The sequence below is a fragment of the Sphingopyxis indica genome (genome assembly GCF_032879645.1).
In the GTDB taxonomy this organism is placed as follows: Bacteria; Pseudomonadota; Alphaproteobacteria; order Sphingomonadales; family Sphingomonadaceae; genus Sphingopyxis; species Sphingopyxis indica.
In genome coordinates this window covers 169,235-223,979 of the sequence record NZ_CP076395.1, presented here as the reverse complement: position 1 = coordinate 223,979, position 54,745 = coordinate 169,235, and the positions used below count along the sequence as shown (strand labels likewise).

The window sequence follows — 54,745 nt, the reverse complement described above, 5'->3', positions numbered from 1 at the left end:
TATGCGAACATCAGCGCATCATCGATCGATCCCATGATGGCCCCGGGCACACGGTCTATGACTGGCGGCATTATCTGGCGGTCGTCCAGCGCAAGCCTGGAGCCTTGCGCAACGGAGCACCGTTCCTTGAGCTTCCCGAGGACTTCCAGCGGCTGCAACGGCATCTGCTCCGCAATCCGGGAGGTGACAGGGAAATGGTCGAGATCCTGGCTTTGGTCCTGCATCATGACGAAGCGGCTGTCCTGACCGCTGTCGCCATGGCGCTGGATGCGGGCGTTCCGACCAAGACCCATATCCTCAATTTGCTGCACCGGCTGCTTGATGGAAAGCCCCTCGCAACGCCGCCGGTCACGGCGCCACAGGCCCTGAGGCTGGTCAGCGAACCGATGGCCAATGTCGCACGCTATGACGCCCTGCGCCGGGAGAAGCGCCATGCGTCATGACCCCGCCACCGGCGCCATCGTCGTCATGCTGCGCAGCCTGAAAATGCACGGCATGGCGCAAGCGGTCACCGATCTGATGGCTCAGGGCGCGCCGGCGTTCGAAGCGGCTGTTCCGATCCTGTCCCAACTTCTGAAGGCCGAAACGGCCGAACGAGAGGTGCGCTCCGTTGCCTATCAGCTCAAGGCAGCCCGGCTTCCCGCCTATCGGGATCTGGCGGGCTTCGACTTTGCCAGCAGCGAAATCAACGAGGCGCTGGTCCGCCAGCTCCATCGCTGCGAGTTTATCGACGGCGCCGACAATATCGTGCTGGTCGGTGGTCCCGGCACCGGAAAGACCCACGTCGCCACGGCGCTCGGTGTCCAGGCCATCGAGCATCATCGAAAGCGGGTCCGCTTCTTCTCCACGGTCGAACTGGTCAATGCCCTCGAACAGGAAAAGGCCCTGGGAAGAGCCGGGCAGATCGCCAATCGTCTGATCCACTCCGACCTCGTGATCCTCGACGAGCTCGGCTATCTGCCGTTCAGCGCATCAGGCGGCGCGCTGCTCTTCCATCTGCTGAGTAAACTCTACGAGCGCACCAGCGTCGTCATCACCACCAACCTCAGCTTCAGTGAGTGGGCCAGCGTGTTCGGCGATGCCAAGATGACCACCGCGCTCCTCGATCGGCTCACCCACCACTGCCACATATTGGAAACCGGCAACGACAGCTTCCGCTTCAAAAACAGCTCGGCCCAGCAGGCCAAACCCCAAAAGGAGAAACACCATCTTGACCCAGCAATGACATCCGAAACATAAGCTACAGGCGGGTCACTTCTCGGTGAAAATCCCGGGTCACTTCTCAGCGGTAATCAACACACAATAGTTGCGGTGCGACTTGGCGTGGACCGGGAGGCGACCAAGAACGCAATCTTGCGTCAAAATATCGGGCCTTCAGCCGCCAGCTGCAGGCTGAATATCCGGTCACTTCTCGAATGCTGGAGCACGTTGCGCAATCGTATGATAGTCAAGCCGAATGGCACGACACCGACGAAGCAGTGCGCAAACGGCTCCGGCGGCGATAAAATTGCCCGCCCATCTGGCCAACACAAATCGATGTTGCGAGCCTGCGAGCGAACGACCGACAATAGGGCGTATCGCTGCTATCGGACACGGCCGCAACGAAAGGCAGCTATTCGCAAGCTTCGCGCTACAACCTGCCGTTCCGGAGTGTCTGAATTAGCTGTCTGGACCTGTGGTGTATTTCCAATTTTTACCGGCAGATGCTCAACGCAACTTAGCTTCTACCATTGAGCCGGCGTCCTTGCGTAGGATCATCTCTTGCTGCCGCAACCGTGCTACGCTGCGCTTTCCTTCCCTTCCCATGCTTTGGACTGAGGATAGGAATCTTTCGGCGCGACCTCGATGGATTCAAGCGCACCATGGGTGAAGCGAGCAGTATATTCGTGCCAATCGCTGGCAGATTCTCCCGATCCGTAGAAGCAGAACTCGCCATGGAAATCGAGATCACGCCATCGCCTGTTTATGGCCCTGTGCGATCCGATGAAGGGAAGTTTGAGGTCGGGTCGCTCTGCGAGCGGCACGTCTTCCCAATCGCAATCCTCTATCATCAGCCGCCCATCCACGCGGATCAAAAGCGTGCCCAGCACACAATCGAAGTCTTTGGTCTGCATTTCTCCCGTAAAGCCATCCGACAACGGAATTTCGCAGCGGATGGTGTCGAACATTCCCATGGCAGTTTCCTCGGACATTGCCGACATTCGCACAATTGTTGTGCGCTCCGGATCAATAAGCTGAATCGCGGGCGTCTGCACTCACGTCGTCCAGCTGATCGTCGGCAATATCACCTTCTTCGTGTGCATGCAGCCGAACTTCCCGGATGCGTTCTTCAATTGCGCGCGCAAAGGTGTCGAGCATGAACCCCGGGCCTGCCGGCATGGTCGCGACTTCTTCACGTGCGGCCGGTAATTCGCGAAGAAGGCGCTTCGTTACGTCGCCAACACGGCGAACCGTTGCCTTAGCGGCCAGACCACATGCTTCGGCCGTGCGTTGCCAATGGCGCCCATACACGTGCCGCCCACGGCGCTGACCACCAATGGCCTGGGCATGGTTTTGCGTTATGCCGTCCCAGGCCAGCCCGGACATCAGATCGTAAAGCGGCGCCAGGCTCGGGCCTTCTGGCTGCAGAAGAATCGAATAGTTCTTCGCATGGGAATCTACGTTGCCGGTCGCGATATTGAAGATCACCGCGTCTAGCAGCCGGTTGATGTCGCGGGCGGTCATGTGTTCGCGAACCAGCGCAAACATATCGGTAAGGCCGGGTCCGCGGCGGCCTGTCCGGTTGAACTCATATTTGGCAGCCGGCGCCCGGCCCAGCGCCTGACAAAAATCCTCCTGATGGATACGCCGCGTCCCGCTTTCATTGTCCAGGCGGTCATATCGCGTAACGAGCAGGTAACTGCGTTCGCCAGCCTTGCCGGTCGTCACATGGGCAGTGGGCAAGCCGATGCGGTTGGCCAAAACCATGCACAGCGCTTCATTCTGCACGCTATCCACCAGCCGCGGATTGTCCGGCTTTAAGATGTGCGTCGAAGGGGCGCCATTGACAGGAATGGCAAGGCGATTGTCATGCAAGGCGACCGGGAGTTTGTCCTGCGCGCCGGCGAGGCTCATCGACACGCCGTCTTCCCCGACCAGAAATGGGCGTGCGGGGAGATCGCTGATGATACGCTCAAGCGCGGCAGCATCTGGAACCGTGCGGTAGCCCGGTGGCCCGTCGTGATTGGACGGTCCGATGCTCAGCGCGCCGGCAAGATCTCCTCCCGTTTCCATGATAAGGCCGAGCACGTCTTCGGGAGACGCGCCCAGTGCCCGCGTCATGGCGCGCAGCGGCTCGCCTTCGGGCAGCAGGTTCATCAGCCATGGCAGGACAAGATCCTGTTCATAGCGCGCTTCGCCAAGCGGCATGGTGAGCGAGATTGGAAAGCGATCGGCGTCGCCGAGCCAGTCTGGCTGGTAGATAAGCCGGACCTCTCCCGCATCGGCCGCGATTGTCGCGATCTGCCGATCCTCGTAATGGACGGGCAGCTGCACGCTCAGCTCAGCTCCAGATGAAGGCCGACCGCCTTGGCAGCCGCCAGCGCCTTGCCGAGCTGCGCTGTCGCTTTGCCTCCTTCCAGATCGACGATGAAGCGTTCGCCACTATTAATGGCAAGCGCCAACTCGCGCTGGGTGAGCCCCAGCGCCTTGCGCGCCTGCGCCACGGCGGCGCCGAATTCCTGTGCGGTCTGAATCATATCATCTTCCCGAACGGTAAGATTGCACACATAGAAGCACCACGCAAGGTCTTTTCTTCCCGAACGGTAAGATTCTGGTTACTGAGACGAATATCGCAGATCAATCTTCCCGAACGGGAAGATTGCTCTCGGAAATGCACACGCCTCTTGCCTTGCGTAGCTGCAACGCCTTCCAAAAGGCAATTCAACCGCGTCGGAGACCGATGCTTCGGAGCTGCTGGCGCGTCGAAACGGAATCTCGCTACGCTGTCGGTAAGGTAGCAGGTGCTCAACCGAACTTGAAATTCGCATCTCCTGAACATCTCATTCGGTACAGAGCTGGGAGGCGGGATCGGCAGCGATAACGCCCGTCACGCAAGCGCGGCGGCGCGACAAACGGCGAGCAGTTGCGCCTCGATCGCCGCTTTGTTCTCCGGCTTTGCCGGGTCGAGCCCCGTCATCCGCCGCACCATGCCTGGCGCCGTGCCGAAGATTCGAACCTGGCCGAGAATGGCCACCGCCTTTACCCGTATTGCGCTATCGTCCCATCGGCCATGCCCGAGCCCACCGATCAGGGCAGCGAGCCTTTCGCCCACGCGCTCCAGCAAGCGATCGTAGAGAATCTCGAACGCCTCCGTGGGCTCCAGTTGCTCACGCGACACAAAGCGCGCCCAATCCGCGCTGCGCTCATCCAGCATCAGATCGAGGAGCGCCGCCACGAGCCGGTCGATCTCCGCGAGGTGTGCCTCGTCATCGCTCGCGCCCGGCATCGCCGCGCCATCCAGGCTTGGGGCCAGCACCCGCTCCAGATGGTCGGCAATATGCCCGGCCGCGGCAAGATAGATGCCGTCCTTGCCGCCAAAATGATAAGTGATCGCCGACATCGTCGTTCCGGCGGCCGCCGCGATCGCACGCGTACTCGCGCCGCTGCGGCCCATGCGGCCGAACTGGTCGATCGCTGCATCCAGCAGGCGATTGCCGCAAAGCGACAGGGACTCAGGCTTTGCCATAGCCGCAGACTAACCGCCGTCTGCCTCGATCTCAATTGCGCTTATCCGGCGCTGGCGCGGTGTTTCGCCCATTCCGGACGGCTCGTCGCCGCGCGCGCCGCCATGCCCCCATAAAGCGGCGTTGCGTCGGGGACTCCAGCGCCGTGCCGGCGCAACAGCGCCGCCATGGTTTCGCGATCGGCAGCCCGCGCGAACGCAAACCCCTGGCCAAGCTCGCAGCCCATCGCCCAAAGCTGGCTGGCCTCGACCTCGGTCTCGATTCCTTCCGCGACAATAGCAATGCCCAGCCTACTGGCTGTCTCGATCAGTCCCTCGATGATGATCATGCCCGGATCGTCCGGCCAAAGCCGCCCAATCAGCGTCCGGTCGATCTTGATGATGTCGACCGGAACATCGAGCACATGTGTCAGCGACGCATGGCCTTTGCCGAAATCGTCAAGCGCCACCCGCACGCCGGCTGCGCGCAATCGCGCGAGCTCCCTGGCCACCACACGGTCACGCCGACCGGCATAGGCGTCCTCGCTGACTTCAAGAATGAGACGCTCTAGCCCAATGCCCGAGCTGTCGAACGCAGCTTCGAGTTTTTGCAGGATGCTGCCGGTGTAAAAGTCCGCCATCGAGACATTGAGGCCGATATGCCCGATCGGCACGCCGTTATCACGCCACCAGGCGACGTCATTCGCAACGGTCTGCGCCATGTAGCCGGTCAATTCGGTGGCGACATGGGCATCGGTCGTGGCCTCGTGAAACGCCTCGGCTGCGATGATCGCCCCATCCTTGTCACGCATGCGGCACAGCGCTTCGAGGCCGGCAATCTGGCCGGTATCGAGCCGGACCACCGGTTGATAATGCGCCTCGATCCGACCCTCCGCCAGGGCCTGTGTCACGTCGCGGATCGCGTCGCGGCGGTGTGTGATGCGCGATCCGATCCCCGGCCAGTACCGAACGAAGCCGCCTCGGCCCGTCTCCTTGGCATGATATAGCGCAAAGTCCGCCGCCTCGTTCACGGCGAGCGCGGTCGCCTCATCCGGCCCCAGGACGGCCCCGCCAATCGTCGCGCTCGGCACGACCGCGTGACCAGCGCAGCCTACCGGTTCAGCGAGCGCGGCGAATATTCGTTCCGCTGCAGCATCGAGATCGGCCAACATGCTCGGCGCGCGGATGATGACCGCAAATTCGTCACCGCCCAGCCGGAAGGTGGGGTCGGGCACCATTGCCCGCGCGACGCGCTTCGCGGCTGCCCGGATCAGGGCATCGCCGGCAAGATGGCCGAAGGTGTCGTTGACGATCTTGAGATTGTCGAGGTCAATGACGAACATGCCCCACGACCCCGGCTCATCGCAGGGGATGTTGGCGAGCGCGGCACTCCAGGCCGCCCGGTTCGGAAGTCCGGTCAGCGCGTCTATCGTCGCCCGGCGCTCACGATCGATCGCTTGAGCATGGCGGCGCAGCGCCGTGGCACACAGCTCGGCACAGGACTCCGCCAGTTCGCGCTCATCCGCCTGCGGTCCTCTCGGATCGCGGCAATACGCGGCCAGGACAGCGACCACGTCTTGATCCATATCGATCACCGGAAACGACCAGCATGCTTTAAGATCGAGGCCTTCAAGGAGCGCAACGGCGTCCGCGAAGCGCGCATCTCGGCGGATGTCCTCGATCACGACACCTTCGCGCCGGTACGCCGCCGTACCGCACGAGCCGACTTCCGGCCCGATCAACAGCCCATCAAGCGCCGCGCAATAGTCCGCCGGCAAGCCGGGTGCCGCGAGCGGATGCATGAGGCCTGCCCGATCGACGCTCACAATCGAGCAAATCAGGTGCGGCGCGGCCGCCTCGAAACTCTTGCAAATCTGTTGCGCAGTCTCATCAAGCCCTTCGCCATTCGCGATCATCCGAAGAATCTGATTTTGAATGCGGAGCAACGTTCAACCGCCTGGAACCTGAGTATAGCAAGGGATGCGACCAAAATAGTCGCAAGCGGTAAACAAAGACCTTCCCTCCAAGCTGAAAATCACTTTAACCATGTACCTGGAGGGGAAGGGCTTCCCCTGCGGCCGAGCCCGGAGTCTCGGCCGACCCCTTCAAGCGGGGAGATCCCCGCAACGCCCCCTAGAGTGAGAGTGCGGACCGATCTTCCGTGACGGGTTGAAAGCCGAGGGAGAGGCCCTCCGGTGCCCGTCATGGAGTTTTGTCCCATGACTATGCAGGTTCTCGATGCCAACCGCGCCGCCGATGGCGGCTACAAGGTCGATGTCAGCCGCGGCCAGCGGATCGGCCGCGTCTCGTCCGAGTGGTTCTCGCGCCCCGACGACGAACGCTTTCTTTCCCTTTCCGACCTCGCGCGAACCGTGCGCGAGCGGTCCGAGCGCAGCAAGACGCGTGTCGTGGACAGCGCCCTGGTCCAGGTCGAGGCGAACCGCTCCGACTCGGAACGCCTGGCGCTCATCGTGCCGGGCGCTGATGCGCCCATCGCACCGACGCACTGGAGCTTCGGCCAGCTCGCCAGCCTGGTCGGCGCCCCGGCCGCCTATCTCCGCCAGCTTCCAGCCGCGCTCGCCGGTATCAACCTCCAATATGGCCTGACATCGCATCGAGCCGAGCAGGTCAAGACTTTCGAGATCGAAGACGGCCGCGTCGAGCTGCGCGCCGTAACCGGCCCCGACTATGGCCGCATCCACGACTATGAGCTGATCGAAGCCATCCAGCGCATCGCCGGCAATGGCACGGGCGATACGCGCTGGAAGGTCCCTGGTGTGCTCGACTGGTCGACCGGGATCTACAACCCCCATGTCGATGTCGCGAAGGACACGACCACGCTCTATGCCTCCGATCGCGACGTGTTTGTCTTTCTCGTCGACGATCTCAACCCCATCGAGGCCGGGCGTCTGCCAGACGGTTCGCCCGACCTGTTCTTCCGCGGCTTTTATGCCTGGAACAGCGAGGTCGGAGCAAAAACGCTCGGCATCGCGTCCTTCTATCTTCGCGCCGTCTGCCAGAACAGGATGCTGTGGGGGGTCGAGGATTTCGAGGAAATCACCATCCGTCACTCCAAATATGCAGCCTCCCGCTTCGCCCATGAGGCCGCGCCCGCACTGCTGAACTTCGCGGATTCCTCACCCATGCCTTTCGTCAACGGCATCAGGGCCGCGCGCGAGCGGATCGTGGCGACGAACGACGAGGATCGCAGCGATTTCCTGCGTCGGCGGGGCTTTTCCAAGGCCGAAACCGGCAAGATCATCGAGACCGTGCTGGCCGAGGAAGGCCGGCCGCCGGAAAGCGTCTTCGACTTCGTGCAAGGCATCACCGCCGTCGCACGGGACAAACCCTATCAGGACGCCCGCCTCGATATGGAGGCCAAGGCCAAGAGGCTGATGGACCGGGCAGCCTGACTTTCCGCAAAACCGGGGAGACGGCTTTCCGGCTCTCCGGTTTTACACGCTTCCGTCTTCACGCTTCGACGTTCCGCGGCGCGGTCCTCCCAAGTGCGAGGGCCGCGCCTCGCTCCGTGATGGGTTGAAGGCCGAGAGACCGGCTCCCGGCCGCCCATCGCGGAGATCATCCCGATGACGACCAAAGAGCCGGCGGACATCCGCCTACGCGTCCTCAGCCTCGGCGCTGGGGTTCAATCGACCACGCTCGCCTTGATGGCCGCACATGGCGAGATCGGTCCAATGCCCGACTGCGCCATCTTCGCCGATACCAGATGGGAGCCCCAGGCGGTCTACGAACATCTCGCCTGGCTGAAATCGCCCAACGTCCTGCCGTTCCCCGTCCACATCGTGTCGGCCGGCAACCTGCGAGCCGATCTACTTGCCGGCGCCAGAGGGAAGCGCTGGGCTTCGATCCCGGCCTTCACCCGCAATGTCACGCCCGCCGGCACCGAGCTCCCCGTTTACGACGAAGACGAAAATGGCGATCTCGTTGTCGTCGGCGCCCGCATCCTCAAGACCGAGCGGGTAGGCGTCGGCATGATCCGCCGCCAATGCACCGGCGACTACAAGATCGTGCCGATCCGCCGAAAGGTCCGCGAGCTGCTCGGCATCGCCGGTCGGCGGTCGCCTGCGACACCGGTCGCCGAACAATGGATCGGCATCTCGCTCGACGAGGTGCTCCGCATGAAGCCCTCGTTCGAAGCGTGGCAGGTCAACCGCTGGCCGCTGATCGAACGCCGCATGACCCGGCACGACTGCCTGCGCTGGCTCAAGCGCAACGGCTATCCTCGGCCACCCCGGAGTAGCTGCATCGGCTGTCCATTTCATTCCGACGATCATTGGCGGCACATGCGCGACCATGATCCCGACTCCTGGGCCGATGCCGTGTGGGTCGATCGCAACATTCGCACGGGTTTCCGCAAAATCCGCGGTGAGCTCTATCTGCATCGCTCCGCCGTTCCCCTCGACAAGGCCGATCTTACGACCGACGCCGATCGCGGCCAGCTCGATCTCTGGCCGAACGAATGCGAGGGGCTGTGCGGTGTCTGATGCCGCGCGTCCCTGCCATCCCGCCGATCCGGTTCTGCGCACCGACGCGCTTACGGCCTCGCGTCTTTCCGTACCGCCGAGGCAGATCGCCGCCGCAGAGAGTAAGAGGGCTGCGCCCTTTTTCCGTGACGGGTTTCAAGCCGAGAGAGAGGCTCTCGGCGCCCGTCGCGGAGTATATCCCGATGGCCACTGCCGTTCAGAAAATCACCCTCAGCGCCTCGCGCGACATTCCCTTCAACAAGCTCGTGCTCAGCCAGTCGAACGTCCGCCGTGTAAAGGCCGGCGTCTCGATCGAGGAGCTCGCCGAGGACATCGCCCGCCGCGGCCTCCTCCAGAGCCTCAACGTGCGGCCGGTTCTCGACGCCGAAGGCGCCGAGACCGGCATGTTCGAGATTCCGGCCGGCGGTCGCCGCTTCCGGGCGCTCGAACTCCTCGCCAAGAAGAAGCGGCTCGCGCGAAGTGCGCCCGTCCCCTGCATCGTGCGCGAGACCGGCACCGGTATCTCGGCCGAGGAGGATTCGCTCGTCGAAAATGTACAGCGCGCGCCGCTGCATCCGCTGGATCAGTTCCGCGCCTTCCAGACCCTGCGCGAACAAGGCTTGAGCGAGGAAGAGATCGCCGCGCGCTTCTTCGTGTCGGTCAACGTCGTCAAGCAGCGGCTCAAGCTGGTCTCCGTGTCGGAGAAACTCCTCGAGCTTTACGCCGACGAGGCCATGACGCTCGAACAGCTCATGGCCTTCACCGTCTCGGCCGATCCCGCTCGCCAGGAGCAAGTCTGGGAAGCGATCGAGCAAAGCTGGTCGAAGGAGCCCTATCAGATCCGCCGCATGCTGACCGAAAACACGGTCCGCGCCTCGGACCGGCGCGTGCGTTTCGTCACGCTTGGGGCCTACGAAGAGGCTGGCGGCGCGGTCATGCGCGACCTGTTCCAGGATGACGACGGCGGATGGGTCGAAGACGTCCCGCTGCTCGAACGGCTCGTTGCCGACAAGCTGAAGGCCGAAGCGGAAAGCATCGCCGGCGAAGGCTGGAAATGGATTCAGGTCGCCGCCGACTTTCCCTATGGCCACACCCATGGGTTGCGCGAACTCGCCGGCACGCCGATCGAACTGACCGACGAGGAGCGCGCCACGCGAGCCGCGCTGGGCGAAGAATATGACCGCCTCGAATCCGAATATGCCGAGGCGGACGAACTGCCCGATGAGGTGGATGAGCGGCTTGGTGAAATCGAGGCCGCACTCGAAAGCTTCGAGGCGCGCCCGGTCGCCTACGATCCCGCCGAGGTCGTGCGGGCCGGCGCTTTCGTCAGCATCGCGCATGATGGCCGGCTCAGCGTCGATCGCGGCTATGTTCGCCCCGAGGACGAGGCTCCGGTCGGCAGCGAGGAGACTGACGCACCGGGCGCCGGCCATCCCGGCTCCGAGGACGACGCTACCGTTCAACGCACCGTGATCACGCTGGGCGGCGAGTCCCAGGACGATGACGAAGAGGAGGATTTCATCAAGCCGCTGCCCGAGCGGTTGGTGACCGAGTTGACGGCACATCGCACGCTCGCGCTGCGCGATGCGCTTGCGGGCAACCCGCATATCGCGATGACCGCGCTCCTGCACAAGCTCGTGCGCGACACCTTCCAGCATATCGCTGCGCCGGGATGCCTGGAGGCTTCGGTGCGCCACGTCTTCTTCCCCGTGCAGGCGGACGATCTGAAGGACAGCGCGTCCGCCAAGGCCGTCGAAGAACGCCAGGACGCGTGGAAGAGCGACCTGCCGACCGACGACGACGCTTTGTGGGATCGAATCAACGGCCTCGACGAGACGGGCCGCATGGCGCTTCTGGCCCATTGCGTGTCGTTCGGCGTCAACGCGCTCTACGAAAAGGCCAACCCCTATGGCGCCGGCCCGACGCAGCATGGCGTGCAGCAACGCATCCATGAGGCGAATCGGCTCGCCCGTGCGCTCGGTCTCGACATGGCAGCGATCGGGTGGCGGCCGACGGTCGGCAACTATCTCGGCCGGGTGACCAAGCCGCGAATCCTCGAAGCCGTGCGCGAGGGCGCCGGCGAACAGGCCGCGCAGCTCATCGACCACCTCAAAAAGGGTGACATGGCGAAAGAGGCCGAACGGCTTCTCGCCGATAGCGGCTGGCTTCCCGAGCCGCTCCGACTGGCGCCCCTGGATGGGGACGCGGCGGACCGGCCTGACGACGAGACCGAAGCGCTGCCTGCATTCCTCTCCGATGACGACGAGGCAGGCGAGCTCAGCGAGCCGGACGAACCGGCGGCGATCGCCGCTGAATAACGCAAGGACGCGCGGGACGGCTCGCCCCGTCCCGCGCGTCTCCCCGCTTTCCATCCACTCACGCCCGGTCCTCGCGCCGGGCGCTTTTCATTTCAGGAGCAATTCCGATGGACACCGATACCCCCAAGCCGATGCCGACGATCGATTATGCCGCCTTTGAGGCAAAACAGAAGGCGTTTGACGAAACCGCCCGCCGCCTGCTCGTGGGCAACAAGACAGTGCTGTTCGAACTGCTTGCCGAGGCCGGTATCAGCCAGGTTGTCGTCAAATTCGATGGTTATGGCGATAGTGGCCAGGTGGAAGAGATCGACGCTTTCAAAGGCGACCAGCCAGCCGACCTGCCCGACGCCAAAATCGAGATTCAGTCCGCACTCTGGGGCAGCCCCGACGTCAAGCGGGAACTTTGCAGCACCGACGAGGCGATCGAGACCATGGCCTATGATTTCCTCAGCCAGACCCATGGCGGCTGGGAGAACAATGACGGCGCCTATGGCGAGTTCGTTTTCGACGTCGCCGCGCGGTCGATCTCGCTCGACTACAACGAGCGCTACACCGCCACCGAATCCTACAGCCACGATTTCTGAGGGAGGCAACAATGGGACATTGCTATCACCACGCGCTTTCCTCGGTGCGCAAATGGGGTGGAACGGCCGACGACTATCTGCCGCTCCACCAATGGTTCGACGAACCGTCCAAGCTGATCACAGCGGACTTCCGGCACCGCGCTCTGCGCCATCATGCCCAAGGCATATTCGAACTGGAACGCACCTTTGGAAAGGCGCTTACGATCTCCACCGGACGCATCGTCCCTGTCCGCCTGATCGGCGAACAGCATGTGCTCGAGGATCTCGGCTTCATTCCGAGCTTCGCCGACTGGGTGCGCCAGATCCGTCCGCAGCCCTGGATGGGGCGCGCCCAGCCGATCCACAAGATCGTCGATCCGTTTGCGGCCGAAGGCAAGACAAGCGAGCCGGACCAAACCCAATCGGAGGCAGTGCGATGAAACCTGAATATCCGCTGCGGCTGTTTTTCGATTGCTCGACGGCGCATGTCTCGCCCGCCACCCGGACCTGGCTGGAAACGCTCGCTTCAAGCGGCGAGGCGATGATCGCCGCCACGCCCTATGGCTGGTTTCTCTGGGTCGAGGAGACGCCCCCAACCGATCAGCCCGCTGATCTCTCATCGGTCATGGACCACGCGCGGCAGCTTGGCGCCGAATACATCCTCTTCGATCGCGACGCGCCGGAAAACGACGCTTTGCCGGTCTTCGACGATTAGCGCCGCAGCCCTTTCCACCGATCTCACCATCAATCCCGCCCGGCCAGCGCGCCGGGCGTTTTCGTTTCAGGAGTCCGTCATGGCCGACTATTTCACCCATTTCTCCTGCGTGCTCGATGTCGGAACGCCCGACAACGCGGCCCGCGCACTCGATCTCTACAACCGCCTGTCCGACGAAAACGCATCGGAAGATCCGCCATCCGAAGGGTTCGATCTTTCCATCGTTCCCGAACATGGCGGCACCAGCCTCTGGATCCGCGACGATGTCACCGGCGACCCGGAGCATGTCATCCAGTTCGTCAAACGCTGTGCCAGCGCGTTCGGCCTCACCGGACGGTGGGGCTTCCAATACGCCAATACTTGCTCGCGCCCCCGCGTCGGCGCGTTCGGCGGTGGCGCCCATGTTCTCGATCTCGCCACCGGCAAGACCGTGGCGTGGACCTACACCGGAGGCTGGCTCTACGAGGTGCTCGATGGAGGCGATCCCGATGCCTGAGATCATCGAAACCACCGTCTATCAGCTCGATGAGCTCGCGGACGCCGCCAAAGACGAAGCCCGCGCATGGTATCGGCAGACCGGCTTCGAGCATGACTGGTTCGAGTTCGTCTTCGACGACTTCGAACGCATCTGCGCCATATTTGGAATAGAGCTGCGAACTTACCCGGTCCGCCTCTACGGCGGTGGCGCAAGGCAGAAGCCGTGCATTTTCTTCTCCGGGTTCTGGAGCCAGGGCGACGGAGCCTGCTTCGAAGGGCGCTATCGCTATGCCAAGGCCGCTCCCCGCGAGATTCGGGGCTATGCGCCGAAAGATGGCGAGCTGCACCGGATTGCCGATGCTCTGCAGGCGGTCCAGCGGCGCAACTTCTACCAGCTTCATGCCAGCATCGTCCACCGGGATCGCTACTACCATGAATATTGCATGGCGATCGGAGTCGAGCGCGACAGCCCGACCTGGCAGGACATGACGGCCGATGCAGAAGATGCAGTGATCGAGACGCTGCGCGATCTGGCGCGCTGGCTCTATCGCCAGCTCGGAGCCGAATATGAGTATCAGTCCTCCGACACCTCCGTCGATGAGGCGATCCTCGCCAACGGCTACACCTTCACGGAGAACGGACACCGGTTCGGATAACAGTCGTTACCAGACTGCCACTTCCCATTGGCCGTTCACGCGGGCAAAACCGATCGCCCGGTTCTGCGGCGTCGCGTTCGGCTTGGTCGGGTCGAGCACGACCTGGGTCATGCACATCACGCCCGGGCCGACTCCACCGGGCGAGCAGTCGCCGAGCTTCAACGTCGCATGAGAGAGCACCGTCCCCGTGAACAGACGATGTCGGCGCACGGCCTCCGTCGCTTCCTCCTCGGTCGGCTGTGCGATCCCGGCCGCCGCGGCAGGCGACGCCGGGGCGGGCGCGATAGCGGGCCGCAGAATGAATCCGGCCACAAAGCCGATAACGAGGCAGGCGGCCGCCACAATCCCGATCGTGCTTCCTCTCACCACGCTCTCCTCGAAACCCAATGGCGGCGCACTCTCATCATTCCCGATGTCAGCGGAACCGCGGTGCGCCATCTTATGAATAAGCGATCATAGCCCCTTCGGCCTGGCCCCGAAACAACGACCGTCTATTGACCGAACGGTTCGACCGATCTTCTGCACCTGACACCTCCGTGCGCCTGCGGCTTCCTGGCTGGAGGCGCCGCGACCCAGGTCAACGGACAAGCCGTTCCCGCGCGCCAGGGCGCTGGCGTGACCCCCGCCGCCTGACCGCCCTCCGCCCGTCGCAACGCGAACTGAAGGCGAGGCAATGTGCAGAGTGTTGAACAAGCATCGGTCGGGCGTTCCGACCGGGGCCGTCTATATCGGCCGGGGCAGCAAATGGGGCAATCCGTTCCGCATTGGTCGGGATGGCGATCGCGCGACCGTCATCGCGAAATATGCGCGCTGGCTCGCGAGCCAGGTTCATCTGCTGCGCGCGCTCGACGAGCTGCGCGGTCGCGACCTCGTCTGTTTCTGCGCGCCGCTGCCCTGCCATGGCGATCTGCTTCGCAGGCTCGCCAATGCCAGCCGGGAGGAGCGGATCGCATGGTGGTGCGAGGCGGCACGACCCTCATCGCACGCCGCTGAATGATCATGGCGTCTCGACGGGGATAGGCGCTCGTCCCTTGGCACGTTTGGCCAGCTTGCGATCGAAACTTAGAAAGACGTTGCAATGACCGGCTTTGGCGAGGTGGAGCGCGTCGGCGAAATCCATGCCCTCGCTCATCCAGTCGAGCGCCTGCGCCAGGATCGCCGGCTCCTCGATCATAATGCCCGGCAAGCCGGCCAGCCCACGCAAGCCATCAGCAATCCGAGACGGCGCAAAACCATAGCCGCTGCGCAGCACCCACTCGCTTTCGAGCAGCACCGTCGTTGCAATGAAGATATCACCGGCTTCAATCGTGGCGCGCGCCGCCTTGGCCTGGCGCTTGTCGTCGGCGGTCAGAAAGCGAACGACGACATTGGTGTCAATCGCGCGCACGCCGCGCCGCCTCCGCCGCGACCGCAGCGTCCATCTCATCTATCGACTTCGCCCGACCTTCAAAGGCGAGCGAACCGAACACCGCTTCGACGGTCGCGGGCGCAAAGGCAGGCTCCGGCTTCAGCAGCACACCCTCCGACGTGCTCTCCACCGTCAGGCGCGTGCCAGCGGGCCAATGCCGCAAGTCGCGGATCGCCTTTGGCAGAATGACCTGGCCCTTGGTTGATATGACAGTCGTCAGCCGATCCTGTGCGTTCGCCACGGCGAACCTCCTTAAATGTAAGACGTAAGTAAGATAGCTTGAAAAGGCGCAATCGGCAACAGCTTCGGCGCCTCCGGACGAACCGCATAAGCCGTCCATCAACATAAGTCGTTGGGCGGCTTTGCTTATCTTGGACGAGCGACTTCCTCTGCGCGCACTCTCCTGCCACGACTTCAATGCCCGTCGCACCGCGCGGATCGCAGAATGGCGGGGCCTGACGGCCGCCGCCCGAGAGGAAGAGGACGGCCGGAACGGGTTTGAGCCGGTCCGGTCGAGAGAGAGCGCCGGTCAGCTCGTCCTTCTCCGCTCTCCCGAGGTTCCCATCATGAACAACGCTTCCGCACAGGCGGCCGCTCAGGCCGCCTCGCTCCCGCTCGCACCGGAGACCCCGCCGGCTCGCGCCGTCCTTGCCGCCGCCGAGCAGCTTCTGCCCCATCTCGAACAGGGTCGGCCGGTCGACGCCGCGACGCTGCGCGCCGCCATGGAGACCGCCTTCGGCGCGTCCGACGCGAGCGGCGCCTGGGACTGGAAGACTGCTTACGACGCCTGCGAAGCCGCCACCGTCCTGTTCCTGCGCAAATACGGAAAGGCGCTCTTCCGCAAATCCGCTTCGCCGGCTTTGCGGCTTTCCGCTCTGGCCAAAATCACCGGCCTTTTGCCGACTCATACGCGCCGGTCCGAGCAGGCGCAGGCCTTTCAGCAGTTTTCTACGCCCCTGCCGCTGGGCCTCGCGGCGCTGACCGCGGCCGCGCTGACGCCGGCCGACCGCGTGCTGGAGCCCTCGGCCGGCACCGGCCTTCTGGCGATCCTCGCCGAGATTGCGGGCGCGACGCTCGATCTCAACGAACTGGCCGAGACACGCGCCGACCTGCTTTCCGCTCTCTTTCCGGCCGTACCGCTCACGCGCTACGACGCGGCCCAGATCGACGACCATCTGGATCCGGCCACTGTCCCAAGCGTCGTCATCATGAATCCGCCCTTCTCGGTGATGGCCAATGTTTCCGGGCGGATGGGCGACGCCGACTATCGGCACATCGCCTCCGCCCTCGCACGACTTGCTCCGGGCGGTCGTCTCGTCGCGATCACCGGCGCCAATTTCTCGCCCGACGCTCCGGCCTGGCGAGACAGTTTCATCCGGTTGCAGGAGCGCGGCCGCATCGTGTTCACCGCCGCGATCGCGGGCTCTGTCTATGCCAAGCATGGCACGACCATCGAGACGCGTCTGACCGTCATCGACAAGCGTCCCGCCGAAGACAAAGCGCGCTTTCCCGAATCCGCCGGAGTCGCGCCCGATGTCACGACGCTCCTGCAATGGCTGGATAACCTGCTTCCCCCTCGCATGAGCTGCTCGCTGCCAAGCGTGCCCGTCGTGGCTGGCGCTATGCCCCGCACCGTGCGCGGCTATCTCGCCCGCGCGGCCAGCGTGCAGCCGCCTCGCGGCATTGCCGCGCCCGACGGCCTGCCGCTCAGCTACGAGCCGGTCGACTGGACGCCGCCCGAGGGCGCACGCCTGTCTGACTCGATCTACGAACCCTATGCGCTCCAGTCGATCCGCCTTCCCGGCGCGCAGCCCCATCCGACCAAGCTCGTGCAATCCGCAGCCATGGCATCGGTCGCGCCGCCCAAGCCGAGCTACCGACCGACGCTTCCGGCCGCGCTCGTCTCCGCGGGCATTCTCTCCGATGCGCAACTCGAAACGGTCATCTATGCCGGCGAAGCGCATGGTGAATATCTCGCCGGCGCCTGGACCGTGGATGAGACCTGCGATGTGGTTTCCGCAGCTTCCGATGATGCGGCCCACAGCGTCCGCTTCCGCCGCGGCTTCATGCTCGGCGACGGCACCGGTGCCGGCAAGGGCCGCCAGTCGGCCGGGATCATCCTCGACAACTGGCTCCAGGGCCGCCGCAAGGCCGTCTGGATCTCGAAGTCCGACAAGCTGCTCGAGGACGCCCAGCGCGACTGGTCGGCGCTCGGCATGGAGCGCTTGCTGGTCACGCCGCTGTCGCGCTTTCCGCAGGGCACGTCCATCCGGCTTGCCGAAGGCATCCTTTTTACCACCTATGCCACGCTACGGTCCGACGACCGGGGAGAAAAGCTTTCCCGCGTCAAGCAGATCGTCGAATGGTTGGGCTCCGACTTCGATGGAGTGATCATTTTCGACGAGAGCCACGCCATGCAAAACGCCGGCGGCGGAAAAAGTGAACGCGGCGACGTCGCCCCCTCGCAGCAGGGCCGTGCCGGGCTCAGGCTCCAGCACGCGCTCCCCAATGCGCGTGTCGTCTACGTCTCGGCAACCGGGGCAACCACCGTTCACAATCTCGCTTACGCCCAGCGGCTCGGCCTGTGGGGCGGGGAGGATTTCCCCTTCGCCAACCGCGCCGAGTTCATCGAGGCCGTCGAGAATGGCGGCGTCGCGGCGATGGAAGTGCTCGCCCGCGACCTGCGCGCACTCGGCCTCTACACGGCCCGGTCGCTCTCCTATGACGGTGTCGAATATGAGCTGGTCGAACACCAGCTTACTGCTGAGCAGACCCGCATCTACGACGCCTATGCCGGCGCCTTTACCATCATCCACAATCATCTCGACGCGGCCATGCAGGCCGCCAATATCACCGGCGCGTCAGGCACCCTCAACCGGCAGGCGAAAGCCGCCGCCCGCTCGGCCTTCGAAAGCGCCAAACAGCGTTTCTTCGGCCATCTGCTGACGAGCATGAAGACCCCGACGCTGATCCGCTCGATCGAGCAGGATCTCGCCACCGGCCATGCCGCCGTCGTCCAGATCGTTTCGACCGGCGAGGCCCTGATGGAGCGTCGTCTGGCCGAAGTCCCGACCGAAGAATGGAATGATATTCGCGTGGATATCACGCCCCGCGAGTATGTCCTGGATTACCTTGCCCATTCCTTCCCGGTGCAGCTCTACGAGCCGTTCACCGACAGCGAAGGCAATCTTTCGTCTCGCCCCGTCTATCGCGATGGACAACCCGTCGAGAGCCGCGAAGCCGTCGCCCGCCGCGACGAGCTGATCGAGCGGCTCGCAGCGCTTGCGCCCGTTCCCGGCGCGCTCGATCAGATCGTCCAGCGGTTCGGCACGGAGGTGGCCGCCGAAGTCACCGGCCGATCACGCCGCGTCGTCCGCAAGGGCGAGCGCCTCGTCGTCGAGAACCGCGCGGCATCCGCCAATCTCGCCGAGGCGGCCGCCTTCATGGATGACCAGAAGCGCGTGCTGATCTTTTCGGACGCTGGCGGCACCGGACGCAGTTATCATGCCGATCTTGCGGCCCGGAACCAGCGCCTGCGCGTTCATTATCTGCTTGAGCCGGGCTGGAAAGCCGATGCCGCCATCCAGGGTCTCGGCCGCACCAACCGCACAAACCAGGCGCAGCCGCCGCTGTTTCGGCCAGTCGCCACCGACGTCAAGGCCGAGAAGCGCTTTCTCTCCACAATCGCCCGCCGGCTCGACACGCTCGGCGCCATCACGCGCGGGCAGCGCCAGACCGGGGGTCAGGGCCTTTTCCGGCCCGAAGACAATCTCGAATCGCATTACGCGCGCGATGCGCTCCGGCAGCTCTATCTGCTGCTCGTTCGCGGCAAGGTCGATGGCTGCTCGCTCGACCGCTTTGAATCGGCGACCGGCCTCCGCTTGACCGACGACAATGGCATCAAGGACGAACTGCCGCCGATCACGACGTTCCTCAATCGCCTGCTGGCGCTGACCATCGAGCTGCAGGGCGTGTTGTTCACTGCCTTCGAACAATTGCTCAACGCCAAGATCGAAGGCGCCATCCGCGCCGGCATATACGATGTCGGGCTCGAAACCCTGCGTGCGGAAAGCTTCGTCGTCACCGACAGCGACGTCATCCATACGCATCCGGGGACCGGGGCGGAAACGCGCCTGCTCACCATCGCATGCCGCGAGCGCAATCACCCCACGACCCTGGCTGACGCCCTCGATCATCTTGGCGATCCGCGCGCGCGGCTGCTGGTCAATGGTCGCTCACATCGCGCCGCCGTTCAGGTGCCGGCATCCGCGATCATGCTCGACGATGGCGAAATCGAGCGGCGCGTCTGCCTCATCCGGCCGATGGAACGGCACTATGCACCCTTGCACATGATGGCCGAAAGCCATTGGCAGGAAGTCGGCCGCGACGCTTTCGCCAAGGCCTGGCATGCCGAAATTGCCGACGTCCCCGAATTCTCCGAAAGCACGATCCACATCGTCGCCGGCCTGCTGTTGCCGATCTGGAAACGCCTGCCCGACGAATCCACCCGCGTCTATCGGCTCCAGACCGACGCTGGCGAGCGCATCATCGGGCGACGGGTCTCCCCGGCATGGGCGGCAAACGCCGCCACCACGGGGGCCACGACCCTCGCACCTGACCACGCTTTTTCCGCGTTGATGGACGGGACGACCACTCTCGATCTTGCCGAGGGGCTCCAACTGCGTCGCGCGCGCGTGATGGGCAGCTATCGCATGGAACTGAACGGCTTTACCGAAGCGATGCGGGAGCGTCTGCGCGCCTATGGCCTGTTCAGCGAGATCATCTCGTGGAAGCTGCGCTTCTTCGTCCCGGTCGACACCACCGGTCCCGTCGTTCTCGCCAAGCTGCTCGATACCTATCCGGTCGCGCGCATCATCGAGCGGGAGGCAGCCTGATGGCCCTGGAAAACCCGTCCGATCTCGCACACCGCCTTGGCCGCCAGGCCGAGGCGGTGTGCCGTCACTATCTCGCCAGCGGTCGCCGCGAAGGCCGCTACTGGCTGGTAGGGGACGTGCGCAACACGCCCGGCCGTTCTATGTATGTCCGGCTCAAGGATTCTCCCAAGGGACCGGCGGGAAAATGGACCGATGCCGCGACAGGGGAACATGGCGATCTACTCGACGTCATCCGCGAGAGCTGCGGCCTCATCGACTTCAAGGATGTCGCCGACGAAGCTCGGACGTTCCTCGCCATGCCACCGCCTGAGCCGGAGCCGCGCCCCCATGAGCGCCGCACTCCAGCACCTGTCGGCTCGCCCGAAGCGGCTCGCCGTCTCATCAAAATGGCGCAGCCGATTTCGGGCACGATCGTCACGACCTATTTGCACGAACGCGGGATTACGGATTTGCGCGGAACCGGAAGCCTGCACTACCACCCGCGCTGCTACTACCGACCGGATGACTATTCGCCGACCGAGACATGGCCGGCGATGATCGCGGCAGTCACCGATCTGGACGGACGTATCACGGGGGCGCATCGCACCTGGCTCGACCCCCGACGCCCGGATAAGGCACCGATCGAAACGCCGCGACGAGCGATGGGCGACCTGCTCGGCAACGCCGTCCGCTTCGGCCTCGGCGCCGAGGTCATGGCCGCCGGCGAAGGCATCGAGACCGTCCTGTCGCTCCGCCAGATCGCCGATATGCCAATGATGGCCGCACTCTCCGCAGCCCATCTTGCCGCTTGCCATTTCCCCGACACACTGCGCCGGCTCTATATCGCCCGCGACAATGACCCGGCAGGCGACGGCGCGCGCGATAGTCTGGTCGAACGAGCGGATGCGGCCGGAATCGAGGCGGTGGTGCTGTCGCCGCGGCTCGGCGACTTCAACGAGGACCTCCGCAAACTTGGCCGCGATGCCCTTGGCGCGCTGGTTCGTCCCCAATTCGTTCCACAGGACGTCGTCCGCTTCATGACGCTCGCGGCATAGGTCGGCGGAAGGGCCGGTGGCGGCTGCGAGCCGCCGCTCGCCCGGATGCATCCTGACAGCGGAGAGGACCGCGCCTCGGCCTTCCAAAGGGCGATCGACCCACAAACGGGCCGAGCCGGCAATGGCGGCGGCCGACTATTTTCCGGCGGCCCTTCGGGCCTTTCCATCGCGAACCAAAATAGCCGGCCTTTGCCATCAAAGGGCTTCGCTTCGCTCAGCCTGCCAGCCCGGCCCGTCCGTGGGCTTCGTCGCCAAGAAGGCCGCGACGGTCGCGGTCCAACCGACGGAGCACCCCATGACCGAGCGCGACGACCACGAACCGCACCACGACTCTTCTCCCACCGACCATGTCCTCAACGAACTTCAACTCTATGGCTACCGACCGTTCGAGGACGAGCCCGACCAGCGCCTCCTTCCAGAGGGCAACGAAGTGGCCCGCGCGATCGCCGACATCTTCGATGCGCTGATCTCGACTTTGGAAGACACCCGCCTCGAACCCGACCTCGACGATCTCCTCTGGTCGACCGTCAACACCTTCCAACGCGCCGCGGCGCGCGTCGATCGCGACCTCGACACCAACGAGCAGGCGCAGAAACGGTCCCAGAAGCAGCAAGACGGCAGCGAGGTAAAATCGGTCGAACTGGAACGTCTCATCGCCGAGGGGAAGACACTGGTGGAGCGCCAGGCGGCATTCGAACTCATGCGCGACGAGGCCGCCGAACACTATGAGCGCCAAGTCGGCAAGGCGTGGCTCCCGCGCAGCGGATCGAAGGTCAATCACCGCAATCTCACCGCGACGATGATCGACAGCCGCGACTTCGTCATGGCGAAGAAACGCGCCGAACAGCAAGTGCTGCTACCTCCCGGTCCCAAGATCGTCGTCACCGGCGGGCTCGATTTCAACGATCATCGGCTCATCTGGGCGAAGCTCGACCAGGTCCACCAAAAGCACCCCGACATGGTGCTGATCCACGGCAAGGCGCCCAAGGGCGCCCCCAAGATCGCATCGCTCTGGGCAAAGAACCGCAACGTGCCCCAGATCGGCTTCGCGCCCGATTGGACCAAGCACGGACGCGCTGCCCCCTTCAAACGCAATGACGAAATGCTGGAGATCGTGCCGAAGGGCGTCCTGCACTTCCCCGGCACCGGCATCGACGACAACCTTGCTGACAAGGCCAAAAAGCTCGGCATTCCGGTCTGGAAGTTCGGCGGCGCGTGAGCGCCGCCGCCATGCTCGAGTGGACTTTACCAGGGAGCCGCACTGAGCGCCTGCACTTCAGTCCTGGCGATTGACGTTGGTGATCGGCCCTTGTACCGAACGGTACAAGGCAGTTCTCCTAAGGAATTCCGACATGAGCCGACCTCCGCTTCCGCCTTTCACAGCCGAAACCGCCACGCAAAAGGCCCGGCTCGCTGAAGACGCATGGAACAGTCGCGATCCGGAAAAGGTCGCGCAGGCTTACACGATCGACAGCGTCTGGCGGAACCGCAGCGAGTTCGTGACGGGGCGTGAGCAAATCATCCCCTTCCTGGCGCGCAAATGGGCCAAGGAGCTCGACTATCGACTCATCAAGGAGGTCTGGGCCTGGCAAGACCGTCGCATTGCGGTTCGCTTCGCTTATGAGTGGCACGATGACAGCGGCACCTGGTTCCGCTCTTATGGCAATGAAAATTGGGAGTTCGACGATGCTGGGCTGATGGCCCGCCGGATCGCCTCCATCAACGATCGCCCGATTGCGGCAAGCGAGCGTCTGTTCATCTGGCCTCTGGGCCGACGGCCGGACGACCATCCCTCGCTCAGCGCGCTCGATCTCTGAGCATGTCACGCACGGCCACGGATCGGGTCGACGCGCTGCCGGCCTTGGCGGAAGTCTTTCGCGAACATGGCCATGCGGGCGCGAGCCTGTCGCGCATTTCCGCAGCGACCGGTCTGGGCAAGGGGAGCCTCTATAACTTCTTCCCCGGCGGCAAGGACGAAATGATGGCCGCCGTTCTCGCCGATATTGCGGACTGGTTTGAGGCGGCGATCTTTTCCGCGTTGGAGCTGTCCGACGACCCGGCACGGGCGATCGCGGCAATGATCCGGGACGTAGACACCTATTTCAACTCGGGTGGCCGGGTCTGCCTCGTGGGCACGTTGGGTCTCAGCGCGTCCCGTGACCCCTTCACCAAATCGATAAGGCTCTATTTCGAACGGTGGATCGCCGCGCTGGCCACATGCATCGCAAAGGGTAGTGTGCCAGGCAATGAGGCAAGCACGCTAGCTGAACGGACCGTGGTCGGAATTCAGGGCGCCATCGTCCTCGCTCGGGCGCTCGACGACGAAAACACCTTCAGGCGCATCCTTCGCCATCACGAAAAGACGATGCTCGATGCGATTGCAGCGCATCGCTCGCGGCATTCCTAGATCGCACCTCTTCCGACCCGAACGGCGACCGGCTGCGCGCGCTGGGCCTCGCCGAGCAGCTCGATATCCGCTCCTGAACGCGGCTGCATGCAAGCACCGCAGCCTCACGCTATTCAATCGGCCGTAAAGGTGGGTAGGCGCCATTTCGCGACGCCGCCTCTCAGGTCGGATCGCCGGTAACGGCGATCCGAGCCGCGCGCGCATAATGCGCGAGCTCGCTATCATTCTCGATCAGATCCTCGAGCAGTGCTTTCATATCGGTCTGGTCGGAGCTCGACTGAAATGGTCCAGGCTGCCTCTCGATCGCAAGCACCGCGATGGCGAGCGCCTTTTTCACCAGATGCAGGTCGCGTCCCGCAAACTCGGCCATATGCCTATCCTTCGTACTGCCTTCCCAACACGCACCTCACGATAGCCCAAATGCGGATCGGGGCGTGACTCACAAATCGCCCGGTCAACAGGTCATCAATGGACATCGACGTTCGTGGCTCGGTTCGCGGACAACCACCCCCGCCGCGTTGGCGCTGATCCTTGGTCAGACTGAACGCTTGACGCCATCAACCCGTAAAGGGTCGGCTACGCAAAGCGTGCCGCCGCTCTGGCCTTGCCTGCGCGGTGATTGCAGCGCCCAGCCCGACACATCGGGCGCCTGTCAGCGGGGGATGGTCCTCCGCTCAAGACAGGAGCCGCACCAATGTCCTTCCACGATGCTCACGCCTTCGCCTTCAGCCTCGCCAGCACTCTCATGACCGCAATCGTAATCTTCCGGGCCGGTGACGGCACAGTCTCGGTCATGCCGGCCAATGAATATGACGGCGACAGCACCGCTATCCTCGATGAAATCGACCCTTTCGCCTCGTAAATACGACAAGGCCGTGCGGCTGAGCGAATCCATTTCTCGGTTTTCGCTCCCGGCACGGCCGATTTTCTGCTACTTCAATTCGTGCGCCGAGGTGGTGGTGGCAGGCGCGACCGTCAGAATACTCTTACGGAGACCACCACTATGATTATCCTGTCCATCCTTGCCTCCTTCGCCGCCATAGGCGCGATCTGCTGGCTCTTGTTCACGCTGGCCGTGTTCGCTCTCCCGGCTTTCGTCGGGGTCACCGTCGGCGTCTGGGCGCACGCCAGCGGCGCCGGCCTGATCGGTGCCTTTCTTGTCGGTGTTCTCGCCGCAGGGGCGACGCTCACCATCGGTCATCTGTTGATCGGTTTTCTCCGGCCCTTGTGGCTGAAGGTCCTGGTCGCCCTTGCCTTTGTGGCGCCCGCGGCCGTCGCGGGCTTCCACGCGACCCACGGCATCGTCAAGCATCTCATGCCTTCCGAAACTTGGCAGCTCGCCTTTTCGATCATCGGTGCCATCGCGGTCGGCGTGACGGCACTTCTCCGCGTCACCGGAATGACAGCCCCAGACCCGTCAGCGCAGCAGATCGCCAGAGCCTGAGTCGCCGGGCAACGGTCAGGCGGTTGAGTAGAGCGCGTCATGCCGTGAGTCGTCGTCGAACTGTGCGGTTGGGGAAGCGTCGTGCGCAATCACTCGCAGAGCGCAGCGCGGCATTGACCCTCGCACGGCTGCTGGCGGGTGGCGCAGCGGCATTGCCGGGAGGGACGGGCCGTGCGCGTAGGCCAGCGGCGCACTGGCGTAGCACAGTTTCCTTGCCGGACGCCAAGGCAGGCGAGCCGATGCCGTAAGCGGCGGCGCCTCAGGTCCAAGGCGGGCAGCCTGTTCCTCCTTGCCGGAACTCCTGTCTCAAGCGCACCAACACGGTCTCTTCAATGGCCTGATCTGGCCGAACGCCGGCTTCGCCTCGATCGCCTATGCCGCAACAGCGGCGTCACAACTTTCTTCCCCTGGCGGCTGTGCCGCCATTCCGCGCGGAACAAGAAAGTTCCTCCTTTGCTGTCATGCCCCTGACGGGGTGCGTCGTCGATCGCCTCCGGCCTGTCGATCGCCATCGAGACCGCAATGGTGCGGGCTCGAAACGTCGAAGCAAGGAGAACTCACATGGCTACCATCGGCACCTTCAAGAAGACCGCCTCGAACGAATTCACCGGCGAAATCGTCACCCTCTCGGTCCAGGCCAAGAACGTCCGCATCATCCCCGAAGCTCGCACCACCGGCGAGAACGCTCCCAGCCACCGCGTCTTCGTCGGCCGCGCCGAAATCGGCGCCGCCTGGTCCAAGCAGTCGAACGAGGGCCGCGACTATCTCGGCCTCAAGCTCGACGATCCGAGCTTCACCGCTCCGATCTACGCCAACCTCTTCGACGACGAGGACGGCGAGAGCTTCAGCCTCATCTGGTCGCGCCCGAACCGCCGCAACGGCGACTAAGGCCCCACCGATGCCCCGCCCGAGATCGGGCGGGGCATTATTCTTGTTCCTGACCGAATCGGATTTCACCCGGATAGGCGAACCTCATGGTCGCAAAGCGAATAGCGCTGGAGTTTGGCGACGAAAGCGACTATTTTAGTCGTAGTTCTGGCGTGCGCGTGTCTCCGAATGGGAGGTGATCATGCATGATCACCGCCCGACAATCGCGGGCCGCACGCGCGTTGCTGGGTTGGACACAGGAGACGCTCGCTGACAAGGCCCGAATATCCCTGACCGCGCTCAAGCGCCTCGAATCCGAAAACGGGCTCCAGGTGTACGAGACGACGCGCGATCAGGTGCGCCGTGCCCTCGAAGGAAGTGGCATCGTCCTACTCAATTCCGACAAGGGGGAGGGCGTCATGCTGGTCAGGTCCGAGGACATGTCCGCCTGAGCCAGCGCTCGGCCACCGGCCCCTTCGCCGCGCCGCTCAACTAATGGTTAACAAATAGCTCCAAAATGCATATAGTCTGTACGTGAGCAACATGATCCAAAATAGCTTTCTCGATGCACCGCCGCAAAGCGAGACGCTCACGCCCTATGACCGCGAGCATCTTTCGACCTATCTGCGCCTGCTCGACGCCGAAGCCGACGGTGCGCTCTGGCAGGACGTGGTCGAAACCGTATTCGGCCTCGATCCCAGAACCGAGCCCGACCGATCCGCCCAAGTCTATGCCACGCACATCGCCCGGGCCAGGTGGATGACCGAAAACGGCTACCGCCACCTGATCCAGACCCGGTTCCACTGACCGCCCGCATCGCGTGATGCAGGTCTTGCATCACGCGATGCGGGCTTCGTACTTCCCGTCACCGTCCCGAACTGGAATCCTGCGCCTCCAAAATTTTGCGCTTCATGTGCAACTAGCGGGGAGGACACGATTATGCCCCAACATGGCACCTGGCGGTCCGCTTCCGCCTATGACTATGTCGAGGAGCTCGATCCGGAAGAACTGGCCTGGGAGTTTCTGCGGCGCAATCGGCAGTACCAGGCCGAGTATCAGCAATTGACCGGCGCGGCCCGACTGGACGCGAGCGCTGACACGGGTATCTGCGCCAAATGGGGGTTGCGATTTCGCGACGGACCCGAAGCTACGCGCGATCGATGCCGCGATCTTCTGGGCTGCAACCGCCGATCCGGGGACACTCCACTTCGCACCGCTATCCGAATCCCTCGCCTATAGCCCGTTCCCAGTTCCTGCCGAGATCGCGCATGAGCGGTCGGCTCCGGAAGGGACGTACCAGTATCTCCAGATCAGACACACACGCTTCTACGTCATGGCCGAACATGGCGCCGACCCCAGCGCACCCATCGGACTGGTGATCGCGATCGGTTCCGACACCGATGATCGCATCGAGACGGTGGGCCGCTTCTTGTCCGCGTTGCAGAAGAACAAGCCACGCGAAGACCCACGAACGACGCCCCAACGCCGTCATCGTCTCCGGCAGATGTTGCGCGCGATCGACGCCTGGATGGAGGCGGTCCCTTATCGCCGGATCGCGGCCGTCCTGTTCCCCGACGATGACATCGAGGCCCGCTCCTGGGTCGGCAATCCTGTAAGAGAAACAACAATCCGTCTCGTTCGGGATGGAAAGTCGCTCGTCAACGGCGGCTACCGCGCCTTGTTGCGTCGCTCCCGCCGCTCCTGATCCACTGAGCCGCGCATGCGCGGCCCGTGTCGATTTTAGCGAGCGATCTTCGACATCGCGCGGGCGCCTCCGCCTCGCCACCGTGCTCTCGATCCGCCGCTGACCCCCAGCGGCACGAAACGAGACCATGGAGCCTTCTTATGGCCGAGACCGCCGCCGGCTTTCCGCCACGCTACCTACGCTCACCCGAAGCCGCGCGCTTTCTCGGCCTCTCCAACCGCACCCTCGAAAAACATCGCACCTATGGCACCGGCCCCGCCTATCGCAAGCTCGGCGGCCGCGTCGTCTACGCGCTCGACGATTTGCAGGCCTGGGCCGAAAGCGGGACCGTCACCTCGACTTCCGATCCGCGTGGCGCCGTGCTCCCGGCAAAGCCAAAAGCCGACGCCGCGCACCGCGCTGCTGGCCGCGGCTCGCGCTGACCATCACTGCCATGTCGTCCCGGCATCACCACCGCGAGGAACGCGCGCAGCTCGATCTGTTCCGCGCCCTCCCTGGCGATCTCGCGCCGCGCGACGCGCAGGATCTCATGGCCTATCCTTTCTTCTCGCTCGCCAAGTCGAAGCGCCTGGCGCCGATCGACTTCAAGGCCGGTTCCATCGTCATCCGCGTCGAGGCCGTCGCCGAGCATGGCATGGCGACGATATGGGATGCTGACATCCTGATCTGGGCGGCCTCGCAAATCGTCGAGGCGCGCGATCTCGGCCTGCGGCCGTCGCGCCTCATGGCGACGACGCCCTACGAAATCCTCAACTTTATCGGCCGCGGCGTGTCGCTACGCGACTACGACCGCCTGAAAGCGGCGCTGGACCGGCTTCAGTCCACCACCGTTGCCACCTCCATTCGCCAGATCTCCGAGCGGCGGATGCACCGCTTCTCCTGGATCAACGAATGGAAGGAGCGCGCCGACCATCGCGGCCGACCGCTCGGCCTCGAACTGATCGTTCCCGACTGGTTTTACGGCGCGGTGCTTGACGACGCGCTCGTCCTCACCATCGACCGCAATTATTTCGGCCTCACCGGCGGGCTCGAACGCTGGCTTTACCGCCTCGTGCGCAAGCACGGCGGCCGCCAGGAATTCGGCTGGAGCTTCGACTTCCCGCATCTCCACGCCAAGTCCGGGAGCCTCTCGCCGCTCAAGCACTTCGCTTACGACCTGCGCGCCATCGTCCGCCGCCAGCCGCTCCCCGGCTACCGGCTCACCATCGAGCAATGCGGCGGTGGACCCGAAATTCTTTCCTTCGCACCGACCGACCCGGATGCCCTGGGCATCCCGCGTCGCCGACGCCGCCGCAAATCACGTCCTGGGGATAAGCTGTGAATTGTCTCGTGCTATCAGGGACCGGCGCTATCGTGCCATCAGGGACCCGATCCTCGTGCTATCGGGGACCGAAATCGACGAATCCTCGCTTTGAATCAGTACCTTGCGAGCCCTGTAACTTATCTAACCTAGATTCCTTCGGAATCTGTCTAACGCAGCAGCGTCATTCGCGTGCTGTGGACACCTCCGCGTTTCGCGGGAGCCGGTCATGATCGTCGCGCTGCTCAATCAGAAGGGCGGTGTCGGCAAGACGACGCTCGCTCTGCATCTTGCCGGCGAATGGGCGCGTCATGGCCAGCGCGTTACGCTGATCGACGCCGACCCCCAGGGATCGGCGCTCGACTGGTCGCAGCAGCGCAGCCGGGAGGGACTGGCACGGCTGTTCGGCGTCGTCGGCCTGGCCCGCGATACGCTCCACCGTGAAGCGCCGGAACTGGCCCGCGACTGCGACCATGTCGTCATCGATGGCCCGCCCCGTGTCGCCAGCCTGATGCGCTCGGCGCTTCTCGCGGCCGATCTCGTGCTGATCCCTGTGCAGCCGTCGCCGCTCGATGGCTGGGCCTCGGCAGAGATGCTTTCCCTGCTCAGCGAGGCGCGCATCTATCGCCCGCAGCTCGCCGCCCGCTTCGTGCTCAACCGCTGCGCGGCGCGCACGGTGCTCGCCCGTGAAACCACCGAGACGCTGGCCGATCATGAGCCGCCCTTGCTCTCCGCAACGATTGGCCAGCGCATCGTCTTCGCCGATGCCCTGCAGACCGGCCGACTTGCCGCCGAGCAGGACGAGGCCTGTCCCGGCGCGCGCGAAATCACGCGGCTCGCGGCCGACGTCGCGAGGATCGGTGCATGAGTGAGCATTCCCCCAAACGCCGCTTCGCGTCTCGCCCCGGCGATGCCGAAAGCTGGATCAAGGCGCCCGAGCGGCACGCGCGGCAGGGTCAAGCTGGTGAGGCTTTCCCGGCCAGGCTGACCATCGATGTCACCGCCGACATGCGCGGTCGCATCAAGATCGCCGCGTTCCAGCGCGGCCAGACCGTTGCCGACATGCTGCGCGAACTGTTCGAGCGTGAATTCCCATCCCAGTCAGGAGAAGCATCATGACCGCGCTTGTTGCCGCACCTATGTCGGCCGGCGGTGCCGACGCAAACGCGCCGACCGACGACCTCACCCAGGTCGAACTCGTCTGGATCGAGAAGCGGACCGAGCACTGGATCCGCTTCGGCCGCGACGTGGGCGAACAAATCCTCGACCGCCGCAGACGCATTGTCTTCTTCGCTCCCGGCGCGGTGTTCGCGCTCGTGCGCTGGGCATCGAACGACTATGGAACCATCTTCTCTCGGCTCGACATCGTGCGCGCCGTCCGCAGCGGCGAGGCATTCCAGACGCACCCCACGGTAATGCCCGGCGGCGCCATTCTCTTGCGCGCGAACGGCTGGCCGGACGTCGAGCGCGTGCTCCAGATCATCGATGCGGTCGAGGCGGTCGGCATCGATCCGGTGGATGCCGCCCCCGATCATTGGCGCCACGTCCACAACCGGCTGGCCGCCGGCGAAACGCCGCGCGCCTACACGCTGGCTCGCCATCGCGCATTCGGCATGCGCCGGGAGATCGGCGTATGACCCGCTTCGGTTATGTGATGGCGACCTATTTCGCGACGATGGGCGTCGCGATCGCCTCGATCGTCGCGCACCCGACGAAGCTCGTCTGGAACGCGTCGGCCAGCACACCCATCGGCCTTTACACAATCGCACCGGATCGGTCGCCGCAGCTCGGCGATCTGGTCGCCGTGCGCGCGCCAGAACCGCTTGAGAGCTTCATGGTCAGGCGCGGCTATATCGGTCGAAGCGTGCCGCTCATGAAGCATGTTGCCGCGATTGCCGGACAGCGCGTCTGCCGCAACGGCCACACGATCACGGTCGATGCCGAACCGTTGGGCGAAGCGCTTGCGCGCGATCGTCTCGGCCGCGCGCTGCCCGTCTGGAAGGGATGCCGCGTCCTCGCCAAGGACGAGCTGTTCCTGATGAACTGGCAGGTCCGCGACAGTCTCGACGGCCGCTATTTCGGTCCTCTGCCCGTCGCTGCGGTCATCGGCCGAGCCACTCCACTCTACACCGACGAGGACGGCGATGGCCGCTTCGTCTGGCGCGCGCCGACGCGGTGACGACGCACGCCTGGTCATCCTCACCGCCCATCCCAAGGAAGAAACCATGTCTCTCATCGGTCAATTCACCCGCGATGATTCCGGCTTCATCGGTCATCTCGACACACTCTTGCTGCACCAGGATATCATCATCCTTCCCGCCGAACCTTCCGAGGCCGAGAACGCGCCCCATTTTCGCGTTCACATCTTCGACGGCATGAACAACGAAGCCGGCCCCGAGATCGGAGCGGGCTGGAATCGCACTGGCGACAAAGCGGGCGACTATGTCTCGCTTCAGTTCGACGATCCGAGCTTCGGGCAGCCTATCCGCGCCAACCTGTTCCAGTCGTCCGACGATAAATCCTCCTGGGTGCTGCACTGGAGTCGCCCGCCCAAACGCGGCGAGCGGGATTGAAAAATGCCAGCCTGCCGCAATCAACGTGTCGCCGGGCGGTTCACCACCGTCCGGCTGACAGTCCTCCTTCTCCTTTCCGGTCTTGTTCTGACCGGCGCTCCTGCCGCCTTGGTCGAGGCGCAGACGCCGCCGCCGACCGCCGGTTCGGTCCGCGATCCTTATGCGCCTTTCGTTACCGAGGCAGCGCAGCGGTTCGGCATTCCCGAGGCGTGGATTTATGCTGTCATGCGTATCGAGAGTCGAGGCGATGCGCGCGCGATCTCACCCAAAGGCGCGATGGGCCTCATGCAGATCATGCCTGCCACCTGGACAGTGTTGCGCGCGCGATATGGGCTGGGCAGCGATCCCTATGATCCGCGCGACAACATCCTTGCCGGCGCCGCTTACTTGCGCGAAATGCACGACCGTTACGGCGCACCCGGCTTTCTCGCGGCCTATAATGCCGGTCCCGGCCGATATGAGGCATATCGCGCGACCGGCCGTCCATTGCCGGCTGAAACGGTCACCTATGTTGCGATGATCGCGCCGCGGATCGGTGCTCAAGGCCGCATCGCTCCCGTTGCTGTCGCCGTGCCCGACCCCCTCGCATGGATGCGTGCGCCGCTATTCGTCGAGCGCACCGGCAGCAGTCCGGTTGCAGATGACGAGCAGAATTTCAGTGCTTCGATGGCATCCACAACGCCGTCGGCTGCGCGCCAAATTGCTCCTGTTGAGACCGTTTCCAGCGGCCTGTTCGTGCGCCAGGCGGATGGAGCACGCGGGCAATGATAGGAATGCTGCCCGATCGCGTCGTGGCGAAGCGCAGCGTGGAAGAGGCGGCATGGCGGGGAAGGACGAGCACCACAACCGGACGATGGCAGGATAAAAGGGCGCACATTGTGCGCCGGTCGGTCGGTTGGTTTTCTGGGCGTTTTGCCTGCGCTCCGCACATTGTCCACGCGTGGCACAATGTGCGCTCCGAGCTCAGAGCAGCGGATTTCCGTCATTTTTCGCACAGTGTCGAGCGATTTCATGGCCGATGAACGCGAGTTCCGCATCCGGCCTGGCCGTATCCGCTCGACGCGTGCGCAGGCGGCACGGCCCTTCATCGCGCAAGCATTGGCAGCCGCAAAGAAGGCGGGTGGCGGCGTGTCGCGATCCGGGCGCATCACGTCCGGCAATCGCTCGCGCTTCGGCCACGGCCAGCGCGCCAGCATCCAGGCCAACCGCCTCATCACAGCGCGATCGCGGGGCGCCGTCATCAAGGCGCGCGTGGTACGCCAATCGGCACGCACGGCGCCGCTCGCTACCCATCTCGATTACCTGCGCCGCGATGGCGTCACCCGGGATGGGGAAAAGGCGCGGCTGTTCGGACCGGGAGAGGAGGAAGCGGATGGCCGCGCCTTTGCCGAGCGGTGCGAGGGCGACCGGCATCATTTCCGCTTCATCGTCTCACCCGACGACGCGCTGGAAATGTCCGATCTGCGATCCTTCACAAAGGAACTCGCGGGTCAGATGGAAAGAGATCTCGGCACCAGCCTTGACTGGGTGGCGGTCGATCACTGGAACACCGAGCATCCGCATGTCCATCTCATCGTGCGCGGCGTGCGGGACGACGGCGAGGATCTCGTCATCTCGCGCGACTATATCAAGCAAGGCATGCGCGACAGGGCGCGCGATCTCATCACCCAGGAGCTTGGCCCGCGCACCGATCTCGACATCCGGCGCAGTCTTGAAAGTCAGATCGCATCCGAACGCTTGACACAGCTCGACCGCCAGCTCCTTCGCGACGGTCGACGCACCGGCATCATCGATGTCGCGCCGCCGACTGGCGAACAGCCCGACGCATTCCACGCACTCAAGGTCGGACGCCTGCGCAAGCTCGAAACACTCGGCCTCGCCGAGCAGATCGGTGCCGGCCAATGGACGATCGACGACAAGGCCGAGGCAACGCTGCGCGAACTCGGCGAACGCGGCGACATCATCAAGCGCATGCACCATGCGTTGACGGCACGCGGCATCGAGCGCGGATCAGCGGATTATGTACTGGCGGCTGAAAGTCTCGATGCGCCGATTGTCGGCCGCCTGGCCGAGCGCGGCCTTGATGACGAACTCAAGGGCAGCGCCTATGCCGTGGTCGACGGCATCGATGGACGGAGCCATCACATCAGGCTCGCTGATCTCAACGCCGCCGGCGACAGTGCTCCAGGTTCGATCGTCGAGCTGCGCGCCTATGACGATTCGCGCGGCCAGCGCCGTGTCGCGCTCGCGGTGCGCTCGGATCTCGATATCGAACATCAGGTAACCGCGATCGGCGCAACCTGGCTCGATCGGCAGAACACCTCGCGCGACCCGGCAGTGCTGTCCGAGAGCGGGTTCGGCGCCGACGTCCGCGATGCCCTCGACCGCCGTGCGGAACATTTAGTCGAGCAGGGCTTCGCCGAGCGGCAAGGTCGGCGCACAGTCTTCGCTCGCAGTCTCCTCGAGACGCTGCGCCGCCGCGACGTGGAGGCGCTGGGCGAGAAACTCGCCGATCAGACCGGCCAGTCTTTCCAGCGCGCCGAAAGCGGTGAGTATGTCGCCGGCACTTATCGTCGCCGCTTCACGCTTTCCTCTGGCCGCTTTGCGATGATCGACGATGGCCTCGGCTTTCAGCTCGTCCCCTGGACACCCTCGATGGAAAAGCATCTTGGCCATCACATCTCCGGCGTTGGGCGCGGCGATGGCGGAGTCGACTGGAGCTTCGCTCGCCAGCGAGGACTCGGCCGTTGAGCGCGGGTGTCAATCCAAGCGCAAAGCGCCAAAGCGCGGTCGGCTCCGCACACCCGCCGTTGTGTATCCGTTAGCCGCCGTTCCCTCGATCGCCGGGCGGCAGGTCTTGTCCGCGCTGCTCCTGCCTCCCAGCGTAGTGCTATTTGCACGGGTTATTGCTCATGTCAGGCACGAAAATTCTCTGGGGCCAGATCCTCATCGTATTCACAATCGTCCTCGCCACGACCTGGGCGGCGACGGAGTGGACGGCATATCGGCTCGGCTTTCAGCCTCAGCTCGGGACGCCATGGTTCGAAATCGCCGGTTGGCCGGTCTATTATCCGCCTTCCTTCTTCTGGTGGTGGTATTTCTACGACGCCTACGCGCCGCCGATCTTTGTCGAAGGCGCCTATATTGCCGCGTCCGGAGGATTCATCGCCATCGCGGTCGCGATCCTCATGTCGATCTGGCGCGCACGCGAAGCGCGCAATGTCTTTACCTATGGATCGGCGCGATGGGCAAACCAGGATGAAGTCGAGGCGGCCGGGCTCCTCGGTCCCGATGGCGTCGTTCTTGGAAAGCTCAGAAACGATTACCTGCGCCACGAGGGGCCGGAGCATATCTTGTGCTTCGCCCCGACGCGATCCGGCAAGGGCGTCGGGCTCGTCATACCCTCGCTACTCACTTGGCCCGGATCCGCCATCGTCCACGACATCAAGGGCGAGAATTGGCAACTCACGGCAGGCTTTCGCGCGCGGCACGGCCGTGTGCTGCTCTTCGACCCGACCAATGCGAAATCGGCTGCCTACAATCCACTTCTGGAGGTCCGGAAAGGGGAATGGGAGGTGCGCGACGTTCAGAATATCGCCGATATCCTGGTCGATCCGGAAGGGTCGCTGGAAAAGCGCAACCACTGGGAAAAAACCAGTCACGCGCTCTTGGTCGGCGCAATCCTGCATGTCCTCTACGCCGAACAGGATAAGACCTTGGCCGGCGTTGCTGCCTTTCTGTCCGATCCCCGACGGCCGATCGAGTCAACCCTGGCCGCGATGATGAAGACCGCTCACCTAGGTGAGGCCGGCCCACACCCGGTCATCGCCAGCGCCGCCCGCGAGTTGTTGAACAAGTCCGAGAACGAGCGGTCCGGCGTACTTTCAACAGCCATGTCGTTCCTTGGCCTTTACCGCGATCCCGTGGTCGCGCGCGTGACGCGCCGCTGCGACTGGCGCATCACCGATATGGTCGGCGGCAAGCACCCCACGACGCTTTATCTGGTCGTGCCTCCCTCCGACATTAACCGCACGAAGCCCTTGATCCGCTTGATCCTCAATCAGATCGGGCGGCGGCTGACCGAAGACCTGCACGCGAAGACCGCTCGTCACAAACTTCTGCTGATGCTCGACGAGTTCCCGGCGCTCGGCCGTCTCGACTTCTTCGAGAGCGCGCTCGCCTTCATGGCGGGTTACGGGCTCAAGAGCTTCCTGATCGCGCAATCGTTGAACCAGATCGAAAAAGCCTATGGGCCGAACAACTCGATCCTCGATAATTGCCATGTCAGGGTGAGCTTCGCCACCAACGACGAGCGAACCGCCAAGCGCGTGTCAGATGCACTTGGCACCGCAACCGAGATGCGGGCGATGAAAAACTACGCAGGGCATCGCCTCTCGCCTTGGCTCGGACACCTCATGGTGTCGCGGCAGGAAACCGCGCGGCCGCTGCTTACGCCCGGCGAGGTCATGCAGCTCCCTGCCGCCGATGAAATCATCATGGTGGCTGGCACTCCGCCGATCCGGGCGAAGAAAGTGCGCTATTTCGAAGACAGGCGCTTCGGGGAGCGCATCCTGACACCGCCGGCAACGACGGCATCGCCCAGAGGGAAGGCCGATGACTGGACGAACCTGCCATTGCCTGCCGTCCCGCAAGTCAGCGCCGATAGGAGCCTGTCCGACGACGAAGACACGACCGGTTCGGAGCCTCGGCGCCAGCCTGAGCTCGACCGCACGAAGCCGGTCGAAAAGAAGCCTCCGCTCGAAAATGAGTTCGATTTTGACGCTGCCGATGACGATCAGGAAGCCCCGGCGCGCAACAATCGAATGAGCCGAATGATGCAACGCGTGGCACGACAGGTTTCGATGGACCCGAAAGACGGCCTGGAGCTCTGAAGCATGTCAGGTCGCAGGAAGAAAACGCAAATCTCAGTCTATCTCGACCCGGAAGTCATGACGATGCTTGCCGATTATGCGGCGCGCCGTGACCGCTCGCAGTCCATGGTTGCCGAAGCCGCGATCGCGTCGTTCCTCTCTCCCGACGACGCGGAACGACGCGAGGCCGTAGTCGCCAAACGGCTCGACCAGCTCGATCGCCGCATGGCCCGCCTCGAGCGCGATCTCGGGATTTCCGTCGAAACATTGGCTGTGTTCGTTCGCTTCTGGCTCACGACGACGCCGGCACTGCCCGAGCCGGCCGCCCAAGCGGCCCGGGCCAAGGCGGGAGAGCGCTATGAGGCATTCGTCGCCGCACTGGGCCGGCGCCTCGCCAAGGGGCCAAAGCTCCGCCAGGAGATCTCCGAGGATATCAGCCCCTCCGGTGATTGAGAGGCTCGCCATATCCTGGTGCGGCTGTCCGATTCGCTTTCCTTGCGCCTAAGTCACTCGACCGTTCGCTGAACGGAATCCGCCGATTCCCTGTCTTTCTACGCTACAGCACGATGGCCACGCATCGGTTGTTGAACTCGTCGAATTTCTGCCTCTTCTACTTTTCCCCAATCCATGGCCGCGCGCAGGGCGCGCCCGAACAAGGATGGGGCGACATGGCGAATGTACAGAACATTACGGAGGCAAGCTCACGCGGCGCGCGCATGCTGCGCACGGCGCTCGGTCCCGCGATCGCCGAATTTCTGGAAGACGTCGCCGTCGTCGAGGTGATGCTCAATCCCGACGGACGCCTTTGGGTCGACCGCCTTTCGGAGGGCCTCACCGAAACTGAAGAACGGCTGTCTCCCGCCGACGGCGAGCGGATCATTCGTCTCGTCGCCCATCATGTCGGGGCCGAGGTCCACCCCGGCGCGCCGCGCGTCTCCGCGGAGCTACCGGGAACGGGGGAGCGCTTCGAAGGTCTCCTGCCGCCTGTGGTCGCCGCGCCGGCGTTCGCGATCCGTAAGCCCGCCGTCGCTGTCTTCACGCTCAACGACTATGTGGCCGGGGGCATTATGGTGGCGGCCCACGCGGAGGTTCTGCGCCTTGCCGTTGCCGAGCGGCGCAACATCCTTGTCGCCGGCGGCACGTCGACCGGCAAAACGACGCTGACCAATGCCTTGCTCGCCGAGGTCTCGAAGACCGCCGACCGTGTCGTACTGATCGAAGACACGCGCGAGCTGCAATGCGCCGCGCCGAATCTCGTCGCGATGCGCACCAAGGACGGCGTCGCCACACTCTCCGACCTGGTGCGGTCCTCGCTCCGTCTGCGTCCCGACAGGATTCCGATCGGCGAGGTTCGCGGCGCCGAAGCGCTCGACCTGCTCAAAGCCTGGGGGACAGGACATCCGGGCGGCATCGGTACGATTCACGCCGGAAGTGCGATCGGTGCGCTACGGCGCCTCGAGCAGCTCATCCAGGAAGCAGTCGTCACCGTGCCGCGCGCGCTTATCGCCGAAACCATCGACATCGTTGCCGTCCTCGCCGGCCGCGGCCGTTCGCGCCGGCTCGCCGAACTCGCTCGCGTTGAAGGGACCGGCGCCGATGGCGACTACCGCATCAGCCCTGTCACCTTGCCCATCGAAGGAGCACCCGCATGATCAGCCGCATTCCTCGCTTTCGCAAGCGTATCGCCTCGACCGCCTCGGTCCTTCTTTTCAGCATGATGCTGGCGCCGGCGGCGCATGCGTCGGGTTCGTCCATGCCCTGGGAGGCGCCGCTCCAGTCGATCCTGGAGTCGATTGAGGGGCCGGTGGCGAAGATCATTGCCGTGATCATCATCATCATCACCGGCCTGACGCTGGCATTCGGCGATACCTCGGGTGGCTTTCGCCGGCTCATCCAGATCGTCTTCGGCCTTTCGATCGCCTTTGCAGCGTCGAGTTTCTTCCTTTCGTTCTTCTCGTTCGGCGGCGGAGCGCTCGTATAATGCCCGGGCCGATCGATCAGGGCGAGGTTCCGGGCTTCGCCGTGCCGGTCCACAGGGCGCTGACCGAGCACATCCTGCTCGGAGGCGCGCCCCGCTCGGTGGCGATCCTCAATGGAACGCTGGCAGCGGCGCTTGGACTTGGCCTGCGTCTCTGGCTCGTTGGTCTGGGTCTGTGGGCGATCGGTCACTTCGCTGCGGTCTGGGCAGCAAAGCGTGACCCCCAATTTGTCGATGTCGTGCGTCGGCACCTGCGCATTCCCGGTCATCTGAGGGTCTGACGCGATGATGAACCTCGCCGAATATCGTCAGACCGCCACGCGCCTCGCCGATTTCCTGCCTTGGGCCGCGCTGGTGGGAGAAGGTGTCGTCCTGAACAAGGATGGCAGCTTCCAGCGCAGCGCGCGCTTTCGCGGCCCCGACCTCGACAGCGCGGTCCCCGCTGAACTGGTCGCGGTTGCGGGCCGGCTCAACAATGCCTTGCGTCGCCTCGGTTCCGGCTGGGCGATCTTCGTCGAAGCTATGCGACAGCCGGCACCCTATTACCCCGACAGCCGCTTTCCCGAACCCGCCTCTGCACTTGTCGATGCCGAACGAAAGGCCGAGTTCGAAGAAGAGGGCGCCCATTTCGAATCGGGCTATTTTCTCACATTCGCCTGGCTGCCGCCCGCCGAGGATGCGGCGCGCGCCGAAAGCTGGCTTTACGAAGGCAAAGCCGAGCGCGGCGTTGACCCGCATGAAGCGCTCAAGGGCTTTCTTGATCGCACTGATCGCGCCCTCCAGCTCATCGACGCCTTCATGCCGGAATGCGCCTGGCTCGATGATGCTGAGACGCTCACTTATCTCCATGCGACCGTCTCGACCAACCGGCACAGGGTCCGCGTACCCGAAACCCCGATGTATCTAGACGCGCTGCTGGCCGACCAACCGCTCACCGGCGGGCTCGAGCCGAGGCTCGGCACCGCGCACCTGCGCATTCTCACGCTTGTCGGATTTCCCACTGCAACCACGCCGGGAATACTCGACGATCTCAACCGGCTCGCTTTTCCCTATCGTTGGTCGACGCGCGCGATCCTCCTCGACAAGACCGACGCCAACAAACTTCTGACCCGCATTCGTCGGCAGTGGTTCGCCAAGCGCAAGTCGATCGCCGCGATCCTCAAGGAAGTCATGACCAACGAGGCGTCGACCCTGGTCGACACCGACGCCGCCAACAAGGCGGCCGATGCTGATCTCGCGCTGCAGGAGCTGGGTGCCGACTATGCAGGCCAGGCCTATGTGACCGTGACCGTGACCGTCTGGGATGCCGATCCGAAAGCCGCAGACGAAAAGCTCCGACTTGTCGAGAAGGTCGTACAGGGCCGCGACTTCACAGCGATGTCCGAGACCGTCAACGCGGTGGATGCCTGGCTCGGCTCGTTGCCCGGCCATCTCTATGCCAATGTCCGGCAGCCACCGATCTCAACGCTCAATCTCGCCCACATGATCCCCCTGTCAGCCGTGTGGGCGGGGCCGGAACGGGACGAGCACTTCGACGCGCCCCCACTGCTCTACGGCAGAACCGAAGGCTCAACACCGTTCCGGCTTTCCCTTCATGTGGGCGATGTCGGGCACACGCTCGTGGTCGGACCGACCGGCGCCGGCAAATCCGTGCTGCTTGCCTTGATGGCGCTTCAATTTCGGCGCTACGCCGGTTCCCAGGTCTTCGCCTTCGACTTCGGCGGCTCCATCCGGGCTGCAGCGCTTGCCATGGGCGGCGACTGGGAGGATCTCGGCGGCGGCCTGGCGGAGGGCGACGGTGATGCCGTTACCCTTCAGCCGCTCGCACGGATCGGCGACACGCAGGAACGCGCATGGGCGGCCGACTGGATCGCCGCAATCCTGATGCGCGAGGGCGTCGCTGCATCGCCGCAGGTCAAGGAGCATCTATGGACGGCGCTCACATCGCTCGCCTCCGCTCCCGTCGAGGAACGCACGCTCACCGGCCTGGTCGTGCTTCTACAGTCGAACGATCTCAAGCAGGCCCTACGGCCTTACTGCGTCGGCGGGCCTTATGGCAGACTGCTGGATGCAGAAACCGAGCGTCTCGGCGCGGCGTCGGTGCAGGTTTTCGAGACCGAGGGGCTCATCGGGACCGGTGCCGCGCCGGCGGTGCTCGCTTATCTCTTCCACCGCATTGAGGACCGCCTGGATGGCAGCCCGACGCTGCTCATCGTCGATGAAGGCTGGCTGGCGCTCGACGATGAGGGATTTGCCGGGCAACTGCGCGAATGGCTGAAAACCCTTCGGAAGAAAAACGCCAGCGTCGTCTTCGCCACCCAAAGTCTCTCGGACATCGACGGCAGTGCGATCGCGCCTGCCATCATTGAAAGTTGCCAGACCCGCATTCTCCTGCCGAACGAACGCGCGATCGAGCCGCAGATCACCGCCATCTACCGCCGGTTCGGCCTCAACGACCGCCAAATCGAGATTCTCGCACGCGCCATGCCCAAACGCGACTATTATTGCCAGTCGCGCCGCGGCAATCGTCTGTTCGAGCTTGGTCTCGGCGATGTGGCGCTCGCGCTCTGCGCCGCCTCCTCCAAATCCGACCAGATCATGATCGCCGAAATTCTCGCCGATACCCGCGACGTGGGATTTCTGGCGGCCTGGTTGCGCCGGCGCGGCGTCGCCTGGGCCGCCGACCTTATTCCCAATCTCAACAACCTGGAGAGCCAGCCATGAATCCGCGTTTCCCTAAGACGGCCCTTGCTGCCGCGTTGCTTACGACGTCGATCGCGACAATATCGTTTTCTGCGACGCCGGCCCATGCCCAGTTTTTTGGTGGAATCGTCTACGATCCCACCAACTACGCCCAAAACCTGCTCACTGCGACGCGCGCGCTACAGCAGATCAACAATCAGATCACGTCGCTCCAGCATGAAGCGCAGATGCTGATCAACGAGGCGCGCAATCTCGCGAGCTTGCCATATTCCTCGCTCCAACAGCTTCAGCAATCGGTGAGCCGGACGCAGGCGCTTTTGCAGCAAGCCCAAAACATCGCCTACAATGTCCAGCAGGTCGATCAGGTCTTCGATCGTCAATATAAGAATGTGAGCCTCAGCGCACCGGATCAGCAACTCATCACCGATGCCAAGACGCGCTGGCAAAACACGGTGGGGGGCTTGCAGGACGCCATGCGCGTGCAGGCCGGCGTCGTCGGCAATATCGACACCAATCGCAGCGAAATGGCCGCGCTCGTCGGACAGAGCCAGGGGGCAACCGGTGCCCTGCAGGCGACCCAGGCCGGCAATCAGCTTCTCGCGCTCCAAGCGCAGCAGCTCGCCGATCTCACGGCTGTTATCGCGGCAAATGGCCGGGCACAGGCACTCGCTGATGCCGAGCGCGCCGCAGCCGCCGAGCAGGGACGAGAACAGCGCCGCCGCTTTCTCACGCCGGGCGAGGGCTACAAGCCCGGCAATGCGCAAATGTTCTACGGCAACGATTGAGCCGTGGACCCAAGCGATGGAAGGGAAAACGACCGCCCGCATTGCCGCAGCGATCTTTGTCGGGTTCGCGATTGCGGCGTCGCTGATCCAGCTCTCCCGGAAGGAGGAGTCGCCGATTGCGGCGAGGCCGGCGCCCGTGGTCGTCCCATCCGATCCGCTCGCACAAACACTGCGGCACTGCCGCGACATGGGCATCGCGGCGGAACGCGATCCTGTCTGCCTGGATGCCTGGGCCACCAACCGCGAGCGTTTTCTCGGCCATACTCCAAAACCGCGTCAAGCGCCGGCCGCGCACCCGCCTGCCTCGATGTTCCCCAGCGAAGACGAGGCGTCCCTTAGCAAGGAGTCGGCGCCGGCTCCCCTGCCGGAGCAATGAGCATGGGCGGCACGGGCGTTATCGACCATTTCCTCGAGGTCTTCACACGGTACATCGACGGCGGCTTCGGCCTGCTCGGCGGCGAGGTGGCGTTCATCGCCACGACCTTGATCGTCATAGACGTCACGCTTGCCGCGCTCTTCTGGTCGTGGGGCGCGGATGACGACATCATCGCCCGGCTCGTGAAAAAGACCCTGTTTGTCGGCGTCTTCGCCTACATCATCGGCAATTGGAACAACCTGGCCCGCATCGTCTTCGAGAGCTTCGCCGGACTTGGGCTGAAGGCATCGGGTACTGGGTTCACCACCGCCGATCTTCTGCGCCCTGGGCAGGTGGCCCAGACGGGGCTCGACGCCGGCCGGCCGTTGCTCGATTCCATCTCCGGCCTGATGGGCTGGGTCTCCTTCTTCGAAAATTTCGTCCAGATCGCCTGCCTGCTCTTTGCCTGGGTGCTGATCCTGCTTGCCTTCTTCATTCTCGCAATTCAGCTCTTCGTCACGCTGATCGAGTTCAAACTGACGACGCTTGCCGGCTTCGTCCTCATCCCCTTCGGGCTGTTCGGCAAGTCGGCCTTCATGGCTGAGCGTGTGCTCGGCAATGTCATTTCGTCGGGCATCAAGATTCTCGTCCTTGCGGTCATCATCGGCATCGGCTCGACACTCTTCTCCGAATTCACGGCCGGATTCGGCGGGGCTACGCCTTCCATCGACGATGCCATGGCGATCGTACTCGCCGCGTTGTCGCTGCTGGGACTGGGGATCTTCGGTCCTGGAATTGCCAATGGCATCGTCTCCGGCGGCCCGCAGCTCGGTGCCGGCTCGGCCGTTGGAACCGGTCTGGTGGTCGGCGGCGCGGCGATGGCAGGCAGTGCGGCCGTCGGTATGGCCACGGGGGGCGTCGGCGCCCTTGCAGGCGGAGCCGCAGCAGCGGCGCGCGGTGGCTCGACACTCGCCGGCGGCGCGACCGCGGCCTACCGCGCGGGAGGCGCGACCGGCGTCGCGCGCGCAGCGGCCTCCAGCGTGGGTTCGGCTGCGACCAGCCCCTTCCGCCGCGCTGCCGCCTCGATGAAGAGCAGTTTCGAGGCAGGTGGCCGATCTGTCACCGGCGCGGCCGATCCCGCCGCAGCGGGCGCTGGTGCGGCCTCGGCTACGTCCTCAACACCCGATGGGCCGCCTGCCCGGGCAAAACGCATGAAGCGGTCCCAGTCGATGAGCCATGGCGTCACGCTTGCCGCGCACTCGCTGCGTGCGGGCGATAGCCACGGCGGCGGTTCCTCCATCTCCGTTTCTGAAAGCGATCGACCATGAGCCTCTTCAAGCGCCCCACGACCCACTATGGCAAGAGCCCCGAGCCGGTGACACCATATCAGCGTGCAGCCCAGATTTGGGACGACCGCATCGGCACCGCGCGCGTGCAGGCGCGCAATTGGCGCTTGATGGCCTTTGGCTCCCTGTTTCTCTCCGGAGGCTTCGCAGCAGCGCTGGTCTGGCAATCCACGCAAGGGACGGTTGTGCCCTGGGTGGTCGAAGTCGACAAGCTCGGCCAGGTCCAGGCCGTCGCACCGGCCACCGCGGGCTATACGCCATCAGACGCCGAGATCGCATACCATCTTGCGCGTTTTATCGAGGAGGTTCGCGCGATCCCCTCGGATCCCATCGTGCTGCGTCAGAACTGGCTGCGGGCCTATGACTTCACGACCGACCGCGGGGCAGCGGCGCTAAACGATTATGCGCGCGAGAACGATCCTTTCAAGGACATCGGACAGCGCGAGATCGCCGTCGACGTCTCGAGCGTTATCCGTGCTTCGCCGACCAGTTTCCGCGTGGCCTGGACGGAGCGGCGCTACGAAAACGGACAGCTTGCCGGCACGACCCGGTGGACGGCAATCCTGACGATCGTCCTCCAGCCCCCGCGCGACGCCGACCGCCTCCGCAAGAACCCGCTCGGCATCTATATCAACGCCATAAACTGGTCGCGGGAGCTCGAACAATGAGTGCGGGCTCTCACGAACGCGGATTGCCGCTATTCCGTAAATCCGCACTTCCGCTTCTCATCATTGCCGCAAGTGCGCTTGGCGGTTGCGCGTCGACCGGCAAACCTCCGCAGATCGGCTACGACTCCAGCGTACCGCCGCTACCGGCCGTGCCTGAGGTGAAGGTGGTCAGGCCCAAGCCGCTCCAGGTTCCGCCGGCATGGACGCCCGCGCATGGCGGCGCCGATGCTGCGACCCCCGCGGGGCGCATCGAAAATGCCAATGCGGCTGCACGGATCGAACCGCGCCGGGACGGCTATTACAATGCAATCCAGATCTATCCGTGGAGCGAAGGGGCGCTCTATCAGGTTTATGCCGCACCCGGGCATGTTACCAACATCGCGCTGGAACCCGGCGAAACACTGACTGGCGAGGGTCCGATTGCCGCTGGAGACACCGCGCGCTGGATCATCGGCGACACGACCAGCGGCAGCGGCGCGACGCAACAAATCCATGTCCTCGTGAAGCCAACGCGCGATGATATCAGCACAAACCTTGTCATCACCACCACGCGGCGCACCTATATGATCGAACTGCGCGCCGGCAAGACGCTCTTTATGCCTGCCGTCTCTTGGTCCTATCCTGCGCCGCTAGCGGGACCGGACGCAGCCGTGCCGGCGACGCCCGCAATCCCGCCTACGTCTGCACGGCATTACCGATACGCTCTGACAGGCGACACTCCACCCTGGACGCCGGTTTCGGTGTTCGACGATGGACGCCACGTCTATATCGAATTTCCCGGCGGGATCGCGCAGGGCGAAATGCCGCCGCTGTTCGTGATCGGCGCCGATGGCGAGCCGCAGATCGTCAATAGCCGCGTCTATCATCACATTCTGATCGTCGACCGGATTTTTGCCGCGGCCGAACTGCGTCTTGGCAGTGGCAAGCGACAGCAGACCGTCCGGATCGTGCGCGTCGACGGGAGACCGACATCATGAACGAATCCGAATTCCACGACGAGCGCGATGACAACGATGAGGCCGAAATTGTGCAGCAGCCGTCGGCCGATACCAATGCGCCGATGCGGCTTCGGGGGGCAACGCCGCGTGTTACCCGCATCTCGCGCAAGGTCTTGGGCGCCCTCGGTGTTGTTGCAGGCGTCGGAATCGGGGGCGCGCTGATCTACGCGCTGCAGAGCGCCCATGATGGCGCACCGCCAAAGGAACTCTACTCAACCGACAATCGATCGACCGCCGACGGCCTGGTCGGACTGCCATCGACTTACAGTGACGTTCCGCGGCTAGGGCCGCCTTTGCCCGGCGATCTCGGACGCCCGATCGTCAGCGCGCAAGGCCGCGGCCAACCCGTGCCGGGCGCAGCGGCTCCAGCGCCGGCCGCGGATCAGGCGAGACAGCGGCGCATTGCCGAAAACGAAGCTGCGCGCACGAGCCGGGTCTTCTTTCAAAGTCAGCCCTCGGCGTCGCCGCCCGTCGCAGGAGCCGGCCTCGATCTCTCGCAGTTGGCCGGTCCCCCGGCAGCGTCCGCCACGCCCACGACGCAAGATCGTCAGCTCGCCTTTCTCAACGCTGCCGCCGATCGCCGCACCGTTGCGCCTGATCGCATCACGCCGCCGGCCTCGCCCTTCGTATTGCAAGCAGGATCGGTGATTCCCGCTGCCCTCATCACCGGCATCCGCTCGGACCTTCCCGGTCAGATAACCGCTCAGGTGACAGAGAATATCTATGACAGCGCAACCGGCCGCTTTGTCGTTGTGCCGCAGGGCACCCGCATCATCGGGCAGTACGACAACAACGTGCAATTCGGCCAAAGCAGGGTCCTGTTGGTCTGGAACCGCCTGATCTTCCCCAACGGACACTCGCTTGTGTTGGAACGCCAACCTGGCGCCGACGGCGCAGGCTATGCCGGATTGCAGGACGGCGTGGACTATCACTGGTGGGATCTGGCGAAAGCCGCCGGCTTGTCGACACTACTCAGCGTGGGCACCGAACTCGCAATCGATGACGATGATCGTTTGCTACGCGCGATCCGCAATGGCGGCGAAGATACCTTCAACCAGGCCGGCCAGGAAATCGTGCGCCGGCAGCTCAATATCGCGCCAACCCTCACAATCCGGCCAGGGTTTCCTGTCCGGATTATCGTGACCCGCGATTTGCTCCTCGAACCCTATGGGAGTTGAAAATGACCAAGCTGAAACTTGGTGCCATTGCGGAAGACAAGCCCGTCAAGGTCTCGCTGGAATTGCCTGGAAAGCTGTTTCGGGACCTGCAAGACTATGGTGAGATTCTCGCTCGCCAGGAGGGCGTGACAGCCCCGGACCCTGCGAAGCTGATAGTCGCGATGCTACAGCGCTTCATACAAACGGATCGAGGATTTGCGCGAGCCCGCAAAATGAAGGATCCATCAACGCATTAAAACCGGTCGCAATCATAAGAGCCGCGCCAGCGCCATTCGCACCAGCATGCGAGAGCCACCCGGACGCGATGTTTTTCACGAGCCGTAATAAATAGCGCAGTGCGGGATTCGAGTTGGTCGGCGACCAGACCGCGCTCCACGCGAGTTGCTCAAGGTCACCCCGGATCGGCAGGAAGGTCACACCTTCCGACATGCCCGAAGCGATCGACGCGCTCGCGAGCGATATGCCGTAACCCATCGCAACGATGTTCAGCAGGCTATGCCGGCTGACGTCGTGAACATCAATCTTGGGTCTGAAGCTGGGCGCCGAGAGCTTCCGCACGAGATAGTCGCGGATTTCCGGACCTGCACCGTGCTGGCTTACGACGAAGGTTTCACTGGCGATGTCGTCCCAGTCTAGCGCCTCGCGCTCGGTCAATTTGTGGTTTTCGGGCAGCGCGACGTAAATGCTCTCCGTCCAGAGCTGCAACGCCTCCTGGCCGCTCAACTTTGGCGTTCCGGCCATGAAGGATATATCGAGCTCGCCTGTCATCACGCGCGCCAAATCCTGCTGCTGGGATCCCTCATGAAGACAGACCCGTATATGCGGATAGCGTTGGTGAAACTCTTTGAGCGCCAGGTGCAAGCGACCGCCGGCAAGCGGCAGCAATACACCCACTTGAAGATCTCCTCGTTCCCCTTGCTGAATAGACGTGGCAAGCTCGATGGCTTGGCCGAGTTGCTGCGCGCCGACCCAGGCCTCTTTGAGGAACAGTTGCCCGGCGGCGGTGAGACGAACACCGCCAGCGCTACGATCGAAAATGCGAAACCCGATGCGATGTTCCAGCAATTGCACGCGCCGCGTCAGCGTCGATTGCGAGATGTTGAGGGCTGAAGCAGCCTTTCTCAAGCTTCCATGCTGGGCAGCCGCAACAGCGTACCGCAGATTCCTCAGATCAAGTGCGAGATCCGGCACTGGTCACGCATGCCGAGGCGTATTTTCGGTCCACCCACAGGGGCTTGCCGGTGTTCTCGATCGAGCCGGTGAACGCTGGGGAATGACAGCGTTCCAAGCAAGCCGCATAGCGTCCTGTTCGTCATGGGTCGACGCAGAAAGCGTCATCGTGGGTTGCTCACCTACCATTACCCGAACCGTGAACGCGATTTCCGAGCATTCCGAGGGCGGCAGCGATCCGAAAGTCCGCAAATCCCGCGCTACGTAAACCGCTGTCGATTTCTTCGGTCGTGATATCGCCGTGCTGAAACAAAACGCCAAAGCGGCGCAGGGTCTCAAGTTGCGGGTCGGCCAAGGCATTGGGATAGTATGCACCGAAGATCAGGCCAAATGCGCGGCTTATTTTACCCGGACGGATAAGCGAGCGCTTGCTGTCCTGCAGACCTAACGCGAGTGCCTGAACGTCAAGCGCAAGGACTCTGTTCCTTGCGCGATCCCAAAGACCGTGTGCCTCGAATTCGTCGAAAGCCAAGGGCCGCTCGCCGTGGGAGGGTTCGGGGGCACGGCGAGCGGCCGGTTCCATCCCGGGGGGCGATCGGGATGGAAGATGGTCATTGAGATTGAGAGGGCTGGCGAAAATGGCATGGCTCGCCACCTCGCCACGCGCGCTAGGGACATCAAAGGCCACGTGGTGATGGTACAAGCTCACCCCCAAGACCTCCTGTCATGCACGAAATCACTTGCAGACAGAGGCGATTCTCGACGCTCACATTCATCGGAGCTGAGCACGCGTAGCAGCCAAGCCAATGACAGGAGGATCTCTTCTCGAAGCGCCAAGAAAGCCACTTTCCATTTGAAGGCGAGCATTCGCCACTCTCCTCAACACATCGGTTCGCCCATGAAGAAGGTCGCCGACCTGCGACTCATGCCTAATCCAACCGAACCGTTCGGTCAATTCTGGAATGCGTGTAGCGCTCTGCATATCGCTGATGTGCCACGGCTCGTCGCTCTAACCGAACGGTTCGGTTGACCTTGGGGCAAAGTTCTTCATCGTTGGGGCGCGGTGCCTTTGAACCCTGGCGCCCCCGGAGGATCGCCCCATGCGCGAGACACGCTCGGCTTACGCAAGCCTGAATCCACGATCCCTCGTGATCGACCTGGCGCGCTGCTGGCAGTACGCACGCCGCTCCCAACGATCTCCGCAAGCGCATCTGTCGCGTGTCCTCGAACGCCTGGGATGCGAAATACTGGCGCCGGCGCTGAATATGTTCCTGTCCAGCTTCGAAGCGCAGCTTGGCCGCTCAACGGAAATTGGTTACCGCAATTCCATTACCAGCGACGAGCGCGAACTGACGATTCTCGTGGATCGCATTCTTGGCGACGAGGCCGACTTACCTGCAATCGCGCGAAGACTGCAGGATGCTGCTATTGTCGGCAATTTCCCGATCGCTACACCGACGCAGCGGGCCATCGATCCCGACGCGCAATCTGGCTTCGCAGTACCTCTTCCAATATCGCTCGCGCGTGCGACGAGCCGTAATGCATGACAAGGACGACAATCATCTACGCTGTAGGTCGAGGCTACGAAATCTGTCGATCCTTACAGGCAGCCTTGGCGTCTTCGCTGGGCTGGTTTTTTGGTTCAGAAATTGGGTCTCTGACACACTGGTCGCCGCCATCCTTGCCTCGCTCGTCATGCTCGGCATCGTTACAATCTTTGCGCCCCAGCATGATCACACGGTATAAGTCGTCCAATCCTGGCAGGCGCTCCCAATCAGCAGGACTGTCTAATGGCTTCGCTTCCGTTTTTCCCCTCAATGCGTTCCAGGAAGCAGGCTCATGACATCCTCCTTGAACAGCCCGGATCAAGCCGTTTCGGCCATCACACAGGTTCTCGCCGGCGCGGAAAAGCGCACGCTTGAGCTTGCGGATGTCGTGGCGAGTGCGGGTCTCGAGTGGAGCAAGGTCGTCACACTCTTTCCAGATCCCCAGGATATTCTGGTCGAAATTGCGCGCGCCGAGGCCGCACAGGCTTGCCAGCCACTCTTGTCAGCGATCAACGCCCCGCGCGATGAGACATGGGATATCGAAGCGGTCCTGCGCGAATTTGTCGTCCGGATTGAAAGCAATTATGCAGGCGTCGTGGGCGGCCTGGTGCGCGTCGCGATCACGGAAAGCGCCAAAAATCCCGACCTCCGGAACCGTATCCATCACGAGGGGCCGGCTTCGGTTCTCGCGACCCTACGTCAGTTCCTGCAGGCCGCCGTTGAGCGCTCTTTTCTCGAAATCGACGACGTGGACATCGCCGCCGAACAGTTGATCGGGCTGCTGCGAGCGACCTTGTACGAAAGACTTACGCCAGCGCTCGAACATCCAATGTCGTGCGGCGTTGATCCCATCACGCTGTTCTTGCGCGGCGCAGCCAGACGCAAAGGGGGGAGGAGCGTGTGAAAGACACCGGACGAACTGAGAGCAAGGCGGCCGCGGCCAGGGCATCTGTGCCGCGTCATGATCGGCAGGATGTCATTCAAGGCGTGGCCCCCGATCTTGCCCACAGCATTGATGAAAATGGTTCCCTCGTCACCGTTCCCCCGGCTGATTGGATCGTCTGTTTCGTTCCGGGTTTGAAAAAGCAATGGTGGCATCGCTTCTGCAACCGCGATCACAAGCACGTCTTCGCATTGCGACCTATGGAAACGGGAAGCTGGGTGCTTGTCGAACCCTGGTGGACACGGTTGATGGTGACGGTTTTGCCCTCATCAGACGCTGTCAGGTTTCTTCGCTGGGGCGCCGCCGGAGACATGGTGCGTCTGCGCGAAGCGGTCCCTGGCCGTGGCAATCAGTTAAAGGGCTGGTTCAACTGCGCAGTGATGGTCGGCTTTCTGCTCGGGCGTTCCAGTTGGGTTTGGACACCTCATGCGCTCTACAAGCAGCTTGTCAGCGAGACTGGCGCCGAGCATGAAGATGTCGAGAGCCTGCTCGTCGAACATTTCAGGAAAGTCCTGGATCGCAATATGCGCCGGGCGCTTTCACTCGATGCCCGAATTGCCCGTCACTCGACTGCCGAAATACTCACCGAGTTGGCACGCAATATTCTCTCCCTGATCATGTCGCGAGAGATCATCGACCTCCATCACACGGCGATCATTGAAGCCGAGCGATTTCCCGGCGTGGCACAATGCTATCAGGACCACGCCGAACGGCCCGCAGTTTCGGCAATCGCTGACGTGCTCAGATCCGCCGCCGAAGCGGACGAGTTTGAGATGGAAGACCCTGATGCGCTCGCGCGCAGTCTCATGGGATTGATGCGCGGTACATTACACCTGGATCTCATGATCGGCGTTGCAGCCCAACCCACTCCTGAAGATATTGATTGTAGAGCCCGCGCAGCCGTCGACTTCATACTGAAAAGCCTGTGAGAAAATCCGCAAATCGACCTAGCGTCGTGAGGACGTCAATGCCCCCGCTTGGTTATTGATTCGGTGCATCCCATTCAATCAAACGACGACTTTCGAAGAGAAGAGAACGGTAATAGCCGCTCTCTCGCCCTCATTCGGTAGCGGCCATGCGTCCTATTTTTCTGCTGCACTGCCATAGGCTGCCATGAAGACTCTTACGGCTTCGGTCACAATATGGTCGATTTCTTCATCCGTGGGCGCCTTGCGCACGCCGAAGAGGAAGTCGAGCATGATTTGCGCCTGACATAGCCGATTGAATTGGCTCGCCGCCAACTCGATATCGTCAATCACCAGATGACGTTGTTCAGTGCATCGCTTGAGAAACGCCTTGAGCTTCACATGTCCCGCATGCGGCCCCTCTTCATGAAACAATTCGCTGATTTCCGGGAAGCGAACCGCCTCGGCAACCACGGTTCGCAAAATCTCCACCACGATTGGGTCAGTAGTCAACTTCAAATAGCGAACACCGAAATCATGAAGGACCGATACAGGGTCATCGATTTCCTCAGGAAGATCGAACACCGGCGTTGAGCGGGAACAAATCTCCAGGCGCATATATTCTTCGAAGAGTTGCTCCTTGCTGTCGAAATAGGTGTAAAGCGTTCCCTTGGAGCCGGCGCCAGCCTTGGCGATGTCGCCCATCGACGTCCCAGCAAATCCCTTTTCCAGGAACAGCTTACCAGCCACGTTCAAAATGTGCGTCCGCTTATCGGTTCGCTGCGTCGTTACCATCTCGACCCCAAGTCAAAAAGTCATTCATACCCCATGTCGCCTGCGCGACAAGGCAATTACCATATGACCGAACCGTTCGGTAGGCAAGGCGCGAGGTTCACACTACCGATCCGCCGTGGCAGATCGGCGCGAGTCCGGATCACAAAGAGGAACGGTATGAAGCGTATTTCTGATCTGCCCCCACCGAGTGGCCCGATTGGAGTGTTATTGGATTAAGCTCATCGCCGCCATATTCGGATGGAGGTGGAGCGAAGTGGAACCGGGCGCCGGATATGGCGATGTCGCCGTTTCCAGTGACGGTGATTGGTAGCCCAGGTTGCTGTTAGGGCCAACGGTGTTGTAATGCCGCCGCCATGCTTTGATCAGCACCTTGGCCTCTGCGAGGCTGTAGAAAATCTCGCCGTCAAACAGTTCGTCGCGAAGCGACCCGTTGAAGCTTTCGTCATAGCCATTCTCCCATGGTGATCCCGGCGTGATGTAGAATGTCTTCACGCCGATCTGCTCCAGCCATTTCTGGACGACGGTTGCGATAAATTCCCTGCCATCATCGAACCGTAAATGTGCTGGCGGGCCGCGCGAGATGAACAGGTCAGCCAAAGCCGCCAGAACATCCTCGTGCTTGAGTTACCGTGCCACGATGAGCGCCAGGCATTCTCTGTTGGCCTCGTCGATAGTGGTCAGGATCCTGAATTTGCGGCCGTCATGCGTGCGCCCCTCGACGAAATCGTAGACCCACACATGGGCTGTCCAGCGCGCCCGCTACATGACGCTTGAAACCATGGTTCCCGTCAGCGACGATCCCATCGTCATGCACTCGGCTGTACCTGGCGCATGACCGGCTCATCCCGATGCCGAAATGGGCGGTGGCAAGGAAAACCTACACCACCCCGTGGGACACTATCAGGGGTTCAGACCAAACTTACGTCGTTTGCATGGCTCCGTCGCTTCACAAACTCCAGTTTCCCCGATTGGAAGGGATCTAGGACTTGCGGGCAATTATCTGCACTGTAGCTCCGCTGCCATTGTGAAATGCGCCCTCGTTCACGTCTCGTGTGACTTCTCGCCCAACGATAAGCTCCAATCCTGCCAATTCGTCGCGCAGTTCGGCCAAGCTCATCATCATAGCGGCATTGGGCGGCCCCCCGGTACCATGTTTCAATTGCGCCGGCGTATACGCTTCCAATATGAAAACGCCGTTCGGGCGCAGAGACTGAAAGATGTCTCGATGCACCTTTTTACGCAGGCTTGTCGGAAGATGGCAGAATATTGAAACAATCCCGTCCCAACGGTTAGGCTCCATTTTGTAGTCGGCCAAATCGGCGTGTGCGATACCAATCGTCACATTTTTCTCTACTGCGAGCCTCTTCGCCTTTTCCAAGCCTACTGCAGACGCGTCGAGAGCCGTAACCCTGTGACCGTGCTCCGCCAGGAAAACAGCATTCCTTCCTTCGCCTTCTCCCAGGCACAAAGCATCTCCTACCGGAAGCAATTCCATGCTTTCTCGCAGGAAGTCATTCGGTTCAGTACCGTAGGCAAAATCGTCGGTGCTATATCGTTTGTCCCACATTAATCTGCGCTCCTCCTACATATCGCGAGCGGCAATTCATCGCTTTTCGATCGGGATTTATTCGGATCAGGCAATCGCCAATACCTTGGCCAAGATGGAACGCGGCTTGTGATTAAACGAAGTGCGCTCGGTTATGAGGGACGCTGTAATCGACCTGCGGTCCGTACGGAACGATGCGAGAAGGGTTTATGGACTCGTGGCTCGCGTAATAGTGGCTCTTGATATGGTGGAAATTGACTGTCTTGGCGATGCCGGGCTGTTGATAGAGATCCCGAAGATATCCCGACAGGTTTGGATAATCCGCAATGCGTCGAATATTACATTTGAAGTGCCCAACATAGACCGAATCAAACCGCACCAGCGTTGTAAATAGCCGCCAATCAGCCTCGGTTATCACATCGCCGGTGAGATATCTCTGGGAAGAGAGCGTGTCTTCAAGCCAGTCGAGCGTATCAAAAAGCGGGACGACCGCCTCTTCGTAAGCATCCTGGGTCGTAGCAAAACCAGATTTGTAGACGCCGTTGTTGAGGGTGTCGTAAACCCGCTTGTTCAGCTCATCGATTTTTTGGCGAAGTATATTAGGGTAGTAGTCTCCCTTTGCTGCGCCAACAGCGTCGAATGCAGTATTGAACATTCGAATAATCTCTGAAGACTCATTCGAGACAATGGTTTGTTGCGCTTTATCCCACAGCACCGGAACCGTAACGCGGCCGGTGTAGGATGGGTTTGCCTTTATATAGATCTCGTAGAGAAAATTCGCCTCGCCCAGATTATCACCGACAAGACCGTCACTATCCCTTTCAAAAGTCCAGCCGTTCTCGCCCATAAACCAATGGACCACGGAAACACCTATCATGCCCTCCAACCCCTTGAGCGTACGCATGATCAAGGTGCGGTGAGCCCATGGACAGGCCAAGCTGACGTAAAGATGATAGCGCCCCGCTTCGGCCACGAAACCGCCTTCGCCGGTCCGACCAGGCTTGCCGTCCGCCGTTATCCAGTTGCGAAAAGCACTATCCTTGCGGACGAACCGCCCGCCAGTTGACTGGGTATCATACCATTGATCATGCCAGACACCATCGATCAGCAAGCCCATAAATCGATCCTCCAATTGTGACCGGGCCGCAAGCGAAATGCGACCCGGTCAAGCCGAGTGTCAGTCAGACAGTTTCTCGGCGGTCCTTGCGACGCGTGCTCCGAGATAGCGGGCACCGGCAAGTTCTTCCTCGTCCGGCTGACGGCTGCCATCTCCTCCGGCAATCGTTGTCGCGCCGTACGGCGCACCCCCTCGGACTTTGTCGTGACCCATCTGGCCGGCGAACCCGTAATCAAGTCCAACGATGGTCATGCCGAAATGCAGCATGTTGGTGATGAGCGAGAACAGGGTG

At 63.0% G+C, this 54,745-nt stretch carries 63 protein-coding genes and 1 pseudogene (2 of these 64 cut by a window edge); 48 read left to right on the top strand and 16 right to left on the bottom strand.

Features of this window, described 5'->3' with window-relative positions; all coding sequences use genetic code 11:
- Together istA and istB are read left to right on the top strand one after the other, a co-directional pair.
- A protein-coding gene (istA, locus tag KNJ79_RS21575; RefSeq protein WP_119035246.1) for an IS21 family transposase crosses the window boundary here: on the top strand, positions 1-443 show its final stretch. Its footprint begins 1,081 nt before the window's first position; only the last 443 of its 1,524 coding nucleotides appear in the window; its start codon lies beyond the left edge, outside the window; the stop codon is at positions 441-443.
- On the top strand, positions 433-1,239 hold the full coding sequence (gene istB, locus KNJ79_RS21570; RefSeq protein ID WP_119034427.1) for an IS21-like element helper ATPase IstB: 807 nt from the start codon (positions 433-435) through the stop codon (positions 1,237-1,239). The genes istA and istB overlap by 11 nt, the downstream gene beginning before the upstream one ends.
- A gap of 539 nt (positions 1,240-1,778) precedes the next feature.
- Here istB and KNJ79_RS21565 read toward each other — a convergent pair.
- From KNJ79_RS21565 to KNJ79_RS21545, 5 genes are all read right to left on the bottom strand, one after another.
- A complete protein-coding gene (locus KNJ79_RS21565; protein WP_317153982.1) occupies positions 1,779-2,255 on the bottom strand; it encodes a hypothetical protein in 477 nt (158 codons plus the stop codon).
- Entirely contained in the window at positions 2,227-3,534 is a 1,308-nt protein-coding gene (locus tag KNJ79_RS21560) for a type II toxin-antitoxin system HipA family toxin (protein WP_021316493.1), read from the bottom strand. Before KNJ79_RS21560 ends, KNJ79_RS21565 begins: the two co-directional genes overlap by 29 nt.
- Before the next feature lie 2 nt (positions 3,535-3,536).
- Complete coding sequence (locus KNJ79_RS21555) at positions 3,537-3,737, bottom strand: helix-turn-helix domain-containing protein (protein ID WP_021316494.1); 201 nt, start codon at positions 3,735-3,737, stop codon at positions 3,537-3,539.
- Positions 3,738-4,087: 350 nt separating this feature from the next.
- On the bottom strand, positions 4,088-4,726 hold the full coding sequence (locus KNJ79_RS21550) for a CerR family C-terminal domain-containing protein (RefSeq protein WP_021316495.1): 639 nt from the start codon (positions 4,724-4,726) through the stop codon (positions 4,088-4,090).
- A gap of 41 nt (positions 4,727-4,767) precedes the next feature.
- On the bottom strand, positions 4,768-6,618 hold the full coding sequence (locus KNJ79_RS21545; protein WP_021316496.1) for a putative bifunctional diguanylate cyclase/phosphodiesterase: 1,851 nt from the start codon (positions 6,616-6,618) through the stop codon (positions 4,768-4,770).
- Positions 6,619-6,921: 303 nt separating this feature from the next.
- Between KNJ79_RS21545 and KNJ79_RS21540 the strand changes: the two genes are divergently transcribed.
- The 8 genes from KNJ79_RS21540 (at position 6,922) to KNJ79_RS21505 (ending at position 13,915) form a co-directional block, all read left to right on the top strand.
- Positions 6,922-8,115 carry a hypothetical protein gene (locus KNJ79_RS21540; protein ID WP_031294181.1) on the top strand — a complete coding sequence of 398 codons (1,194 nt, stop codon included), beginning with the start codon at positions 6,922-6,924 and terminating at the stop codon, positions 8,113-8,115.
- Positions 8,116-8,289: 174 nt separating this feature from the next.
- The gene (locus tag KNJ79_RS21535; protein WP_021316498.1) at positions 8,290-9,207 is read left to right on the top strand and encodes a hypothetical protein; all 918 of its coding nucleotides are present in this window, start codon (positions 8,290-8,292) and stop codon (positions 9,205-9,207) included.
- Positions 9,208-9,389: 182 nt separating this feature from the next.
- Positions 9,390-11,504: a ParB/RepB/Spo0J family partition protein gene (locus tag KNJ79_RS21530; protein WP_021316499.1), complete on the top strand. Its 2,115-nt coding sequence runs from the start codon at positions 9,390-9,392 to the stop codon at positions 11,502-11,504.
- Positions 11,505-11,611: 107 nt separating this feature from the next.
- A complete protein-coding gene (locus KNJ79_RS21525; protein WP_021316500.1) occupies positions 11,612-12,088 on the top strand; it encodes a DUF6878 family protein in 477 nt (158 codons plus the stop codon).
- Positions 12,089-12,099: 11 nt separating this feature from the next.
- A complete protein-coding gene (locus KNJ79_RS21520; protein WP_021316501.1) occupies positions 12,100-12,507 on the top strand; it encodes a DUF6915 family protein in 408 nt (135 codons plus the stop codon).
- The gene (locus KNJ79_RS21515) at positions 12,504-12,782 is read left to right on the top strand and encodes a DUF5983 family protein (protein ID WP_021316502.1); all 279 of its coding nucleotides are present in this window, start codon (positions 12,504-12,506) and stop codon (positions 12,780-12,782) included. Before KNJ79_RS21520 ends, KNJ79_RS21515 begins: the two co-directional genes overlap by 4 nt.
- A gap of 79 nt (positions 12,783-12,861) precedes the next feature.
- Positions 12,862-13,278 carry a hypothetical protein gene (locus KNJ79_RS21510; protein ID WP_021316503.1) on the top strand — a complete coding sequence of 139 codons (417 nt, stop codon included), beginning with the start codon at positions 12,862-12,864 and terminating at the stop codon, positions 13,276-13,278.
- A complete protein-coding gene (locus KNJ79_RS21505; RefSeq protein ID WP_031294183.1) occupies positions 13,271-13,915 on the top strand; it encodes a hypothetical protein in 645 nt (214 codons plus the stop codon). The genes KNJ79_RS21510 and KNJ79_RS21505 overlap by 8 nt, the downstream gene beginning before the upstream one ends.
- A 6-nt stretch (positions 13,916-13,921) precedes the next feature.
- On the opposite strand, the gene KNJ79_RS21500 is transcribed toward KNJ79_RS21505, so the two are convergent.
- Entirely contained in the window at positions 13,922-14,353 is a 432-nt protein-coding gene (locus KNJ79_RS21500; RefSeq protein WP_021316505.1) for a hypothetical protein, read from the bottom strand.
- A 235-nt stretch (positions 14,354-14,588) separates the two neighbouring features.
- Between KNJ79_RS21500 and KNJ79_RS21495 the strand changes: the two genes are divergently transcribed.
- On the top strand, positions 14,589-14,912 hold the full coding sequence (locus tag KNJ79_RS21495; protein ID WP_031294186.1) for a DUF4326 domain-containing protein: 324 nt from the start codon (positions 14,589-14,591) through the stop codon (positions 14,910-14,912).
- On the opposite strand, the gene KNJ79_RS21490 is transcribed toward KNJ79_RS21495, so the two are convergent.
- Positions 14,913-15,302, bottom strand: coding sequence for a type II toxin-antitoxin system VapC family toxin (locus KNJ79_RS21490; protein ID WP_021316507.1), 390 nt, complete (start codon positions 15,300-15,302; stop codon positions 14,913-14,915). It lies immediately after the preceding gene.
- Positions 15,289-15,564, bottom strand: a complete 276-nt coding sequence (locus KNJ79_RS21485; RefSeq protein ID WP_021316508.1) for an AbrB/MazE/SpoVT family DNA-binding domain-containing protein — start codon at positions 15,562-15,564, stop codon at positions 15,289-15,291. The genes KNJ79_RS21490 and KNJ79_RS21485 overlap by 14 nt, the downstream gene beginning before the upstream one ends.
- 325 nt (positions 15,565-15,889) lie before the next feature.
- Between KNJ79_RS21485 and KNJ79_RS21480 the strand changes: the two genes are divergently transcribed.
- From KNJ79_RS21480 to KNJ79_RS21460, 5 genes are all read left to right on the top strand, one after another.
- Positions 15,890-20,218 carry a strawberry notch family protein gene (locus tag KNJ79_RS21480; RefSeq protein ID WP_031294187.1) on the top strand — a complete coding sequence of 1,443 codons (4,329 nt, stop codon included), beginning with the start codon at positions 15,890-15,892 and terminating at the stop codon, positions 20,216-20,218.
- Entirely contained in the window at positions 20,218-21,252 is a 1,035-nt protein-coding gene (locus KNJ79_RS21475; protein WP_021316510.1) for a DUF7146 domain-containing protein, read from the top strand. Before KNJ79_RS21480 ends, KNJ79_RS21475 begins: the two co-directional genes overlap by 1 nt.
- 295 nt (positions 21,253-21,547) lie before the next feature.
- On the top strand, positions 21,548-22,471 hold the full coding sequence (locus KNJ79_RS21470) for a DUF2493 domain-containing protein (RefSeq protein WP_031294190.1): 924 nt from the start codon (positions 21,548-21,550) through the stop codon (positions 22,469-22,471).
- 133 nt (positions 22,472-22,604) lie between these two features.
- The gene (locus tag KNJ79_RS21465; protein WP_021316512.1) at positions 22,605-23,069 is read left to right on the top strand and encodes a nuclear transport factor 2 family protein; all 465 of its coding nucleotides are present in this window, start codon (positions 22,605-22,607) and stop codon (positions 23,067-23,069) included.
- Between the two features lie 2 nt (positions 23,070-23,071).
- Entirely contained in the window at positions 23,072-23,659 is a 588-nt protein-coding gene (locus KNJ79_RS21460) for a TetR/AcrR family transcriptional regulator (protein ID WP_021316513.1), read from the top strand.
- Between the two features lie 160 nt (positions 23,660-23,819).
- On the opposite strand, the gene KNJ79_RS21455 is transcribed toward KNJ79_RS21460, so the two are convergent.
- Complete coding sequence (locus KNJ79_RS21455) at positions 23,820-24,029, bottom strand: hypothetical protein (protein WP_021316514.1); 210 nt, start codon at positions 24,027-24,029, stop codon at positions 23,820-23,822.
- A gap of 324 nt (positions 24,030-24,353) precedes the next feature.
- On the opposite strand from KNJ79_RS21455, the gene KNJ79_RS21450 reads away from it, so the two are divergent.
- The 29 genes from KNJ79_RS21450 (at position 24,354) to KNJ79_RS21315 (ending at position 46,666) form a co-directional block, all read left to right on the top strand.
- Complete coding sequence (locus KNJ79_RS21450; protein WP_021316515.1) at positions 24,354-24,521, top strand: hypothetical protein; 168 nt, start codon at positions 24,354-24,356, stop codon at positions 24,519-24,521.
- Between the two features lie 141 nt (positions 24,522-24,662).
- Positions 24,663-25,103: a hypothetical protein gene (locus KNJ79_RS21445; protein ID WP_021316516.1), complete on the top strand. Its 441-nt coding sequence runs from the start codon at positions 24,663-24,665 to the stop codon at positions 25,101-25,103.
- A 561-nt stretch (positions 25,104-25,664) separates the two neighbouring features.
- Entirely contained in the window at positions 25,665-25,991 is a 327-nt protein-coding gene (locus KNJ79_RS21440) for a DUF736 domain-containing protein (protein WP_021316517.1), read from the top strand.
- Positions 25,992-26,176: 185 nt separating this feature from the next.
- Positions 26,177-26,422, top strand: a complete 246-nt coding sequence (locus KNJ79_RS21435) for a helix-turn-helix domain-containing protein (RefSeq protein ID WP_021316518.1) — start codon at positions 26,177-26,179, stop codon at positions 26,420-26,422.
- Positions 26,423-26,513: 91 nt separating this feature from the next.
- On the top strand, positions 26,514-26,777 hold the full coding sequence (locus tag KNJ79_RS21430) for a DNA -binding domain-containing protein (protein WP_021316519.1): 264 nt from the start codon (positions 26,514-26,516) through the stop codon (positions 26,775-26,777).
- Between the two features lie 132 nt (positions 26,778-26,909).
- Positions 26,910-27,209, top strand: a complete 300-nt coding sequence (locus KNJ79_RS22555; RefSeq protein WP_394357204.1) for a transcriptional regulator domain-containing protein — start codon at positions 26,910-26,912, stop codon at positions 27,207-27,209.
- Positions 27,210-27,303: 94 nt separating this feature from the next.
- On the top strand, positions 27,304-27,675 hold the full coding sequence (locus KNJ79_RS21425) for a DUF2285 domain-containing protein (protein ID WP_021316520.1): 372 nt from the start codon (positions 27,304-27,306) through the stop codon (positions 27,673-27,675).
- A gap of 140 nt (positions 27,676-27,815) precedes the next feature.
- Positions 27,816-28,097, top strand: a complete 282-nt coding sequence (locus KNJ79_RS21420) for a helix-turn-helix transcriptional regulator (RefSeq protein ID WP_021316521.1) — start codon at positions 27,816-27,818, stop codon at positions 28,095-28,097.
- 11 nt (positions 28,098-28,108) lie between these two features.
- Complete coding sequence (locus KNJ79_RS21415; protein ID WP_021316522.1) at positions 28,109-28,996, top strand: replication initiator protein A; 888 nt, start codon at positions 28,109-28,111, stop codon at positions 28,994-28,996.
- A 208-nt stretch (positions 28,997-29,204) separates the two neighbouring features.
- On the top strand, positions 29,205-29,843 hold the full coding sequence (parA, locus tag KNJ79_RS21410) for a ParA family partition ATPase (RefSeq protein WP_021316523.1): 639 nt from the start codon (positions 29,205-29,207) through the stop codon (positions 29,841-29,843).
- Positions 29,840-30,094, top strand: coding sequence for a hypothetical protein (locus KNJ79_RS21405; protein WP_021316524.1), 255 nt, complete (start codon positions 29,840-29,842; stop codon positions 30,092-30,094). The genes parA and KNJ79_RS21405 overlap by 4 nt, the downstream gene beginning before the upstream one ends.
- Positions 30,091-30,612, top strand: coding sequence for a DUF2840 domain-containing protein (locus KNJ79_RS21400; RefSeq protein WP_021316525.1), 522 nt, complete (start codon positions 30,091-30,093; stop codon positions 30,610-30,612). The genes KNJ79_RS21405 and KNJ79_RS21400 overlap by 4 nt, the downstream gene beginning before the upstream one ends.
- Positions 30,609-31,154 (top strand): S26 family signal peptidase, encoded by a 546-nt coding sequence (locus tag KNJ79_RS21395; RefSeq protein ID WP_021316526.1) that lies wholly within the window; start codon positions 30,609-30,611, stop codon positions 31,152-31,154. The genes KNJ79_RS21400 and KNJ79_RS21395 overlap by 4 nt, the downstream gene beginning before the upstream one ends.
- A 46-nt stretch (positions 31,155-31,200) precedes the next feature.
- Complete coding sequence (locus KNJ79_RS21390; RefSeq protein ID WP_031294197.1) at positions 31,201-31,548, top strand: DUF736 domain-containing protein; 348 nt, start codon at positions 31,201-31,203, stop codon at positions 31,546-31,548.
- A 3-nt stretch (positions 31,549-31,551) separates the two neighbouring features.
- Positions 31,552-32,316: a lytic transglycosylase domain-containing protein gene (locus tag KNJ79_RS21385; RefSeq protein WP_021316528.1), complete on the top strand. Its 765-nt coding sequence runs from the start codon at positions 31,552-31,554 to the stop codon at positions 32,314-32,316.
- Positions 32,317-32,559: 243 nt separating this feature from the next.
- Positions 32,560-34,299 (top strand): relaxase/mobilization nuclease domain-containing protein, encoded by a 1,740-nt coding sequence (locus tag KNJ79_RS21380; protein WP_031294201.1) that lies wholly within the window; start codon positions 32,560-32,562, stop codon positions 34,297-34,299.
- A gap of 161 nt (positions 34,300-34,460) precedes the next feature.
- Entirely contained in the window at positions 34,461-36,440 is a 1,980-nt protein-coding gene (locus tag KNJ79_RS21375) for a conjugal transfer protein TraG (RefSeq protein ID WP_021316530.1), read from the top strand.
- Positions 36,441-36,443: 3 nt separating this feature from the next.
- Positions 36,444-36,872, top strand: a complete 429-nt coding sequence (locus tag KNJ79_RS21370) for a hypothetical protein (protein WP_021316531.1) — start codon at positions 36,444-36,446, stop codon at positions 36,870-36,872.
- Positions 36,873-37,087: 215 nt separating this feature from the next.
- The gene (trbB, locus tag KNJ79_RS21365) at positions 37,088-38,071 is read left to right on the top strand and encodes a P-type conjugative transfer ATPase TrbB (protein ID WP_021316532.1); all 984 of its coding nucleotides are present in this window, start codon (positions 37,088-37,090) and stop codon (positions 38,069-38,071) included.
- The gene (locus tag KNJ79_RS21360; protein WP_021316533.1) at positions 38,068-38,400 is read left to right on the top strand and encodes a TrbC/VirB2 family protein; all 333 of its coding nucleotides are present in this window, start codon (positions 38,068-38,070) and stop codon (positions 38,398-38,400) included. Before trbB ends, KNJ79_RS21360 begins: the two co-directional genes overlap by 4 nt.
- A complete protein-coding gene (locus KNJ79_RS21355) occupies positions 38,400-38,678 on the top strand; it encodes a VirB3 family type IV secretion system protein (RefSeq protein ID WP_021316534.1) in 279 nt (92 codons plus the stop codon). Before KNJ79_RS21360 ends, KNJ79_RS21355 begins: the two co-directional genes overlap by 1 nt.
- A gap of 4 nt (positions 38,679-38,682) precedes the next feature.
- Positions 38,683-41,121, top strand: a complete 2,439-nt coding sequence (trbE, locus tag KNJ79_RS21350; RefSeq protein ID WP_021316535.1) for a conjugal transfer protein TrbE — start codon at positions 38,683-38,685, stop codon at positions 41,119-41,121.
- Complete coding sequence (gene trbJ / locus KNJ79_RS21345) at positions 41,118-41,885, top strand: P-type conjugative transfer protein TrbJ (protein ID WP_021316536.1); 768 nt, start codon at positions 41,118-41,120, stop codon at positions 41,883-41,885. The genes trbE and trbJ overlap by 4 nt, the downstream gene beginning before the upstream one ends.
- A gap of 16 nt (positions 41,886-41,901) precedes the next feature.
- Positions 41,902-42,261: a putative entry exclusion protein TrbK-alt gene (trbK-alt, locus tag KNJ79_RS21340; protein WP_021316537.1), complete on the top strand. Its 360-nt coding sequence runs from the start codon at positions 41,902-41,904 to the stop codon at positions 42,259-42,261.
- A gap of 2 nt (positions 42,262-42,263) precedes the next feature.
- The gene (trbL, locus tag KNJ79_RS21335; RefSeq protein ID WP_031294206.1) at positions 42,264-43,568 is read left to right on the top strand and encodes a P-type conjugative transfer protein TrbL; all 1,305 of its coding nucleotides are present in this window, start codon (positions 42,264-42,266) and stop codon (positions 43,566-43,568) included.
- Positions 43,565-44,254, top strand: coding sequence for a conjugal transfer protein TrbF (trbF, locus tag KNJ79_RS21330; RefSeq protein ID WP_021316539.1), 690 nt, complete (start codon positions 43,565-43,567; stop codon positions 44,252-44,254). Before trbL ends, trbF begins: the two co-directional genes overlap by 4 nt.
- A complete protein-coding gene (trbG, locus tag KNJ79_RS21325) occupies positions 44,251-45,231 on the top strand; it encodes a P-type conjugative transfer protein TrbG (protein WP_031294208.1) in 981 nt (326 codons plus the stop codon). The genes trbF and trbG overlap by 4 nt, the downstream gene beginning before the upstream one ends.
- Positions 45,228-46,430 carry a TrbI/VirB10 family protein gene (locus KNJ79_RS21320; RefSeq protein ID WP_021316541.1) on the top strand — a complete coding sequence of 401 codons (1,203 nt, stop codon included), beginning with the start codon at positions 45,228-45,230 and terminating at the stop codon, positions 46,428-46,430. Before trbG ends, KNJ79_RS21320 begins: the two co-directional genes overlap by 4 nt.
- 2 nt (positions 46,431-46,432) lie before the next feature.
- Positions 46,433-46,666: a DUF2274 domain-containing protein gene (locus tag KNJ79_RS21315; protein WP_084490767.1), complete on the top strand. Its 234-nt coding sequence runs from the start codon at positions 46,433-46,435 to the stop codon at positions 46,664-46,666.
- Here the strand turns inward: KNJ79_RS21315 and KNJ79_RS21310 are convergent.
- Both KNJ79_RS21310 and KNJ79_RS21305 read right to left on the bottom strand, forming a co-directional pair.
- A complete protein-coding gene (locus KNJ79_RS21310) occupies positions 46,605-47,621 on the bottom strand; it encodes a LysR family transcriptional regulator (RefSeq protein ID WP_084490770.1) in 1,017 nt (338 codons plus the stop codon). The genes KNJ79_RS21315 and KNJ79_RS21310 overlap by 62 nt on opposite strands.
- Before the next feature lie 157 nt (positions 47,622-47,778).
- Positions 47,779-48,132, bottom strand: coding sequence for a hypothetical protein (locus tag KNJ79_RS21305; RefSeq protein WP_152522513.1), 354 nt, complete (start codon positions 48,130-48,132; stop codon positions 47,779-47,781).
- Between the two features lie 568 nt (positions 48,133-48,700).
- Between KNJ79_RS21305 and KNJ79_RS21300 the strand changes: the two genes are divergently transcribed.
- The 3 genes from KNJ79_RS21300 to KNJ79_RS21290 all read left to right on the top strand — a co-directional run bounded on the left by KNJ79_RS21300 (position 48,701) and on the right by KNJ79_RS21290 (position 51,019).
- The gene (locus KNJ79_RS21300; protein WP_021316545.1) at positions 48,701-49,147 is read left to right on the top strand and encodes a hypothetical protein; all 447 of its coding nucleotides are present in this window, start codon (positions 48,701-48,703) and stop codon (positions 49,145-49,147) included.
- A 292-nt stretch (positions 49,148-49,439) separates the two neighbouring features.
- Positions 49,440-50,051, top strand: a complete 612-nt coding sequence (locus KNJ79_RS21295; RefSeq protein ID WP_021316546.1) for a TetR/AcrR family transcriptional regulator C-terminal domain-containing protein — start codon at positions 49,440-49,442, stop codon at positions 50,049-50,051.
- Positions 50,048-51,019 (top strand): TetR/AcrR family transcriptional regulator C-terminal domain-containing protein, encoded by a 972-nt coding sequence (locus tag KNJ79_RS21290; RefSeq protein ID WP_152522514.1) that lies wholly within the window; start codon positions 50,048-50,050, stop codon positions 51,017-51,019. Before KNJ79_RS21295 ends, KNJ79_RS21290 begins: the two co-directional genes overlap by 4 nt.
- 153 nt (positions 51,020-51,172) lie before the next feature.
- Here the strand turns inward: KNJ79_RS21290 and KNJ79_RS21285 are convergent, their stop codons facing one another.
- The 5 genes and pseudogenes from KNJ79_RS21285 to wrbA form a co-directional block, all read right to left on the bottom strand.
- Positions 51,173-51,790, bottom strand: a complete 618-nt coding sequence (locus KNJ79_RS21285) for a TetR/AcrR family transcriptional regulator (RefSeq protein WP_040600111.1) — start codon at positions 51,788-51,790, stop codon at positions 51,173-51,175.
- Between the two features lie 204 nt (positions 51,791-51,994).
- Positions 51,995-52,534 (bottom strand): annotated as a pseudogene (locus KNJ79_RS21280) (integrase core domain-containing protein); the annotation flags it as partial.
- A gap of 235 nt (positions 52,535-52,769) precedes the next feature.
- Entirely contained in the window at positions 52,770-53,357 is a 588-nt protein-coding gene (locus KNJ79_RS21275; protein ID WP_021316551.1) for a class I SAM-dependent methyltransferase, read from the bottom strand.
- A 112-nt stretch (positions 53,358-53,469) separates the two neighbouring features.
- Complete coding sequence (locus tag KNJ79_RS21270; protein WP_317154195.1) at positions 53,470-54,453, bottom strand: glutathione S-transferase family protein; 984 nt, start codon at positions 54,451-54,453, stop codon at positions 53,470-53,472.
- A gap of 60 nt (positions 54,454-54,513) precedes the next feature.
- Positions 54,514-54,745, bottom strand: the end of a protein-coding gene (wrbA, locus tag KNJ79_RS21265; protein ID WP_021316557.1) for an NAD(P)H:quinone oxidoreductase. The gene runs 368 nt beyond the window's last position; the window shows 232 of its 600 coding nt (coding positions 369-600); its start codon lies off the right edge, out of view — the gene reads right to left on this strand; the stop codon is at positions 54,514-54,516.

Bases quoted from the DNA above. Each gene is read 5' to 3' on its own strand.
- istB (WP_119034427.1), top strand. From the start codon at position 433: ATGCGTCATGACCCCGCCACCGGCGCCATCGTCGTCATGCTGCGCAGC.
- KNJ79_RS21555 (WP_021316494.1), bottom strand. From the start codon at position 3,737: ATGATTCAGACCGCACAGGAATTCGGCGCCGCCGTGGCGCAGGCGCGC.
- KNJ79_RS21550 (WP_021316495.1), bottom strand. From the start codon at position 4,726: ATGGCAAAGCCTGAGTCCCTGTCGCTTTGCGGCAATCGCCTGCTGGAT.
- KNJ79_RS21545 (WP_021316496.1), bottom strand. From the start codon at position 6,618: ATGATCGCGAATGGCGAAGGGCTTGATGAGACTGCGCAACAGATTTGC.
- KNJ79_RS21540 (WP_031294181.1), top strand. From the start codon at position 6,922: ATGACTATGCAGGTTCTCGATGCCAACCGCGCCGCCGATGGCGGCTAC.
- KNJ79_RS21535 (WP_021316498.1), top strand. From the start codon at position 8,290: ATGACGACCAAAGAGCCGGCGGACATCCGCCTACGCGTCCTCAGCCTC.
- KNJ79_RS21530 (WP_021316499.1), top strand. From the start codon at position 9,390: ATGGCCACTGCCGTTCAGAAAATCACCCTCAGCGCCTCGCGCGACATT.
- KNJ79_RS21525 (WP_021316500.1), top strand. From the start codon at position 11,612: ATGGACACCGATACCCCCAAGCCGATGCCGACGATCGATTATGCCGCC.
- KNJ79_RS21520 (WP_021316501.1), top strand. From the start codon at position 12,100: ATGGGACATTGCTATCACCACGCGCTTTCCTCGGTGCGCAAATGGGGT.
- KNJ79_RS21515 (WP_021316502.1), top strand. From the start codon at position 12,504: ATGAAACCTGAATATCCGCTGCGGCTGTTTTTCGATTGCTCGACGGCG.
- KNJ79_RS21510 (WP_021316503.1), top strand. From the start codon at position 12,862: ATGGCCGACTATTTCACCCATTTCTCCTGCGTGCTCGATGTCGGAACG.
- KNJ79_RS21505 (WP_031294183.1), top strand. From the start codon at position 13,271: ATGCCTGAGATCATCGAAACCACCGTCTATCAGCTCGATGAGCTCGCG.
- KNJ79_RS21500 (WP_021316505.1), bottom strand. From the start codon at position 14,353: ATGGCGCACCGCGGTTCCGCTGACATCGGGAATGATGAGAGTGCGCCG.
- KNJ79_RS21495 (WP_031294186.1), top strand. From the start codon at position 14,589: ATGTGCAGAGTGTTGAACAAGCATCGGTCGGGCGTTCCGACCGGGGCC.
- KNJ79_RS21480 (WP_031294187.1), top strand. From the start codon at position 15,890: ATGAACAACGCTTCCGCACAGGCGGCCGCTCAGGCCGCCTCGCTCCCG.
- KNJ79_RS21475 (WP_021316510.1), top strand. From the start codon at position 20,218: ATGGCCCTGGAAAACCCGTCCGATCTCGCACACCGCCTTGGCCGCCAG.
- KNJ79_RS21470 (WP_031294190.1), top strand. From the start codon at position 21,548: ATGACCGAGCGCGACGACCACGAACCGCACCACGACTCTTCTCCCACC.
- KNJ79_RS21465 (WP_021316512.1), top strand. From the start codon at position 22,605: ATGAGCCGACCTCCGCTTCCGCCTTTCACAGCCGAAACCGCCACGCAA.
- KNJ79_RS21460 (WP_021316513.1), top strand. From the start codon at position 23,072: ATGTCACGCACGGCCACGGATCGGGTCGACGCGCTGCCGGCCTTGGCG.
- KNJ79_RS21455 (WP_021316514.1), bottom strand. From the start codon at position 24,029: ATGGCCGAGTTTGCGGGACGCGACCTGCATCTGGTGAAAAAGGCGCTC.
- KNJ79_RS21450 (WP_021316515.1), top strand. From the start codon at position 24,354: ATGTCCTTCCACGATGCTCACGCCTTCGCCTTCAGCCTCGCCAGCACT.
- KNJ79_RS21445 (WP_021316516.1), top strand. From the start codon at position 24,663: ATGATTATCCTGTCCATCCTTGCCTCCTTCGCCGCCATAGGCGCGATC.
- KNJ79_RS21440 (WP_021316517.1), top strand. From the start codon at position 25,665: ATGGCTACCATCGGCACCTTCAAGAAGACCGCCTCGAACGAATTCACC.
- KNJ79_RS21435 (WP_021316518.1), top strand. From the start codon at position 26,177: ATGATCACCGCCCGACAATCGCGGGCCGCACGCGCGTTGCTGGGTTGG.
- KNJ79_RS21430 (WP_021316519.1), top strand. From the start codon at position 26,514: ATGATCCAAAATAGCTTTCTCGATGCACCGCCGCAAAGCGAGACGCTC.
- KNJ79_RS22555 (WP_394357204.1), top strand. From the start codon at position 26,910: ATGCCCCAACATGGCACCTGGCGGTCCGCTTCCGCCTATGACTATGTC.
- KNJ79_RS21425 (WP_021316520.1), top strand. From the start codon at position 27,304: ATGGCCGAACATGGCGCCGACCCCAGCGCACCCATCGGACTGGTGATC.
- KNJ79_RS21420 (WP_021316521.1), top strand. From the start codon at position 27,816: ATGGCCGAGACCGCCGCCGGCTTTCCGCCACGCTACCTACGCTCACCC.
- KNJ79_RS21415 (WP_021316522.1), top strand. From the start codon at position 28,109: ATGTCGTCCCGGCATCACCACCGCGAGGAACGCGCGCAGCTCGATCTG.
- parA (WP_021316523.1), top strand. From the start codon at position 29,205: ATGATCGTCGCGCTGCTCAATCAGAAGGGCGGTGTCGGCAAGACGACG.
- KNJ79_RS21405 (WP_021316524.1), top strand. From the start codon at position 29,840: ATGAGTGAGCATTCCCCCAAACGCCGCTTCGCGTCTCGCCCCGGCGAT.
- KNJ79_RS21400 (WP_021316525.1), top strand. From the start codon at position 30,091: ATGACCGCGCTTGTTGCCGCACCTATGTCGGCCGGCGGTGCCGACGCA.
- KNJ79_RS21395 (WP_021316526.1), top strand. From the start codon at position 30,609: ATGACCCGCTTCGGTTATGTGATGGCGACCTATTTCGCGACGATGGGC.
- KNJ79_RS21390 (WP_031294197.1), top strand. From the start codon at position 31,201: ATGTCTCTCATCGGTCAATTCACCCGCGATGATTCCGGCTTCATCGGT.
- KNJ79_RS21385 (WP_021316528.1), top strand. From the start codon at position 31,552: ATGCCAGCCTGCCGCAATCAACGTGTCGCCGGGCGGTTCACCACCGTC.
- KNJ79_RS21380 (WP_031294201.1), top strand. From the start codon at position 32,560: ATGGCCGATGAACGCGAGTTCCGCATCCGGCCTGGCCGTATCCGCTCG.
- KNJ79_RS21375 (WP_021316530.1), top strand. From the start codon at position 34,461: ATGTCAGGCACGAAAATTCTCTGGGGCCAGATCCTCATCGTATTCACA.
- KNJ79_RS21370 (WP_021316531.1), top strand. From the start codon at position 36,444: ATGTCAGGTCGCAGGAAGAAAACGCAAATCTCAGTCTATCTCGACCCG.
- trbB (WP_021316532.1), top strand. From the start codon at position 37,088: ATGGCGAATGTACAGAACATTACGGAGGCAAGCTCACGCGGCGCGCGC.
- KNJ79_RS21360 (WP_021316533.1), top strand. From the start codon at position 38,068: ATGATCAGCCGCATTCCTCGCTTTCGCAAGCGTATCGCCTCGACCGCC.
- KNJ79_RS21355 (WP_021316534.1), top strand. From the start codon at position 38,400: ATGCCCGGGCCGATCGATCAGGGCGAGGTTCCGGGCTTCGCCGTGCCG.
- trbE (WP_021316535.1), top strand. From the start codon at position 38,683: ATGATGAACCTCGCCGAATATCGTCAGACCGCCACGCGCCTCGCCGAT.
- trbJ (WP_021316536.1), top strand. From the start codon at position 41,118: ATGAATCCGCGTTTCCCTAAGACGGCCCTTGCTGCCGCGTTGCTTACG.
- trbK-alt (WP_021316537.1), top strand. From the start codon at position 41,902: ATGGAAGGGAAAACGACCGCCCGCATTGCCGCAGCGATCTTTGTCGGG.
- trbL (WP_031294206.1), top strand. From the start codon at position 42,264: ATGGGCGGCACGGGCGTTATCGACCATTTCCTCGAGGTCTTCACACGG.
- trbF (WP_021316539.1), top strand. From the start codon at position 43,565: ATGAGCCTCTTCAAGCGCCCCACGACCCACTATGGCAAGAGCCCCGAG.
- trbG (WP_031294208.1), top strand. From the start codon at position 44,251: ATGAGTGCGGGCTCTCACGAACGCGGATTGCCGCTATTCCGTAAATCC.
- KNJ79_RS21320 (WP_021316541.1), top strand. From the start codon at position 45,228: ATGAACGAATCCGAATTCCACGACGAGCGCGATGACAACGATGAGGCC.
- KNJ79_RS21315 (WP_084490767.1), top strand. From the start codon at position 46,433: ATGACCAAGCTGAAACTTGGTGCCATTGCGGAAGACAAGCCCGTCAAG.
- KNJ79_RS21300 (WP_021316545.1), top strand. From the start codon at position 48,701: ATGCGCGAGACACGCTCGGCTTACGCAAGCCTGAATCCACGATCCCTC.
- KNJ79_RS21295 (WP_021316546.1), top strand. From the start codon at position 49,440: ATGACATCCTCCTTGAACAGCCCGGATCAAGCCGTTTCGGCCATCACA.
- KNJ79_RS21285 (WP_040600111.1), bottom strand. From the start codon at position 51,790: ATGGTAACGACGCAGCGAACCGATAAGCGGACGCACATTTTGAACGTG.
- KNJ79_RS21275 (WP_021316551.1), bottom strand. From the start codon at position 53,357: ATGTGGGACAAACGATATAGCACCGACGATTTTGCCTACGGTACTGAA.
- KNJ79_RS21270 (WP_317154195.1), bottom strand. From the start codon at position 54,453: ATGGGCTTGCTGATCGATGGTGTCTGGCATGATCAATGGTATGATACC.